The following is a 55,732-nucleotide window of genomic DNA, read 5'->3' as shown; positions in this document are numbered from 1 at the left end:
CGCCTCGAGCATCGCCTGAACAACCTGGCGACCTACCAGGAGAACCTCACCGCTTCCGAGTCGCGGATCCGCGACGTGGACATGGCGGCCGAGATGACCAAGTTCACGAAGCTCAACATCCTGCAGCAGGCCGGCACGAGCATGCTCGCGCAGGCCAACCAGGCGCCGCAGGGCGTCCTGTCGCTGCTCCGCTGAGCACCTCGACGGGGGCGGGCCGAAAGGCCCGCCCTCTCGTTCTTAATCCGACGACTCTCAAGTCTCCGCAGCGGGCAACCGATGTAGGAGACGTGGAAACCGTCCCCACCCTGATCGTGGTCCCCGTGCGCGCCGAGCGCGCGGAGGACATCGAACCGTTCCTCCAAACGGTCGCATCCCTCCGCGGCACGGCCCCCGAGGCCATGGTCCTCGTGGTCGACGACCGCTCTCCTGCGCAGCTCGCGCAGATGCTCGAGCTCGCGTCCGACGAGCTCGACTGCGCCTACGTCCTCCAGCAGGACGGCGAAGGCACGTCCGCGGCGATCAACGTCGGCCTCAACGCCGCGTTCGATCACGGCATGGACGTGTGCCTCGTGGCGCCCGGCCTCGTGTTCGACCGGACCGGGTGGCTCGACCGTCTGCGCGCCCGCACGGGCCCCGACGGCCTGCCCGCCGCGATCGCCGGCGGCGCCGTCATCAACCCGACCGGGCTGATCCGTCAGGCCGGCTACTTCTTCTCGCTCTTCAAGCGCCTGTGGGGCGCCCGCCTCGGCCGCGTGCCGGAGGTGATGCTCGACGTGCACAAGCCGCTGCTGTGCCCGGTCGGCTCCGAGCTGCAGCTCATCCGCCGCGAGTGGATCGACGTCACCGGCGGCTACGACGAGCTGATGGACGGCCCGCACGCCGCGCTGGACTTCTGCCTGCGGGTCTCCGAAGCCGGCGGCCACAGCGTGTTCGAGCCGACCGTGCGCGCCCGCGCGCTCGAGCTCAAGGACGCCGAGCCCGACGACCAGTTGCCCGACGCGAACCGCCTGCGGGTCAAGCACGCCGGCGTCTCCTTCCAGAAGTGGGCCCCGGAGGTCATCTGATGCAGCAGCAGACCCTGCCCAAGACGCTGTTCATCGGCTGGGGCGTCAGCGTCGTCTCCTACTACCGCGCGTTCCTGCCCGCGGTCGCGCTCGGCGCCGACTACGTCGCCTGGCTCGGTGACGCGACGGCCTCCAAGTTCCACCTCGTGACCGGCCTCGGCGCCCGCCCGCCCAAGCGCGAGGAGCTCTTCGACTACGACGTCATCGTGCTGCAGCAGCCGCGCGGCGTCGAGTGGCTGAAGTTCATCCGCGAGCTCCAGGACGCCGGCGTCACGGTCCTCTACGAGATCGACGACTACGTCCAGTCCGCGCGCAAGATCAAGTCGCACGAGCTCACCGACGTCTTCGACGCGGAGTTCGTCGGCCAGATGGAGCTGGCGATGGGTGCCACCGACGGCATCATCTGCTCCACCGACTATCTCGCCCGCCGCTACCGGCGCTTCAACGACCGCACCTGGGCCTGTTACAACGGCATCGACCTCAACCGCTACGACTACCCCACGCCGGAGCGCAAGGGCGTGACGATCGGGTGGGCCGGCGGCGTCGGCCACAAGGCGTCGCTCGCACGCTGGGAGCCGGGCGTGCGCGAGGTCCTGCGCAAGCGTCCCGAGTCGCGGTTCATGTCGGTCGGATACGGCGCCGCCGTCGACTTCATCCAGGAGTTCGGCACCGAGCGCGCGATCGGCCTGCCCTCGGGCCAGATCGAGGTCTACCCGGCGTCGATGAAGCTGTTCGACATCGCGATCGCCCCGTCGTCGGAGAGCAACCTCTTCAAGGGCAAGAGCGACCTGCGCTGGCTCGAGGCGAGCGCGCTCGGGATCCCGCTCGTCGCCCACCCGGAGACCTACCCGGGGATCGAGGACGGCGTCACCGGCGTGCACGCGCGCACGCCGCAGGAGGTCGAGGCGGCGCTGATCGATCTCGTCGACGACCGGGAAAAGCGCGAGCGGATCGGCCGGCAGGCGTACGAGTACGTCGCCAAGCACCGCCGCATCGAGGTCGCGGCCCAGCGCTGGCGCGACGTGCTGCTCGAATTCGCCCCCGTCAAGGCCTGAGAAAAAGTTCCTACAGGTCGTTCTGAGGCTGCCGATTACTCCGGTTAGCCAAGGACGGCGACAGCAGGAGCCATACAGGGCATCCCCGCCCCCTCCACTCTCGCAAGTCCGAGGTACATACGGGTTGCTGGAGGGCAACCCACACATACCCCACCGAGGGACGGATCGCGCGGGCGGCCTCTTAGGAGGCCGCCCGTCTGCGTTAATCGCCTCCGATGATCCCCTACGGACGGCAGACGATCGAAGACGACGACGTCGCGGCGGTGGCCGAGGCGCTGCGCGGCGACTGGTTGACGCAGGGCCCGCGGGTCGCGGCCTTCGAGGAGGCGCTCGCCCAGGCGTGCGGCGCCCCGTATGCGGTCGCGTTCTCGTCCGGCACCGCGGCGCTGCACGCGGCCGCGCACGCCGCCGGGCTCGGGCCCGGCGACGAGGTCGTCACGAGCGCGATGACGTTCGCCGCCAGCGCCAACTGCGCCGCCTACGTGGGGGCGACACCGCGGTTCGCCGACATCGACCCGGTGACCTGGAACGTCAGCGCGGACACGGTGAGCGCCGCGCTGACCGAGCGCACGCGGGCGATCATCCCCGTCAGCTTCACGGGTCTGCCGGCTCCCCTGGCCGAGATCCGCGCCGCGGTCGGGCCCGACGTGGTCCTGATCGAGGACGCGGCGCACGCGCTGGGCGGGCACGACGGCACCGGGCCCGTCGGCGCGGTCACCGAGGCCGACATGTCGGTCTTCTCCTTCCACCCCGTCAAGACGGTCGCCACGGGCGAGGGCGGGGCGATCACGGTCCGCGATCGGGGGCTGCATCAGCGGCTGCTCGACTTCCGCTCGCACGGGATGACCAAGGACCCGGCGCGGCTGCGGCGCCACGACCAGGGCGGCTGGTACATGGAGCAGCAGGACCTCGGCTTCAACTACCGGATCACCGACATCCAGTGCGCGCTCGGGATCTCGCAGATGGCCAAGCTCGAGCGCTTCGTCGCGCGCCGCAACGCGATCGCCGAGCGCTTCCGCGAGGGGCTGGCGGACGTGCCGGGCGTGCGGCTCGCCCCGGCGGCGCCGGCCGGTCAACGCCACGCCTACCACCTGTTCGTGATCCACGTTGCGGAACGCCGCCGCCTGTATGACGCGCTGCGCGAGCGCGGCGTGTTCAGCCAGGTCCACTACGTCCCGGTCTACTGGCACCCGTGGTATCAGGAGACCTATGGCTACGCGCCCGGGCTCTGCCCCGAGGCCGAGGCCTACTACGCGGGCTGCCTCTCGCTGCCGTGCTTCCCGTCGCTCACCGACGCCGAGCAGGACACGGTGATCGAAGCCGTTCGCGAGCTGGTCTAGAGCTTCTTCTGCTCGACGTGGGCGTTGATCTCGGCCAGCTCCGGGTGCGCCCGGACGTGCGCGAGGATCTCGCCCCAGGGGCGTCGCTGCTCGCCGAGGCCGAGCTCGTCGAACAGGCGCCGCACGAGCTCGAGGTCCTCGGGCGTGTCCACCGTCCAGCGCAGGTCCGGGGCTCTGACCGGGCTGAGCACCGACCGCAGCAGGAACAGGTCGGGCCGCTCCTCGCGGCAGTACCAGGTGACGTGCTCGCGGGCGGGGACCGACGTCGCGAGGCGGTCCATCCGCTCCAGCGTGTCGCGCCACAGCGCCTCGGCGTCCAGGCCGCGCGGCATGTGGCGCTCGAGCGTGTTCGAGCTGAAGTCCCACGCGGGCTCGAGCGCGTCGATCACGAGGTCGACCTCGTGCGCGTCGATCAGCGGGCAGTCGGAGGTCAGCCGCACGACGACGTCCGCGTCGGGCGCGGCGCCGACGTAGCGCGAGAGCACGTCGTGCTCGCTGCCGCGGTGGATGCGCACGCCGAGCCGGGCGGCGAGCTCGGCGATCGGGTCGTCGTCGGCATTGGTGGTCGCCGCGATGACGATCTCGTCGACGCGCCGGCAGTCCGCGAGGCGCTCGATCATCCGCTCCAGCAGCGGCTTGCCGCCGAGATCGAGCAGGACCTTGCCCGGCAGGCGCGTGGAGGTCATCCGCGCCTGGATGACGACGACGCGGCGCATGCGCGCCCCGCTACGCGTCCCAGGCCTCGGCGTCCCCGCGCCGGCGGCCCGGCGGAGCGCTCTTGATCATGGCCAGCAGCTCCTCGTCGCTCAGCCACTCGGTGTTGTTGTCCGACGCGTAGCGGAAGCCGTCCGGGAGCGTCTCGCCGCGGGCGGGAACGTCGTCGTCCCAGCTCTGACGTGAGCGGGTGATCGCGTAGCGGTCGCCGAGGTCGAACGACACGCGCGCCTCGTCCTCGGTCAGCAGCACCTCGTGCAGCTTCTCGCCGGGACGGATGCCGATCTCGCGCAGCTCGGCCTCCGGCGCGAGCGCCTTGGCCAGGTCGACGATCCGCATGCTCGGGATCTTCGGGACGAAGGTCTCGCCGCCCTGGACGAGCGCCATCGAGCTGAGCACGAACTCGACGGCCTGCTCGAGCGTGATCCAGAAGCGGGTCATGCGCGTGTCGGTGATCGTCAGCACGCCGGTCGCGGCCTGCTGGGTGAACACCGGGACGACGCTGCCGCGCGAGCCGACGACGTTGCCGTAGCGCACCGAGGCGAAACGCGAGGTCCCACCGGGCGCGTAGACGTCCGCCTGCGCGACGATCTTCTCCGCGCAGAGCTTCGTCGCGCCGTACAGGTTGACGGGGTTGACGGCCTTGTCGGTGCTGAGCGCCATCGTCAGGGCGACGCCGTTGTCGATCGCCGCGGAGATCACGTTCTCGGCGCCGATGATGTTCGTCTGCACCGCTTCGAACGGGTTGTACTCGCACGCCGGGACCTGCTTGAGCGCGGCGGCGTGGACGATCACGTCGACGCCGCGCGTGGCCACGCGCAGCCGGTCGCGGTCGCGCACGTCTCCCAACAGCAGGCGCAGCCGGGGGTCGCGGAGTCGGCGGTCGAGCTCGTACTGCTTGAGCTCGTCGCGGCTGAACACGCGGATCGAGGCCACGTCGTAGCGCGCCAGCACGGCGGAGATGAACGCGGTACCGAACGACCCGGTGCCGCCCGTGACGAGGAGGGTCTTGCCGTTGAGATCCATCGAGCGCGGCGAGTGTAGTAGTTCGGCCGCGCGCTCGGCCGGACGGGCTAAAGCTTGAGCGGCGCGACGCCGACAGATGTTGCAGATGAGCTACGACGTCGCCCTCGCCCGGATCGCTCAGCTGCAGTCGCTGTTCGCCGCCCCCGCAGCTGCCGTTCCGACCCCCTCCACCGCCCCTTCCACGCCGACCGCGACCACGTTCTCGACCGCTCTGCAGAACGCCGGCGCGGCAACGCTGACCGGCACGACGGCGACCCAGCCGGCCTCCTCCGCGGGCCAGGCGATCGTCAACCTCGTCAGCCAGGAGGTCGGCGTCGCCGAGCAGCCTCCCGGCTCCAACGACTCCCCGCGCATCGCCCAGTACCGCCAGGCGACCGCCGGCTCCGGCGTCGGCCCGTGGTGCGCGTACTTCACCTCGTGGGCCGCCCGCGAGGCCGGCGTGCCGCTGGGCGACAACGGGCAGGGCTTCGGCCGCGTCGACGACGTCTACGCCTGGGCGCAGAAGTCCGGCAAGGCGATCCCGAACACGGGCGGCAACGTGCGTCCGCAGCCGGGCGACCTGATCGTCTGGGACGAGCACATCGGCGTCGTCAAGAACGTCGACGCGGACGGCACGATCCACACGATCGAGGGCAACTCCTCCGATCGCGTCTCCGAGCGCGCGTACGCGCCCGGCGCCCGCCCCGCGATCGGCTACGTCCGTCTGGGGTAACACAGGGTCCTATGGAGGACCCTGAGACCCGCGAACTGCAGATCGACCAGGTCCAGCGCGAGTTGGCCGAGCGCGAGCAGGCCGGCGACGCCGAGTCGCCGGCGGAGCAGCGCGCGCACGAGCGCCGGGCCGACAAGCACTCCTACCTACGAGAGAAGCTGCGCGAGCGCGCCGCTTCTGAGGAGGAAACATGACCGAGCACGAGCGCGAACTGGACGACCTCGAGGAGCGCTCCGAGCAACTCGGCGAGGAGATCGCCGACGTCCGTGAGGACTGGGAGCGCAAGAAGGCCGACGACCAGGTCCCCGGCGCGCAGGGCGAGCCGCGCGACGAGGACGAGCGGAAACCATGGCCTGACGAGTAAGTTCCCGCCATGAGCGATCTGGCGGCGGCTGAGGCACTCATCGAAGCGGGCGACATCGCGGGAGCGCGGGCGATCGGCGAGCAACTCCTCGACGAGGGAGTCGCCGGCGTCCACAACCTGCTCGGCTACCTCGCCCATCACGAGGGGCGGCTGATCGAGGCGCAGCTGCAGTTCGAGCTGGCCTGCTCGCTCGCCCCGGAGGACGTGGACGCGCGGGACAACCTCGCCGCCGTCCGCGCCGAGCTGGGTGCGCTCTACGGCGCCGCTCCGGCCGCCGCGGCCGCCCCGGCGGCGCCGCAGGCCGACTTCAGCGGCAGCTTCGACGACCTGCGCCGCGGCGTCTACGGGCCGGGTCTGTCGGCCACGCTGCTCGGCCGCTACATGGCCGCTCCGCTCGGTCCGGGGCTGGAGCAGCGCCTGCTCGAGCTCCCCGGCGCGACGACCAGCGACGAGCGGCGGTTCCTCTGCCGGTTCGCCGCCTGCTTCTGGGACGGGCAGGGCGACGTGTTCGAGAACGGACCAATGTTCGGCGGGACGACACGTGCACTCGCACTTGGCATGTTGGGCAGCGCGAACCGCTCGCCGGACGCCCGGCTGCAGACCTTCGACTGGTTCTACTACGGCTCGGACACGGACGCGTCGGGCGTGTCCTTCGACGCGATGATCCGGCAGCGGCTGATCTCCAGCGGCCAGAAGCGCGAGATGGAGGAGTCGCGCTCGTTCAAGGCGGTCTTCGACACGCTGCACTCGGGCCACGACTACTCACCGCTGGTCAACTCGCACGTGGCCTACCTGCCGGGCGCGCCCGGCGACGTGGCGAAGACCGGCGAGCCGACGTTCTCGCTGCCCGAGGGCCGTCGCTACAGCCTCGTGTTCATCGACGGCTGCAAGAGCTGGTACGGCACGCGCTTCACGTTCGAGCAGCTCGCGCCGTACATCGAGCCCGGCAGCCATCTGATCTTCCAGGACTACGGCTGGTACACGTGCTTCTGGCTGCCCAGCTTCATCAACGCGCTCGGCGAGCACTTCCGGCTGGTCGCCCACGTCGACGACACGTACGCGTTCGAGCTGCTCGCCCCGCTGGACGCGGACGACGTGCGCGCCCGCTTCCCGGAGCATCCGAAGGACTTCGGGATCGATGCCTTCGACGACCTCTTCATGCGTGCGCTGATCGACGCCGGCGAGCGCAGCGACGTCCACGCGATGGTCGCGCTGACGATCCAGCACGCGGGCGCGATGGCCTATCTCGGCATGAAGGCCGAGGCCAAGCAGTACATCTCGGGCATGCTGACGCGGCCGGAGTTCTTCCCGTTCCGGCGGCGCATGATCGAGCGCGCGCTCGTCGCGCCGACCTACTCCCCGGAGGGCGCGATCACGTTGTGAGCGTCGGCAGGCCCGAGAAGCGCTCGAGCGCGCCGATCGGGCCGGTCGCGGCCGGCCAGTCGCTCAGCACGGCGTCGGCGCGCTCGGCGAGCGTCTCGGCCGTCCGCGTCCCACCGGGCAGCGGCGCGAGCAGGACGTCCGGCAGCGCGGCCTCGTCGATGCCGGCGCGTCCGATCGCGTACTGCGCGAGGTCGAGCAGGTCCGCTTCGGCGAGGCCCGGCGCCCAGAGGATCAGCGACGCGTCGTCGGACGGGCGGACCGCGTCGACATAGGTGCGCAGCAGGTGCGGGTGCTCGGCGAGCTCGTCGGCGAGCGCCAGGGTGGTGAACGCCCGGGTCTCGTCCAGCCGCGCCTCGGGCCGGCCCTGGGCGAGCTGCTCGATCGCCGCGGCGAAGCGGCCGGGGTGGAACGCATGGCCGACGAAGCGGCGACGCCAGTCGGCGATCCCTTCCGGGCTTGAGGCGGCGGCGTGGACGACCTCGTCCAGCGGCCCGTCGGCCACGTCGAACGGGAAGCGCACGTAGTCGAGGTAGCGCTCGCCGCGGCGCAGCGGGCTCGTCTCCTCGTCGGGCAGCCCGAGCACGACGCTGCCCTGGCCGTAGATGACCGTCGGGACGCCGCGGGAGACCGAGATCGTGGGGAACGAGCCGGCGCCGGCCACGACCGCGTCGGTGGCGTCGATGTTCTTGATCGGCGGGACCGTGCGGCCGTCGACGAACTCGACGCCGTCGACCGGCCAGAGCCCGTTCTCCTCGAGCGTGCCGATGTGGCGGACCGTCAGCTTCCACGGACCCTCGAGCAGCTTGGTGAAGACCTCGGCGTTCTCGTCGCGCAGGCGTCCGAGCATCGAGCCGTCGGCGTTCGGGTGGGTGGGCGCGAAGAGCACGCGGCGCACGTCGGCGCGCGGTTGGAACGGGCGCTGATCGCCGCTGGTCCAGCCGATCGTGTGGACGGGCGCCGGATACTCGATCCGGCGCAGGAATTCGGCGTGGCCGACACCTGCGACGAAGTTCGCGTCGACGCGCTCGTACGGCTCCCAGATGGCGTCGTAGCTGAGCATCGGGCCGCCCGCGGCGTGCGGGTAGAGCACGACCTTGGCCCCGGCGTCCGCGTGGCCGTCGATCAGCCGGCGATAGCCCTCCAGCGGCGGGTCGAAGTCGATCAGGAAGACGTCGGCGCCGAACGCGTCCGGGGCGACGAGCTCATGCCCGGCCAGGCTGAGCGCGTACGCGAAGGGGACCGAGCGGCGATAGTGGTCGGAGACGGCGATCTTCAGGCGGCTGGAGGGCATCGATGTCCCTATCGGCAGCCTGCGGCGGGACTTTAGGCGGCGCGCAGACCCGTCTTGTCGCCGATGATGCCCGGCGCGGTGACGCGGCCCGCCTGGTCGGTGACGCCGCCGATCCGGTGGGTGCCCGGGTGGTGCTCGTCCAGCAGCGCAGTCGCCGCGTCGGCATGGGCCTCGGGGACGACGGCGACCAGGCCGCAGCCCATGTTGAAGACCTCCCACGCCTCGGCGTCGGAGACGCCGCCGCGCTCGCGGACGAGGTCGATGACCGGCGGGACGGGCAGCGGGTCGGTGATCGCGAAGCCCACGGCCTCGTTGAGGCGCAGCAGGTTCAGCAGGCCGCCGCCGGTGATGTGGGCGAGGCCGTGGACCGGGACGTCGGAGCGGATCAGCTCGAGCGCCGCGCGGACGTAGATGACGGTCGGCTCGAGCAGGGCGTCGGCGAGCGTGCCGTCGCCGAAGGCGCCGTTGAGGTCGAGGTCCTGCGTCGCGCGGCGCGCCAGCGAGTAGGAGTTCGAGTGCAGGCCGCTGCTCGGCAGGCCGATCAGCGCGTCGCCGGGCGCGATCTCCTCGCCGGTGATCATCTGGTCCAGCGCGACCGTGCCGAAGCAGGTGGCGGTCAGGTCGAAGCCGTTCGGCGACGGGTGGCCCTGGATGAGCTCCGGCAGGATCGCGACCTCGCCGCCGGGGATCTCCACGCCGGCCAGCTCGGCGCCCTTCTTGAGGCCGATCCCGATCTGCTCCATCACCGCGGGGTTGGCCTGTTCGACGGCCAAGTAGTCCAGCAGCGCGATCGGCTCGGCGCCGACGCACACGACGTCGTTGACGTTCATCGCGACGCAGTCGATGCCGACGGTGTCGTAGCGCCCGGTCTGCTCGGCCAGGATCAGTTTGGAGCCGACCCCGTCGGTCCCGACGGCGATGCCGAGGTTCGGTGCGACCTCGAGCACCGCCGCATAGTGGCCGGAGGCGAGCACCGAACGGCTCGCCTTCCCGGTGTCGATCGTCTTCAAGACGCCGACCAGCGCCGCGACCGCGCGGTCGGCGGCGTGCTGGTCCACGCCGGACCGTGCGTACGCGTCGGTGCTCATCGCGCCCGACCGTAGCGCATGGCCCGGCTACGGACCTACGGGCCGGTGGTCCAGGTGGCCCCGTTGGTGAGTACCGCGGCGGCGGTCATCTGTCCGGCCACGGCCGCGCTCGTCCCGGTGCCCTCGTCGAAGTTCCAGAGCCCGATCGTGCTCCCGTCGACATCCGGGTGGACATCGGGGAAGAACGTCCCGGTGTAGCGGGCGCCGGTGGAGTAGCGGACACCGTCGATCGCGCCGTTGAACGGTCCCCACAGGGCGTTGTTGAAGTGCCCGATGCCGATGCGGATCGTCGTCGTGGCCGCCGCGACGTCGATCGCGGCCGGCACCGCGCCGGTGATGGTGTTGTTGGCGAGGCGGCCGTCGACGTAGAAGTCCAGGCGCGTGGACGGCACCCAGACCGCGGCGACGTGGTGCCACTGGCCGTCGTTGACCGCGGCGCTGCCCGTCCGCTGGATGGTGGTGGCCCCGTTCGCGATCGAGATGCTCGGGAAGCCGTTGTTGAGCTCGATCCACCAGGGCTGCTGTCCGGTCCCGTGGCGGTAGCGCGTCATCACGACCTCGCGGACCGTGGCGGTGGTCTTGACCCAGGCCTCCCAGGTGCGGGCCACGGTGTTGGACGCCGCGCTCGGGTCGGCGTTGGCCTCGACGTAGTCGTTGACGCCGTCCAGGTTCACGGCCGAGCCGCTGGTCTTGCAACCGAGCCCGGCCACCCAGTGCACGCCGCCGTCGAGGTCGGCGTCGGCGGCCAGGTCCCCGACGCTGGCGGCCTTGGTCCCGGCGCCTTCGTCGAAGGTCCACAGGGCGATCGTGTTCGCGTCGACGGCCCAGCACTTCAGCGCGAGGAAGTTCTGGTTGTAGCGGGCGGTCTTCGAGTAGCGGACGCTGTCGATGTCGCCGTCGAAGAAGTCGTCGACCGCGCCGTCGTCGGAGCCGGCGCCGATCCGGATCGGCGCGGTGCCGGCCTCGGCGATCGAGGCGGGTGAGCCGGTCCCGCCGCCGAGCGGGCCGTTGGACTTGGTGCCGTCGATGTAGATGTCCAGGCGCGAGCCCGGGACCCAGACGGCGGCGACGTGGTGCCACGTGCCGTCGTTGACCGTCGTGGAGGCGTAGCGGGCGCGATGGGTGGTGCCGTCCTGGATGTGGATGCGGGCGATGCCGTCCTCCATGTCGAGGACCCACGGCGCCTCGCCGCTCGTCGGGAAGCGGCCGACGATCGTCTGGCGCTCGTTGCTGGTGGTCTTGATCCACGCCTCCCAGGTCCGGGCGGTGGTCGTCTGCGCCGCGGCCGGGTCGCTGCCGGCCTCGACGCGGTCGTTGACGCCGTCGAAGTGGAGCGCGTCGCCGCCGCAGTCGAAGGCGTCAGCGAACGTCGCGCCGCCGACGAGGGTGGCGGACGTCGTGATCTGGCCGTCGGCTACCGAGGTCGTGCCGGACTTCTCGTCGAAGTGCCACAGCCCGATCGTGTTGGGGTCGGCGGTGGGGCATTGCTCGGGGGTGAAGGTGTCGTTCGTCGCCCAGCGCGCGCCGGTCGAGTAGCGCACGTTGTCGATCGTGCCGTTGAACGCGCCGAACAGCGCGCCGGCGAAGTGCCCGATGCCGATCCGGATCGTCGTGCTTGCCGAGCCGATGTCGAGGCTGGCCGGGATCGTGCCGGTCAAGGTGCCGTTGTGGTTGGCGCCGTCGACGTAGATGTCCAGGCGGGTGCTCGGGACCCAGACGGCGGCGACGTGGTGCCATTGCCCGTCGTTGACGGCGACGTTCGCGAGCTGGGAGGCGTTCGTGCTCACGTTGTTCTGGACGGCGATGCGGGGGACGCCGTTGTCGAGCTCGAACCACCACGGCTCCTCGCCGCCGGTGTTGCGGTAGCGGGTCATGACGAGCTGGCGGCCGGTGGCGGTGGTCTTGACCCAGGCCTCCCAGGTGCGGGCGGTGGTGTTCTGCGACGCCGTCGGGTCGGCCCCAGCATCCGCGTATTGGTTTGAGCCGTTGAGTTTGATACGGCCAAATACGAGTTCGTCGCGGCGCTGACGCGGCGATTAAAGGTGGCGCCGGTTCGGTCGAAGACCCGCACCCGCGAGAAGCGCGCGCTCGACCGCGTAGGGCCAGAACGGCCGACGCCGTTCGAGGCCGATCAGCCTGAGTGCGGCGGCCGTCCCCGCGAAGGCGGCGGCCGTGCCCGTCGCGACGAGCTCGAGGTCCGCGTCCTTGCGTCCGCGCCACGCCTTCAATGCGGTCGCGCCCGCGAGCACCGGCCCGGCGACGCCGAACGACAGCCGCGAGGCTTCCGCGCGGTCGTACCCGAGCGCCCGGGCGGCCGCGAGCGTCGCCCCGGTCCGCGACACCCCAGGCCAGAGCGCCGCGGCCTGCGCGAGCCCGAGCGCGACCGCGTGGCCGGCCGGCACGTGACCGCGGTCGCCGCGCTCCCCCGTGTTCTCGCCGCGCGCGTCGGCGGCGGTCAGCGCCGCAGCGCCCAAGAGCAGGCCCGCCGCCAGCCCGCGCGGGCCGCCGAGGCGTTCCTCGATCGGCCGTTCCAGCGCGTAGCCCGCGATCACCGGCGGCGCCAGCGACAACGCGAGCGTCCGCAGGTCCGGCCGCGCGCGCCACAGCGCCGGCGCCAGCGCCAGCAGCGCGCCCGCGTGCAGCGCGACCTCGAGCTCCTTGCGGCGTTCCGGCGGCCACGACGCGACCGACCAGCCGAGCAGCTGCGGGACCGCCGCGATGTGGGCGCTCGACGAGACCGGCAGCAGCTCGGTCGCGCCCTGGATCAGCCCGAGGGCGACGACCTGCGCCGTCTCAGGCGGCATCGACGGCGGCGCCCGCCGACCGCCGCCGGCGGTAGCGCACGAACAGCCACACGACGCCGATCGCGATCGCCGCGATCACCGCGTAGTCGATGTAGTGCAGGTGCTCCTTCCAGTCCTCCCAGCGGTCGCCGGCCTGCTTGCCGATGAACGCGATCAGGAAGACCCACGGGATGCAGCCGAGGGTGGTGAAGACGGTGAAGCGGACGAACGGCATCTTCGCCACGCCGGCGGGCAGCGAGATGAAGGTGCGGACGATCGGGAGCATCCGCGAGAAGAAGACGGTGGCGTCGCCGTGGCGCTGGAACCAGCGGTCGGCCGTCTCCAGGTGGTGCGGCTTGATCAGCACCTTGCGACCGTGCTTCTCGATCAGGTCGACGCGGCCGAAGTACCCGATCGCGTACGCGATCCAGGAGCCGACGACGTTCGCCGCCACGCCGACGGCGGTGACCGTCAGCAGCGAGTAGTGACCCTCGGCGACATTGAAGCCGGCGAACAGCATCGTCCCCTCGGAGGGGATCGGCAGGCAGGCGCTCTCGCCGACCATGAGCAGGAAGACGCCGACGAGGCCCATCTTGTCGATCACGTCGACGGCGAACTGGACCAGCGGGTCCGTGATGGATCCGAAAACCACGACGCTCCAAGGTAGCGATTAAGGAGACGGGGCCCGCCCTCACGGCGGAGAACGTGTCGGAGCGTCCGCCGCGAGGGCACCCCTTAGGGCTGGGGCTCGATGCGGGGAAGTGTTAGGGACGAGATCCGCTGCTTGGCCCGCTGGGGCGGGCGGCGGATGTCGGTCTTGGGCCGCAGCATCTTGAGGATCATCACGGCTTGGTCGACGGTGGCCGCGACCGCGGGACGGTGCGCCACGTCATAGGTGCTCAGCCGCTGCGCGACCGACTGCGTCGCGCCCGCGACGATCAGCTCGCCCTTGCGCGCCCGCAGCGCCGCGGCGACCTCGACCAGCGCGTCCAGCACGGGATCGGTGAGGTCGAAGGCCTCGGACAGGTCGAGGATCAGCCAGCGCACCCCGCCGTCCAGCGCGGACTCCACGCGGCGCCGCAGCTGCCCGCTCTCGTTCAACGCGCCCGAGACGTCGATCTGGTGCACCACGTCGTCAAGCCGATGCTCGCGAAAGACCAGCGAGCCCGGCTTCGCTACGGCACGCAGGGACTGGGAGGTGAACATGGCTCGGGGACAGGCGCACGCGGCGCTGGACAAGAAGATATTTCCCGCGCCGCGAGCCCGTCAAGCCTGCAACCCTCCGCTCAACCGATGATCGAGCCGGTGAACGGCTCGGTACCCGCGGCGAGCGTCACGTCAGGACCGCCGTGGGTGCGCATGTACTGGAGCATCTTGCGCAGGTCCGAGACGCCGTTTGAGCCCACCACGGGCGCGAGCTGAAGCGTCGAGAGCACGCCGAACGCGTTGCCCTGGTCGTCCATGAAGCCCGAGCCCGAGTCGCCCGGGATGCCGGGCGAGACGGTGTAGACGAGGTGCGTCCAGCCGCCGCCCTGCGCGCCGAGGCTCTTGCCGATCTTCGGCGAGAGCAGCGTGACGCCCTGGCGCAGCGAGGAGTTGCCGTACGAGTAGACGGTGTCGCCGGTCGCGGTCGTGTCGCCGAGCGCGGTCGGGCCGCCGAGCGTCGGCACCGACGGGTTGACCTTGCCGTAGTCGGCGGGATCGAGCCGGATCAGCCCGATGTCGTTGTAGGCGCAGGTGTCCGCGTCGGTCTCGCCCGCGGACTGCATCGCCGTCCAGCTGTTGTAGACGAGCGTGCCGGGCTTGGACGCGCCTGTCACCTCGACCGGCGTGCCGTTGGGCAGGCTCTGGGTCTGACAGCCGTCGGTGTCGGTCTGTCCGCCCGTGCCCGAGCAGTGGGCGGCCTGGCCGATGTAGACCGTGCCGGCGGCATCGGTGAAGATGAAGTTCGCGGTGCACTGAGCACCGTCGGTGTACGTCATGACGCCCGGATGCACCGTGGCGGAGGAGGCCGGAGCCCAGGCGGACGCGGTCGAGACCCAGGCGAGGGACGCGGCGACGGCGAGGGCGGCGAGAAGGGTGTTGCGCATATCGGCACGAACGTCGTCGCGCCGGAAAACTTGTCCTAACTAACCTCCGCGGCTTGCGCGTCTGGATCGACCTCACCAACTCGCCGCACGTCCTCGTCATGCGGCCCGTCATCGACGTCCTGCGCGCCCGCGGCGACGACGTGCTCGTCACGGCGCGCGATTTCGCGCAGACGCTCGGGCTGCTCGAGCGCTTCCGGATCGACCACACCGCGATCGGCCACCACCGCGGCGGCCGCCTGTCGGCCAAGGGCGTCGGGCTCGCGCAGCGCTCCGGCGCGCTCGTGCGCTGGGCGAGCGGGCGCAGGATCGACGTCGCGCTCGGCCACGGCTCCAACGACATCTCGGTCGCGGCCAAGCTGCTGCGGATCCCGTCCGCGACCGCGTTCGACTACGAGTTCGCGCGCGTCCAGCACACGATCAACGGCCACCTCGCCACCCGCGTCGTGCTGCCGGACGTGATCCCGGCCGAACGCGTCGCGCCGTACGGCATGACGCCGGAGAAGCTGCGGCCCTACGAGGGCCTCAAGGAGGAGTACTACCTGGCGGACTTCGAGCCCGACCAGGCGGTGCTCGCCGAGCTCGGGCTCTCCCGCGAACGCCCGCTGGCGGTCGTGCGCACCCCGCCCGCGGTCTCGCTCTATCACCGCTTCGAGGCACCGGTCTTCACCGCGGTCCTGGACAAGCTCAAGGGCGAGCAGGTCGTCGTGCTCCCGCGCACGCCCGAGCAGCGCGAAGAGCTCGCCCGCGAGGGCGGATTCATCGTCCCCGAGCGGGCGATCGACGCGCAGTCGCTGATCGCGTTCGCCGACCTCGTGATCAGCGCCGGCGGCACGATGAACCGCGAGGCGGTCGCGCTCGGCACGCCCGTCTGGACGACGTTCGAAGGCCGCCTCGGCGCGGTCGACGAGCGTCTGATCGCTGACGGTCGCATGCAGCGGCTGACGAGCGCCGACGAGATCGTGTTCGAGCGCCGCACCGCCGCTTCCGCGCCGCGCATCCGCCGCGACCCCGCCGTGTTCACCGACCTGTTCGTGCAGAGTTAGCCCATGTCGAACGAGCCCTTCCGCACGCTGGTCGCCGCGTCAGAGCAGGACGTCGACGTCCGCGGGCGCGCCCTCGAGCTCTTCAAGGCCAGCCCGATCCCCGACGCCGAGCGCCTGCAGAACCTCGGGCTGCACACGAGCCGCCAGACGCTGGCGCGGATGCTGTTCTTCCATGAGGTCTACAAGCGCATCGTGGGCGTCCACGGCGTCGTCATGGAGTTCGGCGTGCGCTGGGGGCAGGACCTCGCGCTGCTGCAGTCGCTGCGCGGGATCTACGAGCCGTACAACCACACGCGCAAGATCATCGGCTTCGACACCTTCGAGGGCTTCCCGTCCGTCCACGCGGCAGACGGGGCGCACGAGATCATCGAGACGGGCAACTACGGCGTCAGCGAGGGCTACGAGCACTACCTCCGGGAGCTCCTGGCCAACCGCGAGCGCGAGAGCCCGCTGAGCCACATGAACAAGTTCGACCTCGTCAAGGGCGACGTCTCCCAGACGCTCCCGGCCTACCTCGACGAGCACCCGGAGACCGTCGTCGCCTTCGCCTACTTCGACATGGACCTCTACGAGCCGACGCTCGCCGCCCTGGAGGCGCTGCGCGACCGCTTCGTCAAGGGCGCGGTGCTCGGGTTCGACGAGATCGGCCCGGCCCACTTCCCCGGCGAGACGGTGGCGCTGCGCGAGGCGCTCGGGCTGAGCAACGTCCGGCTGCAGCGGCTGCCGATCGACGCCGAGCCGTCGTTCCTCATCTGGGGGGAGTGAGCAGGTCCCAGCTCGCGGGGGTGCCGCGCGCCACGTCGCGCCCCACCCGCTGGCCGAGCAGCGCGTCCAGCTCCGCCGGCGGGAGGCCGTTCGCGGGGCGCACGGAGCGCAGGTTCTCGCTCGTCAGCTCGTCGCCCGCCTCGAGGTCCTGCGTGATGTACAGCGAGCGGCGGTGCGCGAGGCTCGCGGCCTCCTCCGGCAGCGGCCCGTAGCGCGCCTCGCCGAGCGATTGCCGCGCCCGCTCGGTCTCCACGACCAGCGCGCGCAGCTCGTCCGGCTCGAGCGAGAAGGCGGCGTCGACGCCGCCGTCGCTGCGCGCCAGCGTGACGTGCTTCTCGATCACGACCGCGCCCAGCGCGACCGCGGCGATCGGCACGCCGAGCCCGAGTGTGTGGTCTGAGAGGCCGACGAGGCAGCCGAACGCCTGGGCGAGGTGCGGGATCGTGCGCAGGTTCGAGTTGGCCGGGGTCGCCGGGTAGGTGCTCGTGCACTGCAGCAGGACGATCTCGCCCGTTCCCGCCTCGCGGGCGGTCCGCACGGCGGCGTCGATCTCCGCCAGCGTCGCCATCCCGGTCGAGATCACCAGCGGCTTGCCCTGGCTCGCGGCCTTGCGGATCAGCGGGAGGTCGACGATCTCGAACGACGCGATCTTGTACGCGGGCGCGCCGAGGTCGGCGAGGAAGTCGACCGCGGTCGGGTCGAACGGGCTGCTGAACCACTCGAGACCCAGCTCGGCGCAGCGCTGCGCGATCGGCGCGTGCCACTCCCACGGCGTCGAGCCCTCCTGGTAGAGCTCGTACAGCCGCCGCCCCGCCCACGGGCTCTTCGGGTTGTCGATCAGGAACTCGGGCCGGTCGGAGTCGAGCGTGATCGTGTCCGCCGTGTAGGTCTGGAGCTTGAGCACCTGCGCGCCCGCCTCGGCGACCGCGTCGACCACGGCGAGCGCGCGCTCGAGCGAGCCGTTGTGGTTGGCCGACAGCTCAGCGATGATCAAGGGCGGGTGCTCGGGCCCGACCTCGTGGCGCCCGATCCTCATGCCGGCAGCACCAGGTCGGCGGCGTAGCGGACCTGCCGGTGCTCGCCGGGGCGGCGCCGGAACGGGCGGCTCTCGAGCGACTCCCCCGCCGCCTCCAGCCACGCCCACGCGAACGGCTCGAGGCCGGCGGCGATCCCCAGCGTCGACGCCCCGCCGAAGCGCGGGTTGCACTCGATCACGTGCAGCCGCTCGCCGTCGTCGAGCACCTGCAGGACGGCGGGACCGCGGACGCCGAGGTCGGTCGCGATCCGCGCGCACAGCGCCTCGAGCTCGGGCGCCTCGACCGTCACCGTCACCTGCGACTCGCCGCCCTTGACCAGCTCGCGGCGCCGCGCGACCGCCCCCTGCACCGCGCCGGTGCGCGCGACGTAGAGGTCGACGCTGTACTCGGTGCCGGTCACGAACGGCTGGAAGACCGGCGCGTCGAGCGTCGCGGCGTGCGCCTGGGCGGCTTCACGGTCCAGGTCGAGCCCGATGTTCGCCGCTCCCGCCCCGAAGCGCTCCTTGACGACGAAGCGCTCGCCGTCGAGCGCGGCCAGGTCCAGCGAAGCGGGGATCGCCTCCGGGACCGCCTCCGCGAAGGCCAGCTTGTCGAGGCAGACGTCGATCGCCTCCGGGCTCGACACGAGCACGCTGACGCCGTCGAGCCGCTGGCGCGCCCAGAACGCCAGCTCGCCGTCGCGCGTCGGGACGATCAGGCCGATCCCGTGCGTGCGGCAATAGATCTCGATCTGGGCGGCGTCGAGGTCGGCGATCCGCGGCATCGCCCAGAAGCCGTCGGCGAACCAGCGCGTGATCGCGCGCTCGTCGAGGTCGCCGGCGTGCAGCTCGGCGCCGGGCGGCGCAACGTCCTCCAGCGCGGCGCGGACGGACTGCAGGAGCGGGACCTTCGCCGCCGAGCTCGTCACGAGCACGCCGGCGCGGATCGCCTCCTCGACCTCCGGCGCGGCGTGGCGCTCATGCTCGATCAGCAGCGGGATGCCGTCCTCGATGCGATGCGTCGGCGCCCAGCCGATCAGCTCGCGCAGACGGGTCGTGTCGGCGGCGGAGGCCTCCGCGCCCAGGCCCTCCGGCGTCTCGCCGACGGTCGCCACCAGCTCAGGGATGTTCGCCTTGAGCACCTCGACAACCTCGGCCACGCGCCGCGCCTGGCCGGTCGCGAGGTTGACCACGCCGGTCGCATCCGACGCGGCGAGCCGCATCAGGCCCTCGGCGACGTCGTCGGCCAGCACGTAGTCGAACATGCCGTCCGGGCGGTAGACCTCGATCGGCTCGCCCGCGAGCGCCGCGCGCACCCAGCGCGAGACGACGTCGCGCGAGCCGCGGCCGTAGACGCGGAAGATCCGTGCCGAGACGGCGTCGAACCCGGGCACCTCGGGCCGGAAGCCCTGGAAGAACTCGAGCTCGACCTCGTGCAGGAGCTTCGCCGCGCCGCAGACGTTGCGGGGCGCGATCGCGTCGTCCTCGCGCAGCCGCACGGGCTCCTCCGGCGACTCCGCGAAGACGTACCGGGCGCTGTCGTAGGCCAGGTAGCTCGACGCGAACACGACCTTGCGGACGTCCGGGCGGTCCTTGAGCAGGCTCACAAGGTGGTTCGAGAGCCGGACGTTGTGGCGCGAGGTCGGCTCGAAGAAGTCGTAGGTCTCGACCGTGCGCTCGAAGGTCGCCGCGAGGTGGAAGACGACCTCGGGCGCGAACGCGGCCAGCTCGGCGGCGGTCAGCGAGTTCAGGTCGCCGCGGCGGTAGCGGATCCCCGCGTCCCAGTGCCGCGGGCGCGGCTTGAGGTCGCCGACCCACAGCTCGGCTCCCTGCTCGAGCAGCTTCGCGACCAGGGCGGTGCCGATCACGCCGGCGCCGCCGGTGATCAAGACGCGCTTACCGGCCCACATACCCGTGCATGAGGCTGTCGACGTCGCGGCCGTCGATCGTGGTCCGGGCCTCGAGCCGGCCCTCGCGGGCGAAGCCGAAGCCCTCGAGGATCGCCACGTGGTGCGGGCGGATGTCGTAGGTCTCGGTGAACACGCGGCGCAGCCCGAGGTCCGTCAGGGCGACGCCGTCGACGACCAGCGCCAGGAACGCGCGGAAGTCGCGCTCGTAGGTCTCGGGGTCGCCGGCGCGCTCGGGAGCGACCAGGAACGACAGCTCGCCCTCGCCCTTGCTCCAGTCGAGGTTGGTCAACCCGCCGTAGCCGATGGGCTCGTCGTCCTCGAGCAGCGTGACCAGCACCTGGCGCGGCTCCTGCTGGGAGAACGTCGGCTCGATCGCCTGCTCGAAGTAGCGCTGCTGCTGCTCGGGCGAGATCTCCTCGGCCTGGCGCAGCACCGGCATCTGGGCGTTGCGCCAGACGCGGATCGCCTCCATGTCCTCGCGGGCGATCCTTCGCACGGCGTAGCTCATACGAAGACCTCGTCGAGCGTCGCGACGGTCACGTCGGCCTCGTAGGAAGGATCGAGCACCGTCTGGGCGTGATCGCCGGTCTCGCGCTTGACGCGCACGGTCGCGAGCCCGAGGGCGCGCGCACCGATGAAGTCCTTGTTGGGGTTGTCACCCACGTACACCGCGTCGGCGGGCGCCACCCCGAGGTGCTCGAGCGCGGCGCGGTAGGGCACCGCGCTCGGCTTCCAGGCGTCAAGGCCGTAGTCGTCGGACACGACGATGCAGCGTATGCGCTGGTCGAGCCCGAGCGCCTTCAGCTTGCGCCGCTGTACCGAGGCCATCCCGTCGGTAAGAACCCCGACCAGCCTCCCGGCGGCCTCCAGGCGGGCCAGCGCCCGCTCCGCGTCGGGGTAGAGCTCGAGCTGCGGATCGTGCTCGCGGTAGACCGCGACCAGCTCGGCGACACCGACGTCGAGGCCGTGGCGGGCGGCCACGACGTCGAAGACGTGCCCGCGTCCATGCGCCTGCCACTCGCAAACCAGCGCGTTGAAGAGGTCGTCGACCGCCGGCGCGGTGGGCTCGGCGGCGAGCCGGCGGGCGACGGCGGCGAAGCCCGAGCGCACGTAGTCGTGCTCCCGGTAGAGCGTGTCGTCGAGGTCGAAGATCACCGCGCGCCCGCCGTCGTCGGCCATCGGCGAATGAGTGTATGGCGGGTGAAGGTGGGTTAGGAGCGGGTCTTCGCGCCGCACGGCCCAATACACTGCCCCGGATGCGCCGGCGGCTCCGCAGCGCAGCCTTTCCGATCCACCGTCACGCGCTTCCGCAGCTGGCGATGGATGCCGGGCTGGTCGCACTCGCCTACTACCTCGCCTATCGGCTGAGGTTCGACGAGGGCATCCCGACCTGGTACATGGACCTGTTCTGGCGGACGCTGGCGTTCGCCATCGTCGGCTCCCTGGCCTGCTTCGTGCTCGTCGGGATGTACCGGCATTGGATGCGCTACTCGTCGCAGCGCGAGTACTTCAAGATCGCGCAGGGCGTGGTCCTCGCGGTGCTGGCGCTCATCGGCTACGTGGCGGTCGTCCAGCCGCAGCTGATCAACACGGGCTCCTACGGCTTCGTCGCCCGCTCGGTTCCGGTCGGCGTGCTCACGCTGTTCGGCCTGCTGATGGGCGCGTTCCTCACCGGCACGCGCTACCTCGTCCACTTCGCCTACGGCAAGCCGTTCAACGGCTTCCGGGCCCGGCGTGACGCCCGCTCGGTCCTGATCGTCGGCGCCGGCGACGGCGGCCACGAGCTCCTGCACGAGCTGCGCAAGAGCCCGGAGCTCGGCTACCGGCCGGTCGGCTTCATCGACGACGACCCGGCCAAGAAGGGCATCGTGCTCGGCACGACCGACGAGCTGGACGAGGTCCTCGAGGACGTCGAACCGGACGAGGTCCTGATCGCGATCCCGTCGGCGCCCGGCACGCTGCGCGCCAAGGTCGTCAGCGCCTGCCGCGCCCGCAACATCACCGTGCGCACGATGCCGACCGTCTTCGAGCTGCTGCAGAACGGCGGCACGCTCACCCGCCAGCTGCGCGACGTGCAGATCGAGGACGTGCTGGGCCGCGAGCCGGTGCGGATGGAGATCGAGCTCGTCGGCGGCTACCTGACCGGCCGGTGCGTGCTCGTGACGGGCGCGGGCGGATCGATCGGTTCCGAGCTCTGCCGCCAGATCGCCCGCGTGAACCCGAGCAAGCTCGTCCTGCTCGACAACGGCGAGGCGAACCTGTTCGAGATCGAGCGCGAGCTCGTCGGCGAGCGCCACATCGGCTTCACCGTCGCGGTCCTGGCCGACGTCAAGGACACCGAGCGGATCGGCGAGATCTTCGCCGAGCACCGCCCGGAGGTCGTCTTCCACGCCGCCGCCTACAAGCACGTGGGGCTGATGCAGGACAACCCGGTCGAGGCGGTGCGCAACAACGCGCTCGCGACCCGGGCGCTGACCGAGCTCGCGGGCGAGTACGGCGTCGCCACGTTCGTCCTCGTCTCCACCGACAAGGCGGTCGCGCCGGCGACGGTCATGGGCGCGTCCAAGGCGCTCGCGGAGTGGGCGGTCGAGGCCGCCAACGCGCGGTTCGAGCACACGGCGTTCTCCGCGGTGCGCTTCGGCAACGTCCTCGGCTCCTCGGGCTCGGTCGTGCCGATCTTCCGCCGCCAGATCCGCCAGGGCGGTCCCGTGACGGTGACCGACCCGCAGATGACGCGCTTCTTCATGACGATCCCGGAGGCGGTCCAGCTCGTGATCCGCTCGGGCCACCTCGCCAAGGGCGGCGAGGTCTACGCGCTCGAGATGGGCGACCCCGTGAGCATCTACGGGCTGGCGCAGGACATGATCCGCTTCTCCGGCCTCGAGCCCGACCGCGACATCGCGATCGAGATCATCGGCGCCCGCCCCGGCGAGAAGCTGCACGAGCAGCTGTTCAACCCGTACGAGCGGCCCGCGACGACCGAGGCGAAGAAGATCCTCAGAGCCGCCCGCCCGGCAGTCGACCCGGCGTGGGTGGAGTACGTCTTCGACAAGGTCGCGCTGCTCGTCGCCGAGGGCGACGCCGCCGGCCTGGCGGCCGCCGTGGGCGAGCTTGCAGGGGGTCGTACCGATGTTGTCGAAGCAACCGGTGAGTCGCCGGCTCATCCGGCCTCCTAGACTCTCCTGCTCGGCTCCATGGTGCTGATCGCGTTCTCGCTCCAGGACCAGGTCGAGAAGTACGGCGCGTACATAGGTATCGCCGCCTTCTTCGGTCTGGCCATTCTCTCCCTGCTGTACTTCGCCCAGGCGCGCGAAGTCAAACGCCTGCGCGAATGGGCGGGGCGTGCGCCCGAGCGCGCGGCCGAGCTGGAGCTCGCGGTGGCCGAGCACGCCCAGGAGGTGCGTCGCGCGCCGGTGACGCCCGTCCCCGCGCCGCAGCCGGTGGTCGCGCAGCCGCTCTCGCCCTCCGTCGCCGCCACCAACGGCGTGGTCAAGCTCAAGCCCGAGGAGGTCGCGGCGCTGGCGTTCGCGCGCGCCGCGGGCGTCCACGAGCCGCATGAGCCGAAGGCGCATCCTGAGCCGGTCGCCGCGGCCGTCGCCGAGCCCGAGACGCAGGTGGCGCAGCCCGCGCAGGCGCTCAACGGCGGGAACGGCCACACGCGGGCGGTTCCCGCGCCGGTGACGCCCGCCGCGCGCCGTGCCGACGTCCCGCCGCCGCCCCCGCTTCCGCCGCGCCGCGCGAGCGCCGCCCGCCGTCCGGTCGCGCCGCCGCCCGAGCGCGAAGGCTCCGGGATGCTCGCCGTGATCCTGACGGCGATCGTGGGCGTCATCGCGATCGGCGCCGTGCTCTTCTTCTTCGTCCTGCGCGGCGGCGACGAGCCGAAGACGGCCGCCAACAACACGCCCAAGGTCGAGACCACGTCCACGCCCGCGCCGGACGCGACCGAGGCGCCGGCCAAGCAGACGCCCGCCCCGACCAAGGACACCGCGTTGATCGCGGTCTACAACGGCACCGGGATCGAGGGCCTCGCGAAGCAGCAGACGGAGCTGCTGCGGCAGGAGGGCTACCCGCAGGACAACCTCGCGGCCGACAACGCCCCGCCCGACCAGCCGCGCCAGAGCTCGGTGGTCATGTACCGCCGGGGCTCCAAGACGGTCGCGGCGCAGGTCGCCGACACCCTCGGCATCTCCGCCGTCCAGCAGCTCGACGACGCCACTCAGCAGTTGATCGCCAACTCGCCGAAGAAGTGGAACGTGGTCGTCATCGTCGGCAACGACAAAACGAATTAACGGACGGGTGTCATGACCATCGTCGCCAGGGTGGCCTTCCTGGTGCTGGTGGGGGCCTCGTTCTCGGCCTTCTTCGTCGCACAGCGGCTCAAGAGCACGCCTCCGGTGATCGAGGTCCGGGCGATCACGCTGTACTTCTCGCCCAACGGCGACGGCAAGAAGGACGTCAACCGGATCTCGCTCAGGCTGCGGGTGAGCGACGACGCCACGATCGACGTCGTCAACCTCGACGGCGACCGGGTCAAGCGGCTGGCCGACAGCACGCCGATGGTCGCCCACCGCCCGCTGCGGCTGGTGTGGGACGGGACGGGCGACGACGGCCGCGTCGTCCCGGACGGCCAGTACCGGCTGCGGGTCGCGCTGCGCAAGGAGAACCGCTCCGCCACCGTGCAGAAGACGACGACGGTGGACACGCGCGCGCCGACGTCCCAGGTGTGCGTGGGCACGCCGTGCTCGGACACCAAGAACGTCGGGAACATCGTCTCCCAGGGCGATCGCGCGATCAAGATCTACATCAAGGGCGTCTCGCCGACCCTCGCCACGAGGTTCAAGCTGTTCAGGACCGACGAGGGCAAGCCGCGCCAGGTCGCGACGTTGCCGAACCTGGCGGCGGGCCTGCACCGCCTGACGTGGGAGGGCCTGGTCGAGGGCAAGCCGCTGCCGCCGGGCACGTACCTCGTCCAGTCCGAGGTCCGCGACAAGGCGGGCAACCGGGGGATCACGCCGGCCGAGTTCGAGGTCGGGGCGATTCCGGGGCGTCCGGGCCTGACGGTGCGCGGGTTGGCCGCGCAGCCGCCGCTGCGGCCGGTCACCGCGGGCCAGCGGGTCGAGTTCCACGTCGACGCGCGCGGCGCCCAGTACCGCTGGCGTGTCCGCCGCGTGGGGGACTCCGCGGTCCGTAAGCGCGGCACGGAGACCGCGGCGGTGCTCGCGTTCCGCGCGCCGCAGGGCCCGTCCGGGGTCTACCTGCTCGAGTTGCGCTCCGGACGTTGGCACACCGCCGTTCCGTTCCTCGTCCAAGCGGAGAAGCGATCGAGCATCCTGCTCGTCGTGCCCACGATCAGCTGGCTCGGGACCGACAAGGTCGACGACCGTCCGTTCGACGGCCTCCCGAACACGTTGACCGACGGCGGCACGGTGCGCTGGCCGCGCGCGTTCGCCGGGACCGACGGGCTCCCCGCCGGCTGGTCGGAGCTCGCGCCGCTGCTGGTCTGGCTCGACCGCCAGAAGATCCGCTACGACCTCACGAGCGACCTCGACCTCGACCTCACCCGCAACCCGCGTGCGTCCGACCGCACCGGCGTGCTGTTCGCCGGGTCCGAGCACTGGATCACCCGCCCGCTGGCCAAGCGGCTGCGCAGCTACGTGAACTCCGGCGGGCGGGTCGCGATGTTCGGGGCGGACTCGATGCGCCGCGGCGTGCGCCTGCGTGTCTACACCGACGGCGAGGCGGGGACGCTTTCGCGGGCGACGCAGCCGACGGCCACCGATCCCTTCGGCGCGCGCTTCGGCAAGCCGCGCACCCTCCTGGCGCCGGTGACGCTCTCGCAGTTCGAAGGCGACGAGCAGTACGGGCTGATGGAAGGCGCCACCGACCTGGCCGGCTTCAAGGAGCTCGAGGAGTCCAACCTCGTCGAGGGCAAGGCGAACCTGGCCTCGGTGGGGCAGCCCTTGACGCCTGAGGAGGAGTCCGCGGCGGTCGCGTCCGGGAAGGACCCGCGCGAGATCCGTCCTGCTTTGAGCGCGACGCAGCTCGGCAAGGGCGTCGTGATCCGCGTCGGGCTGCCGGAGTGGACCGGCAAGCTCGCAGACGGCAACGTGGCGCAGGTGACGCACAACATCATCGACATCCTGCGCAAGGTCGAGCCCACGATCCGGTCGGCGCGATGAGCGATACGTCGGCGTTCTCGGACGGGGTGTTGATCACGGGCATGGTCGTGGCCGCCGCGCTGGCGGCCGGCGCGGTGCTCGGGCGCACGGTGCGCGGGCGGGCGTGGGCGATGCTCGGCGCGCTCGTCGTCACGCCGGTCCTGCTGGTCGGGGAGATCTGGAACTCGCCGCAGCTCGAGTCCGTCCGCGATCGCGGGCCGGCGGCGCTCGTCGCGGCGGGTGTCGCGGCGGGCGTGTTCGGCGCCTTGGCGTGGCTGTTCGCGCGCAAGCCTGAGGCGATGGGCGTGGCGGCGCTGGCGACGCTGCCGTTCCGCGTGCCGGTCCAGTCGGGCGGGTCGACGTCCAACCTGCTCGTGCCGCTCTACGTGGTGATCGGGGCGGGTGCGGTGGCCTGGATCGTGCCGCGCCTGGGCGCTCGCCGGGCGGGCGAGCCGGCGGAGCGCTCGCGCGCGTTGGAGTGGGTCCTGCTCGGCGGGATCGTGCTCTACGCGGTCCAGAGCGTCTACGCCGACAACTCGGCGAAGGCGTTCGAGCAGGTCGTGTTCTTCTACGTGCCGTTCGCGCTGCTGTTCGCGCTGCTGCGCGGGCTGCCGTGGACACCGCGGGCGCTCGCCTGGGGCGGCGGGACGCTCGTCGCCTTGGCGCTGGTGTTCGCCGGGGTCGGCTTCTGGGAGTTCCAGACGCGGCATCTGCTGCTGAACCCCAAGGTGATCGCGTCCAATCAGGTCGAGGAGTACTTCCGGGTCAACTCCCTCTTCTTCGACCCGAACATCTACGGGCGCTTCCTGGCGCTGGTGATGATCGGGCTGGCGTCGGTGCTGATCTGGACGCGGCGGACGCGGTCGATCTGGTTGACGATCGCGGCGCTGGTGGTGCTGTGGGGCGGGCTGATCACGACCTTGTCGCAGTCGAGCTTCGCGGCGCTCCTGCTCGGCCTGGCGGTGCTCGCGTGGCTGCGCTGGGGCGGGAAGGTGGTCGCGCTGCCGGTCGTCGCCGCGATCGCCGCGGGCGTGGTGATCGTCGTCGCCTTCCCGGGCGCGCTGCGGCTGGACCTCGGGGACTCGGGGTCGATCGACAAGGCCACGTCGGGGCGCTTCGACCTGATGCGCGGCGGCATCGACCTCGCGCGCGAGAAGCCGCTGCTCGGCTGGGGCTCGGGCGCCTTCAACGCCGAGTACCGCGCCCACGAGAAGAGCTCCGGCCGTGAGGCCACGGCGGCCTCGCACACGATCCCGATCACGGTCGCGGCCGAGCAGGGCATCGTCGGCTTCGCGGCCTACGTCGCGCTGCTGGTCCTCGCCTTCATCCGGCTGCTGCGCGGCGCCCGCGGCTCCCCCGTGCGGGCGGCGATCGCGGCCGCCTTCGCCGCGCTCGTGCTGCACACGTGGCTCTACGCCGCCTTCCTCGAGGACCCGGTGACCTGGACGCTGCTCGCCCTCGGCACGGCGCTCGCGTTCCCGCCGGGGAAGCCCCAGCAGCAGGGCGAGGACGCGGCGGCGGCGCTCAACGGCCACCGCCGCGAGCCGGTAGTCGTGGCGCGCTCGGCACCGTCGTCGTGAGCGGCAGCCGCTTCGCGCGGCCGGTCGAGTACGCGGGGCTGGCGGTCGCCGTCGCCGTCGCCGTCCTCGTCTGGGCCGTCACCCGCACCTATCCGAACTACGACTCCTACTACCACCTCGTCTGGGGGCGGCAGCTCCTGGACGGGATGGAGCCGACGTTCACCGCGTACGCGGCTCCGACCCAGCACCCGCTGTACGTCGCTCTCGGGGCTCTGCTCGGGCTGGTGTTCGGGGAGAGCGCGGACCGCGTGCTGGTGCTCGTCTGCCTGCTGTCGCACGCGGCGCTGGTGTTCGGGACGTACCGGCTCGGCGCCGAGGTCTTCGGCCGCTGGTCGGGCCTCGTGGCGGCGCTGTTCGTCGCGGCGAGCGCGTCGTTCCTGCTCTACGCGGCCCGGGGCTACGTCGACGCGCCGTTCCTGGCGCTGGTCGTCTGGGCGGGCGTCCTGGCGGCGACCGACCGCTCCCCGTGGCCGTTGCTCGTCCTGGCGGGCCTCCTGCGCCCCGAGGCGTGGGTGCTGACGGGCCTGGCGTGGCTCGCGACGCTGTGGCCGCCCCGGCCCGCCGCGCCGCCCACCCCCGCGTCGCGGCGCCGCCGTCTCGCGCCCCGCGCGCGGCCGCCGCTCGTCGCGACGGTCGCGCTCGTCTTCGCCCCCGCCTTCTGGGCGCTCACGGACTGGATCGTGACGGGCGATCCGCTCCACTCCCTGCACGCGACGTCGGAGCTCGCCGACGACCTCGGGCGGGTGCGGGGGCTCCAGCACGTGCCGGGGTCCTTCGTCTCGTTCGTCGGCGCCACCGTCCGGCCGCCCGTCGCGGTCCTGGCCCCGATCGGGGCCGTGCTGGCCTGGCGGCTGCTCGGCTGGCGGCGGGTGCGGGTCCCGCTCGCGCTGTTCGCCGCGGGCGTGATCACGTTCGTGGGCACCGGTGCCCTCGGCCTCTCGATCCTGCCGCGCTACCTGACCGTGCCGGCCGTCGCGCTCTGCCTGTTCGCCGGGTACGCGCTCGTCGGCTTCACCTCGCTCGCGGCCGACCACCCGTGGCGCCGCCGCTGGGCTCAGGGCTCCGCCGCCGCGACCGCCGTCGGCGCGATCGGCCTGATCATCCTCGCCCCGTCGATCACCAACGTCCGCGAGGAGGTGCGCTTCATCCGCGCCACCCACGACTCGCTGATCGCGACGCTCGACGACCCCGCGGTCCGGCAGGGCCTGCGCTGCGGCACGCTCACCTTCCCGACCTACCGCCTCGTCCCCGACGCCAAGTGGCACCTCGAGGATGCCTCGATCGGCGCCCGCTCCGCGGCTCGTCGCGCGACAGGGGTGGAGGTCTTCGCGCTCGGCCAGAAGGCGCTCAAGCGCTACGGCCTCGCGGCGGGGACGTCCCCCTCGGTGAACGTGCCGTCAGAGGGGTTCGTCCCGATCGCGCGCCACGGCATCCTCGCCGCCTACGCGCGCTGCGCCCCCTAGCCGGCGACGAACTCGCATGATCCTCCTGCGGGGGCAAACACGCGGAAAACCGCGGAAACGCGCACCGGCCTGCGTGTTTGCGGACGACAGACACTCGCGCGGGTTCGTTCTCGCCTAGACGCGCTCGGACCCGAGGCGCCCGGACTCGATCCCCAAGGCCTCCATCCGCTCGAACAGCGGCTTGTTCTGCGTGTGCGCCGTCTGCGCCAACGCCCACTCGCGCAGCTCGACGTCCGGTCGCACCCGCACACCCGCCTGCGCTCGCAGCGCAGCCACCCACTCGTCCACCGACGAGGCGATCGTCACCGCCCGCGCCCAGGTGCGCACGCCCGCCAGATCCGGGGAGACCGTGCGCCGGCCGAGCCGGGCGTACTTCAGGATCCGGTACGGCAAAGCGGTGTCGTTGAACTCGGACTGCTCGAACGGGACGATCCCGACGTCGGCCAACGCGATCAGGCGCGCGGCCTCCTCGTCGGAGCGCCGTCCGAGCCAGACGGCGTTCGGCGCCCGGCGCAACGCCTGGAAGTCCCCATCGCCGCCTGACTCGTCCGCGTGCCATGCGCCGATCAGCAGCAGGACGAGCTCCGGCATCGCTTCGCAGACCGAGCGCAGCAGCTTCCAGTCGGTGCGGTGCCCCAGATGTCCGAGAGAGACGGCTACGACCGTCGAGCCCGGGTCCGGGGCGGGGAAGGAGTCGGCGGCCAACGGGACGAGCAGCGACGTACCGCCTTCCTCCCGCGCGATCTCCCCCAACGCCTCGGAGACGACGACCGTCACCGCCGCCCGCAGCGTCGCGGCCAGGTGGAGCTCCTCCAACCGCGCACGCTGGCGCGCCGAGGCGTCGTAGGCGACCTCGTAGCGGTCCCAGCGCCAGTACCAGAGCTCGGCGTCGGGATGCATCGCGATCAGCCCCCGCGCGAGCGGATATTGCAGCGGATGGAAGATCACGATCGCGCGCGGGACGCCCGGGAGCCGCAGGCGGCGGGCCTGCGTGGCGGCGAGCCCGTCGGCGACCGAGGCGGGGATCCGCAGGTAGGCGCCGTACGGCACGCGAGCGGGCTCGACGGCGACGACGCCCGGGGCGGCCAGGAGGTCCTCGGCCTGGTCGCGCAGGATGAAGGACTCGAGCTCACGCGGGAGCAGCAACACGCAGATCGGCGGCTCCTCGTCGCCGCCCGCACGCGCGGCCCGCTCGGCGAGGCCGCCGAGCGAGTAGGGCGTCTTGCCCGCACGCCATCCGAAGCCGCCGGCCGGGTCGGTCATGTCACGGGCAGACGCTAGCGTCTCCCCTCGCGATGACGAGCTATCTGCGACGGCTGCTGCGCACAGGGGCGGCCTATCAGCTCGCCGACGCGGTCTCCAAGGTGGTCGCGCTCGCGCTGCTGCCGATCTACACGAACCATCTCACGCCCGCCGACTACGGCACGGCGGAGCTGATGCTGACGACGATCATCCTCGTCTCGATCGTGCTGCGGCTGGGGCTCGGGGAAGCGCTGGTGCGCTTCCACTTCGACGACGCGGACCCCGAGCGGCGACGGCAGATCGCCCGCACCGCCACCGGCACGCTCTTCGCGGTAACGACCGTCGCGGCGATCGTCGCGGCGGCATGCGCCGGCCCGATCAGCGACGCGCTGCTCGACGCCCACGAGCCCGACGTCATCCGCGCCGCCGCGCTCGGCCTGTGGGCGTTCACGAACCTCGAGCTCGCCTACGCCCTGCTCAGAGTCGAGGAGCGGGCGAGGGCGTTCGCCACCGCGTCGCTGATCAACGTCGGCCTCACCGTCATCGGCACCGTCTACCTCGTGGTGGTCAAGGACCAGGGCGCGATCGGCCTCCTGCTCGGCAACTACATCGCGTCCGCGATCGTCCTGATCGGCCTGTGGTGGACCGAGCGCGACGCGTTCGGCTTCCGCCGCGGCGGGATCGACCGGGCCCACCTCGGCTCGATGCTCCGCTTCGGCCTCCCGACGGTCCCGGCCGAGGTCAGCGTCTTCGCCCTGTTCTTCATCGACCGCTTCTGGCTGTTCCGCTTCGAGGGCGCGGCGGAGGCCGGCCTGTACTCGCTCAGCGTCAAGCTCGCGGGCGTCGTCGTCTTCACCGTGCGCGCGTTCCAGTACGCGTGGCCGCCGCTCGCGTACAGCATCGAGTCCGACGAGGAAGCGAGCCGCGTCTACGCCCGCATCACGACGTACTACGTGCTCTTCACCGGCGTGGTCGTCGCCGGCCTGGTGCTGCTCGGCCGCTGGCTGGTGCGGATCTTCGCGGCCCCCGAGTTCTTCGGCGCCCATGAGGCCCTTCCCTGGGTGAGCCTCGGCTGGGCCCTCTACGGCCTGTTCCTGGTCCTCGTGGCGATGGCCGGGCGCGCCAAGGTGACGGTCCGCAACGCACCGGCCGCACTCGTCGGCCTGCTGATCAACGTCGCGCTGCTCGCCCTGCTCGTCCCGCCGCTCGGCATCGCGGGGGCGGGCCTCGCGCTGGCGGGCGCCTACGTCGTGATGCTCGTCGTGATGTACCTGCTGATCCGCAACCTGTTCCCGGTCGCGTTCGAGTGGTCCCGGCTGGCCAGCTTCACGCTGATCGCGGGCGGGATCGCGACCGCGGGGGAGCTGCTGCTGCCCACCGACGGCGTCACCGGCTTCGTCACCCGCGCGCTCGCGCTGGCCGCGATCGCCCCAGCGCTCTACCTCGCGCGCTTCTTCCGGCCGGGCGAGCTGCTCGCCGCCCGCGGCCTGCTCAGGCGGACGGTCCCCTCAACCGGCGGTTGAACTCGTCCGCTCCCTCGGCGAGTCCCTCGCCGCGGTTGGGCCGCAGCGTCGCCGTGACGTGCTTGAGGTACCGCTTCGGGTCGTGCCCGGGCAAGACCAGCGCCCCCGCGGCGCGCAACGCGTACGACCAGGCCGTCAGGTAGCGCACGAGCGCCGCCGAGACCGCCGAGTGGTGCTTGCGCATGTAGCGGTCGCGGTTGCGGGAGAACTCCACGATCCGCCGCGTGGGGACGTTGCCGGTGGAGAGCTGCTCGTGGTGCACGGCGCGCGCCCCCGGCACGTAGAGCGTGTGCCACCCGGCCGTCGCGAGGCGCCGGCAGAAGTCGACCTCGTCGGAGTAGACGAAGAACTGCGGGTCGAAGAAGGCGATCTCGACGGCGGCCTCGCGCCGGACGAGCATCGCCGCCGACTGCACCCAGTCCACCCGCCGCACGTCCTCCCCGCTGCTCTGCACGACGAGTGACTTGTGCAGGAACATGGCGGTCAACAGCGCCGTGCCGGGCGACGGGAAGCGCCATGCCGAGGGCTGCTGCTCGCCGTCGGGGCGGACGAGCATCGCACCCGCCGCGCCGGCGCGCTCGTCGGCGGCGAGCGCCGCATGCAGCGCGACCGTCGCCCCCGGCTCGAGCTCGGAGTCCTCGTTGAGCAACAGGCAGAAGCGGCCGCGCGCCCGCTGCAGGAGCTCGGAGTCGTTGACCCCTTTGCCGCGGCGCTCCGTCAGCGCGATCACCTCCGTGGTGACGGGATGCTGGCGCGCGACGTCGGCCGAACCGTCCTGCGACGCGTTGTCGAGCACGAGGACCTCGGTCTCGAAGTCGACCGTCGCACGCTCGCGCGCGATCGCGTCCAGGCAATAGCGCAGGAGGCCGCGCTGCTCGGTATTGACGACGCAGAAGCTGATCTCGACGGGCAAGGGTCATGCATCTTGGCGCACTGCCCGCCAGTTTTGGTGCCCGCGCGCGTTGGAGCCCGCATGAAACGGGTTAGGTGGGCGGTGCTCGGCGCCGCCGCAGTCTTGGTCGCGCCGGCATCGGCGGGCGCCGCCGACAACAGCGTGATCGTCAAGTACAAGGCCGGCTCGGCGGCGAAAGCCGCCGACGTGCTGGGGACGATCGCCGCCAACGGCGCGCAGGTTGTCCGGGTGGCGGGGGATCCGGCGGCGGCCGCGGCGAAGCTCGCTCGCTCGCCCGGGGTCGAGTACGCGGAGCCCAACCGGGAGCTGCACGCGCTCGGCACGCCCAACGACCCGCTGTTCAACCAGCTCTACGGCCTGACGAAGATGCAGGCGCCCGCCGGCTGGGACCTCGTCGGTTACCCCAACATCCCCTCCACCACCGTGGGGATCGTCGACACCGGGATCGACGCGGCACACGAAGACCTCTCCGGCAAGGTCGTGGCCTGCGCGAGCGTCGGCCTGCTGTTCAACACCGTCCGCGAGGGCTCCTGCGCCGACGACAACGACCACGGCACGCACGTCGCGGGCACGATCGCGGCCAAGGCCAACAACGGCGTCGGCGTCGCGGGCGTCTCCTACAACTCCAACCTGGCGATCTGCAAGGCGCTCAACGCGGTCGGCTCAGGCACCACAGCGGGCGTCGCGAACTGCATCACCTACCTCGCCGGCAAGGGCGTGAAGGTGATCTCGATGTCGCTCGGCGGCGGCGCGTCGACCACGCTGCAGACCGCCGTGCGCAACGCGACCAACGCCGGGTCGCTGATCGTCGCGGCCGCGGGCAACGACGGTGACGCGACGCTCAACTACCCGGCGGCCTACGCCGAGGTCGTCTCGGTGGCCGCCGTCGACTCGGGCGACGCCCGCGCCTCCTTCTCCAACGCGAACGACGACGTCGAGATCGCCGCGGCGGGCGTGGACGTGCTCTCGACCAAGCGCGGCGGCGGCTACGTCAAGTTCTCCGGCACCTCGATGGCGACCCCGCACGTCGCGGGCGTCGCGGCGCTGATCCGGGCTCAGAACCCGGGCCTCACCGTCGCCCAGGCGCGTGCGAAGCTCGATGCCGCCGTCGACGACCTCGGCCCGGCCGGCCGCGACCCGCAGTTCGGCTTCGGCCGCGTGAACCTGGTCAAGGCCTTGTCGTAGTCTGCGACGCCGTGCGCGTCCACCTGGTCGATCCGGCGGCCTTCACGCCGCCTTATGACCGGGCGCTGGCCTCGGCGCTCGCCAGAGCGGGTGCCGAGGTCGAGCTGATCACGAGCCGCTTCGACTACGGGGACGTCCCCGCGGCGGCGGGCGTGACGGTGCGCGAGCACTTCTACCGGCACGGGATCGGGCCGCGGCGCCTCTCGCGCCTCGCCCAGCACGTTCCGGACATGCTGCGCTACCGGCGGCTCGCCAACCAGGCCGACGTCGTGCACTTCCAGTGGCTCTCGGTGCAGGCGCTCGACGCCCACCTGCTGCCCGACCGCCCGAAGGTCCTCACCGCCCACGACGTCCTCCCGCGCGAGCCCAAGCCCTCGCAGCTCGCGGGTCAGCGCAGGCTCTACGAGCGGATGGACGCGATCGTCGTCCACTCCGAGCACGGCGCCGGGCGGCTCAAGGACGAGCTCGGGCTCGACCCGGCGAAGGTCCACGTGATCCCGCACGGCGTGCTCGACAACCTCGCGGACGTCGAACCGCGGCCGCTGTTCGCCAAGACCAAGCCGGTCGTGCTCTTCTTCGGCCTGATCCGGCCGTACAAGGGCCTCGACGTGCTCCTCGAGGCCTGGCGGGCCGCGCGACCGGACGCCGAGCTGTGGGTCGTGGGGATGCCGCGGATGGACGCCTCGTTCATCCACGGGCCCGGCGTGCGCACGGCGCTGCGGTTCGTCTCGGGCGCCGAGCTCGCGGGCGCGTTCGAAGCGGCCGACCTCGTCGTTCTGCCCTACCGCGAGATCGACCAGTCCGGCGTGCTCTTCACCGCGCTCGCGTTCGGCAAGCCGCTGCTGCTGAGCGCCGTCGGCGGGTTCCCCGAGATCGACGGCGCCGAGCTCGTCCCGCCCGGCGACGCACCCGCCCTCGCGGCGAAGTTGATCGAACTGCTCGACGACCCGCCGAAGCTGGCGCGCATGGCCGACGCCTCACGCGCGCTCGCGGCCGGCCCGTACAGCTGGGACGGCATCGCGCGGCGGACGCTGGAGCTCTACTCCGGCGTCCAGACGTAGACGCCGTGGGTGAGCGCTCCGGACTCCTCCTGGCGGGGAGCGGGACGCAGCTCGCCGGTCTCGAGGAACCCGGTGCTCTCGGCGACGCGCCGCGAGGCCTGGTTGTCCTCGTCGATCAGCAGCTCGATCCGCTCCAGGCCGAGCTCGCCCGCGCACCAGTCGCGCAGCAGCGTCACGGCGCGTGAGGCGACGCCCTTGCCGCGCGCGTCCTTGGCGACCCAATAGCCGATCTCGCCGTAGCGCGGCGCCTTGTCGAGCTCCATCACGCTGATCGAGGCGAGCACGCGATCCTCCGCGTCGACGGCGAGGAACGCGCGGGTCCTCCCGGCCGCCTCCTCCTGGACCATGCGGGTGAGGTACGCGTCGGCGTGGTGGCGCTCGTACGGCGAGGGAATGCCGGTCCAGCGGGCGATCTCCGGGTCCTGGCATTCCCGGTACAGCGCCTCGGCATCGTCGGCACGAGGCGGGCGCAACGTGATCACGCCATCGGTCAGCACGACGGGGATTGTCGCGCACCTGCCACCATCCTCGCCGCCTTGCGCTTCGTCTTCTGGTTCTCCGCCGTCCTGATCGTCTGGACGCAGGCCCTGTACGCGCCCGCGTTGTATGTGCTGCGCCGCCTCAAGGGCGGCCCGCCGGTCACGCCCGAGGGGGACGCCGAGCCCTCGGTGACGCTGGTGATCGCGGCATACAACGAGGCGTCGGTGATCGCGGGGAAGGTCGCGAACGCGCTCGCGCTCGAGTGGCCGCGCGACAAGCTCGAGGTGATCGTCGCCGTCGACGGCGCGTCCGACGACACCGCCGCCCGCGCTCGCGAGGCGGGCGCGGACCTCGTGCTCGAGCTGCCGCGCGGGGGGAAGATCCGCGCCCAGGACGCGGCGGTGCGCGCCGCGCGCGGCGACGTGATCGCGTTCGGCGACGCCAACGCCCTATGGGAGCCGGGCGCGCTGCGCGCGCTCGTGCGGCCCTTCGCCGACCCGCAGATCGGCTACGTGTGCGGCCAGGTCAGCTTCACCAACGAGGCCGGGACCAACCAGGAAGGCCTCTATTGGCGCTACGAGATGTTCCTGCGCGCCCAGGAGTCCGCGCTGGCGTCGGTCACGGGTGGCAACGGGGCGATCTACGCCGTGCGCCGCGAGGCCTACGTCGAGGTCGACCCGATCATGGGCCACGACCTCTCGTTCCCGTTCCGGATGGTCAAGAACGGCTGGCGGGCGGTCTATCAGCCGAGTGCGCGCGCGACGGAGAAGATGGTCCCGTCGATCGAGGGCGAGTGGGCGCGCAAGCGGCGGATGATGTCCCACGGCTGGCCGATCGTGGTCAAGGGCGGCCTCGCCGACCCGCGCGGCTACTCGCCGCTGTACGCGCTGATGATCGTCAGCCACCGGCTGCTGCGCTACGGGACGCCGTTCCTGCACGTGCTGACGGCGATCGCGACGCTCGCGCTGCTGCGTCGCGGCGGGGTGTACAAGGCCGCGGCGGCCGCGCAGGCAGCGCTCGTCGCCGCCGCGTTCGTCCCCGGCAAGGCGCGCCCGCTGCTCGTCGCCCGTTACTACGTGCTCACGACCGCCGCCCTCGCTCTCGGCCTCTATGACTGGCTGCGCCACGGCACGCCCGCCGGCTGGGACGCGCCGGAGGGAACGCGCTGATGGGCAGCGCCGACGCGCCCCACGCCGCGGAGGCAGCGCCCGCCAGGGTCGCGCCCTACCTCTACTCGCGGCGCAAGCGCGCGCTGGACGTCGCGCTGTCCGGTGGCGCGCTGCTCGTCGCCGCCCCGGTCATCGCCGCCGCGGCGCTCGCCGTCCGGCTCGAGTCCCACGGCCACCCGATCTACCGCCAGCACCGCGTCGGCAAGGACGGGCACGGCTTCGAGGTGATCAAGCTGCGCACGATGGTCACCGGCGCCGAGCACATGGGCGCCGGGATGGCGGTCGACGAGGGCGACACGCGGATCACCCGCGTCGGCGCGTTCCTGCGCCGCACCTCGATCGACGAGCTGCCGAACCTGATCAACGTGCTGCGGGGCGAGATGTCGCTGATCGGCCCGCGCCCGACGCTGCAGTCGCAGGTCGATGCCTACACCGACCGCCAGCGCCAGCGGCTGGCGGTGCGTCCCGGGCTCTCCGGCTGGGCGCAGGTCAACGGCCGCGCGTCACTGCCGTGGCCCGAGCGGATCGAGCTCGACATCCACTACTTGGAGCACGCGTCGCTGCGCCTGGACCTGCGCATCCTGTACCTCTCAGCCCGCATGGCAGTCACCGGTCACGGCCTCTACCGAGGCGAGACCGGCGGCTGGCGGCAGTGACCTACGGGACGACCTCGGGGCCCTTGTCGATGTGCGCTTCGCGGAAGGTCCGCAGCGCGTCGAAGACCTTGGGGTTCATCGTCGGGCATCCGAGCTGCTGATCCCACGCGGTGGCGGCGACGGCGAACGGCATCTTCGTGGAGTTCTCGAAGAGCAGCATGTGGTAGCCGTCCTCGTTCTCCTTCATGAACGTCTCGAGCTGCGCGATCGTCGTCGCCGGCGTCCCCGGCTTGTACTGCACGTCGATGCGGCCGTGCTCGAGCGTGTGGACGAGCTGTCCGAGGTCCGGCGTGTCGCCCGGGTTGTAGATCCCGTCCTGGGCCCACTGCGGGAAGTGGTTGCCCGAGGTCGGCGGGTTCTGCTTGTAGTCGGACGCCGTGAAGTCCTTCTCCAGGTGGCCCGCGCCCTCGTTGGGGAGATCCTCCTTGAGGGTGCAGCCGGCGGCCTTCGCCGCCTCCTTGATGTCGGAGATCTGCTGCTTGGGGATAGCGGCGGAGCCCTTGGCGACCGACGCGCTGGGATCGTCGTCGCCGCCGCTGCCGCCGACGACGAAGACCAGGACCACCACGACGGCCACGGCGGCGAGCACGGCGAGCCCGCCTCCGAATACCACCTGCATGCGCTTGCGTCGGGCGTGGGTCGCCTTCTCGGCGGCCTCGCGTTCCTCGCGCTCGCGCTTGCGGCGCTCCTTCTCCTCTTGGCGACTCGACATACGGGGCGTGAGGGTAGCGACGAATTTGTAAATTCGGACGCATGCCGGAGATTCGCCCGATGACCGAGGATGACGCTGAGGCCGCTCTGCGCCTCACGATCGAGACGTTCGACGACCTCTCGGCGCGGCGCGGCGAGCCACCCGAGCCGCCCGTCAGCATGGAGCACGCGCTCCCGCGCTACCGCAATTTCCCCCGCAACGACCCGGAAGGCTCGTGGGTGGCGGAGGACGAGCACGGACTGGCGGGGTGCGCGTTGGCGGTCAAGCGCGAGGGCGTCTGGGGCTTGTCGCTGTTGATCGTGCGACCCGGGCTGCAGTCGGCGGGCGTCGGCTCCGACCTGCTGCGTCACGCCCACGACTACGCGCACGACGCCACGGGCCGGATCATCCTCTCCTCGCCCGACGTGCGGGCGATCCGCGCGTACGCGCGCCTGGGCCTCGACCTGCACCCATGCTTCGTGGCCAAGGGCACGCCGCGCGGCGTGCAGGCGCCGGACGGCTTCCGCGAGGGGACCGCGGACGACATCGCGTTCGTCGAGGAGGTCGACCGCTTCGCGCGCGGCGGCGCACGCCGCCCGAGCATCGAGACGCTGCTCGAGATGCAGCAGACGCTGCTCATCCTCGAAGGACGCGGCTACGCGTTCTTCGGCCAGGGCACCCTGCGGACGCTCGCGGCGCTCGACGACGAGAGCGCCGCCGAGGTGCTGCGCGGGGCGCTGACACGCGCGGAGGGGGAGCTCGCGCTCGGGTACCTGACCGCGGCGCAGCAGTGGGCGCTCCCGGTGCTGCACGAGGCCGGGCTCGAGGTCAGCGGCGCCAACGGCGTCGCGTTCCTCGCCGGCGAGCTCAACGGATTCCGCCCCTACATGCCGAGCGGGGCCTTTTTGTGAGCCTGGACACAAATTCCCATGACCAAGCGTTTGGCTCACCATAATTGACGGCATGTCCAAAACTCCCCGCTCGCTGAGCGGCAAGGTGGCCGTCGTCACGGGCGGCGCCCGCGGCATCGGTCAGGCGCTCGCGCGCGCGCTCTCGCGAGAGGGGGTCGTCGTCGCGATCGGCGACCTCGACGCGGCCGCCGCCGAAGCCGCGGCCGCTGAGCTCGGCAACGGCTCCATCGGCCTTGCCCTCGACGTCACCGACCGCCCCGCGTTCACCGCGTTCCTCGACGAGGTCGAGCAGCGCCTCGGCCCGCTCGACATCATGATCAACAACGCCGGGATCATGATGGTCACGCCGCTTGACGAAGAAAGCGACGCGAGCATCACCCGCCAGCTCGAGATCAACCTGCACGCCGTCATCCACGGCACGCAGGAGGCGATGCGGCGGATGCGCCCGCGCCGCACCGGTCACATCGTCAACGTCGCCTCGCTTGCCGGCCGCGCCGCCGCCCCCGGCCTCGCGACCTACTGCGCGACCAAGCACGGCGTCATCGGCCTCTCGGAGGCCGTCCGCGGCGAGCTCCGCGGCACCGGCGTCGAGGTCACCGTCGTCATGCCGGGGTTCGCCAAGACCGAGCTCGCCTCGGGCGTCCCGGACCTGCGCACCGTCCCGCGCGTCACGCCCGAGCAGATCGCCGACTGGACGATCGACGCGCTCAAGCACCCGCGCTTCGACGTGTGGGCGCCCAAGCGCCTGGCGGCCATCATCTGGCTGGGAGCGGTCCTCCCGCGCACCTGGCGCGAGGCCGTCTCGCGGGCGATGAACTCCAACCGCGTCGTCGCCACCGACCCGCGCGCCCGCGAGGCCTACGAGTCCCGCGCGGCCGCCTCGGCCCCGGCGGCGGACGAGATCCTCGAAAAGGCCGCTTAGCCGAGCCAGTCCGCGATCAGGGCGCCGACCTCGGCGCCCTGGTCCTCCTGGAGGAAGTGCCCCGCGCCCTCGACGACGTGGTCGAGGGAGCGGCCGAGCGCGGACGCGAACGCCTCGCCCGCCGCGATCGGCAGCGGGCGGTCCTCGGCGCCCCAGAGCATCAGCGCGGGGCGGGTGTCGGCGCGCAGCGCGCGCAGGACGTCGTGGCCCGCGCTCGCGCCGTGGTCGGCGGGACTCAGCGGGACCATCGCCGGGAACGCCCGCGCGGCCGCCTTGCTCGCCTCGCTCGGGAACGGGGCGTCATAGGCGGCGGCGACCTCGTCGCCCGGGTCGACGAAGCAGCCGCGCCGCACCAGCAGCGAGACGGGGAGCTCGTCGACGCGCTCGACGAAGTCCGCGAAGCGGTGCCAGGCCTCGCTCATGTGCTGCTCGCCGGTGAACAGGCCCGTGTCCATCAGGACGAGCCGGGACACACGGTCAGGGTGCTCGACGGCGACCCGCAGGCCGATCGGGCCGCCCCAGTCGTGCAGGACGAACGTGGCGTCGCGCAGGTCCAGATCCTTGAGCAGGGAGGCGAGCGCGGCGGTGTGGCGCTCGTAGCTGTACCAGCGCTCGTCCATCGGCTTGTCCGAGCGGCCGAAGCCGGGAAGGTCCGGCAGGATCACGCGGTGGCCGGCGTCGCGCACGGGGACCGCGACCTTGCGCCACAGATACGACCAGGTCGGCTCGCCGTGGACCATCACCACCGGCGCGCCCTCCCCGATCGAGACGTGTGCGAGGCGAAGTCCGTCCCACTGCCGGAAACTCGGCGCCCAGTCGAAGCCCGGCAGGCCGTCGAGCAGGACGTCGGGGGTTCGGATCGCGTCGGTCATTTCGCGCGGTCCAGCAGGGGCTCGAGGACGTCGGCGTCGCGGGACGCGGTGACGGAGATGGAGGTCGCGGACCGCGACCAGGCGATCACGTTCAGGACTTGCAAGCGATCGAGAACGTACTGGAAAGCCTGCGCCTGGTCATCAGAGGCGTACTTGCGCGAGACCCGGAACGTCCACCCGTTGTCGTCGACGCCGGTGACGCGCAGCGCCGGCGCGTTCGAGATCGACCGCACCTCGGCCGCCATGTAGAGCGCGACGCCGAGCGCCTCAGGCCGCAGCTCAAGCGGCCGCGCGAGCGTCAGCGACGTGTCGGCGGGCGCGTTGGGCAGCGCGCGCAGGCCACCCGTGGGCGCGCCGGCGAGCAGCGCCGCGCGGGCGGAGTCGTCGGCGGTCTGCAGCGCGGCGATCCGGGCCAGCTTGTCCGGGTCGCTCCGGGCCATCCGCATGATCTCCATCGCGGCGGAGAGCTTCCAGAAGTAGTTGGACGAGTCGTCGCCGAAGCTCGCGAGCTTCGCGTAGGCCTTCGGGTGGCGCTGCGGGGTCGAGTCGAAGTACAGCTCCGCGTAGGACCGCCTTCCGCCTCCGAACGCCTTCAGGACGTTCTCGAGGTTGCCCATGCCCATGTGGTAGGAGACGAACGCGAGGTCCTCGCGCCCGAACCGCTGCCGCGCGAGCTTCAGGTAGCGCGCTGTGCCGTTGAGCGCCTTGGCGGGGTCGAAGCGGTCGTCGACGCGCCGGCGGGCCCGGTTCAGTGCGGCCGCGCGCCCCAGGTTCCCCTCGCGGAGCGCCGTGTTCAGCCGCCGCGTGTAGCTCGCGCTCTTGGCCTGGTCGACCTTCATCCCGAGCAGGCCCGTCGCGGTCTCGGCGAGGATCTGGGTCAGCCCCGCGGCGCTGGCGACGCCGCCTGGGGCCTGGGCTTCGGGCCGGCCGGCGCTCTCCAGGAACACGAGCGCCTCGAGCCGGTCGGCGTTCACGCCCGCGGCCTTCGCCGCCCGCTCGATCGGCTTGCGGTAGCGCTTGACGCGCTCCGCGGTGACCGCCGCTCCGCCCGGCGAGCGGGTGTACAGCAGGTGCGCGGTGCCCGCGGCGGCGCGGGCGCTGAGGTCCGCGGAGCGCTTCGGCGTCCACGCGAACGGGTCGGCGACGGCCGACCCGTGCTTCGCTCCTTCGGGCGTCGGGATCTTCGGAACCTGCTCGTCCTCGGACGCGGGCTTGAGCACCAGCGCGATGACCGCGCAGGCGGCGAGAACGGCAGCGACCAGCGCGACGCGGAGGCGGAGCACCTTCCCTAGGGTGGCATCCGATGCAGTGGGAATCGGGAGCGCGACGGGGACGCGGTGACGATCGAGCCCTTCGCGGACCCTGGCAGCGAGGTGCGTGCCGCCGCCGAAGATGAGGCCGCGCCTCTTCCCGGTACGCCTGTTGTCACGTGGCGGAGCTAATCTCCGCGCCACGCCGCCGCTCGTCACCATCTCTGCCGCCTACGGCGCCGGTGGAAGCCGGATCGGGCCCGCTGTCGCCCAGCTCCTCGGGGTCGAGTTCCTCGACCGCGCGATCCCGACCCGGGTCGCGGAACGGCTCAAGGTGCCGCTCGACGACGCGCTCGCCCACGACGAGTCGCTCGGCGACGCGATCGGCCGGCTCGTCTCGACGTTCGCGCTGCTGCCCGAGCTCGCGGGCGCGATGGCCCAGGCCGGCTACCTCGCGGGCGAGGACTACCGGCGCGAGACCGAGCGCCTGATCAAGGAGCACAGCCGCGACGGCGCCGTCATCCTCGGCCGCGCCGGCGCCGTGATCCTGCGCGAGGACCCGGAAGCGGTGCACGTGCGCCTCGACGGCCCGGTCGAACGCCGCGTCGCGCAGGCGATGCGTCTCGAAGGCCTCAGCCAGCCCGACGCGGAGCGGCTGCGCAAGGAGGGCGACCGCGCCCGCGAGGCCTACGTGCGCCACTTCTACAACTGCGACGCGAAGAACCCCGCGCTCTATCACCTCGTGGTCGACTCGACGAAGCTGCCGCCGGAGACCGTCGTCGAGATCATCGTGGCCGCCGCGCGTTGAAGCCGTTCGTCGGCGGCCTCGAGGGGTTGCGCGGCTACGCGGCGCTGCTGATGGTCGTCTACCACGCGTGGGTGCTGACCGGCGGGCCGCTGCTCGGCGGCGGGCGCGCGCTGCTCTCCGGGGGCTTCCTGGCGGTCGACCTGTTCTTCGTGCTGAGCGCGTTCGTGCTCACGCTGCCGGCGGCGCACAGCGGGGAGTTCGGCTCCTGGCGCGAGTACGCGCTGCGCCGCGCGGCGCGGATCGTCCCCGCGTACTACGCGGCGCTGGCGGTCGCGCTGCTCCTGTTCCACCCGCTCGCGGGCCCGGTGGCGGACCGGCGCCCGCCGACGATCGACGCGCTGCTCGCGCACCTGAGCTTCCTGCAGGTCGAGGCCCGGCTACTGCCGGGGTACGACGGCGCGCTCGGGTTCCGCGTCGACCCGCCGCTGTGGACGCTGTCGGTCGAGGTCGCGTTCTACGTCGTGCTGCCGCTGATCGTGCTGGGGTTCCTGCGCCGGCCGGTGCTGTGGCTGTGTGTGACGCTCGTCGGGATCGTGGCCCTTCGCGGGCTCGCGCTGGGCGTGTTCGACGGCGCGACCGAGGATCGCCTGCTGTCGCTCCCGCCGATGTACGCGGCGGACTTCGCCGCGGGGATGGCGGGTGCGTGGCTCTACGCGCGCGGGGTCAGGATCAAGGCGTGGCCGGCGGTCGTCGCGGTGCTCGGCGCGGTCGCGGTGCTCTACGCGTCAGGCGGGGCGACCGCCGACGCCGCCCGGCTCGGCGCGCGCCAGTCGCTCTGGCTGGCGGTCGCGACTCCGGTCGCCTTCGGTGCCCTGGTGCTGACGGCGACGAACGCTCGCTGGGCGGACAACACGCCGGCGCGCTGGCTCGGCAAGGTCTCCTACGGCGTCTTCCTCTTTCACTTCATGGTCATGCTGCTGCTCGTCAACGGCTTCGGGGTCGAGCGTGAGTTCTGGCTCGTGCTGCCGCTCGGGCTCGCGGGCTCGCTGGCGGCCGGCTACGCGTCGTGGCGGCTCATCGAGGCCCCGGCGCGCCGTCGCGTCCGTCAGGCACAGTTGACGTACGCGGCGAGGTAGGTGCCGCTCGCGGCGAGGTGGAAGTGCTCGCCCGGGACCTGGATCAGCGGCGAGTCGTTGAGCTGGTCGAACGGCCCGTAGGCGGGGTGCTCGAGCATCCGGCGGCCGACGACGAAGATCGCCACGCCGGGCGTGTCGCGCCCGAAGTCGGGCATGCGGGTCCTCGGGATCACCTCGGCCTTGGTCAGGTAGCGGAAGTCCGGCACGAGCTTGTGATTGGGCACGGTCAGCGGTCCGCAGCGGCGCGCGGCGACCACCTGCGGATCGCGCAGGAGCCGCAGCATGTCGGCGTGGATGATCTGCCGGCTGCGCAGCTCCCAGCGGATGTGCGAGGCGTTGAAGTGCGTCGCGGTCCAGATCGTCCCGAGCACGACGACCGCCGCCGAGCCGAGCGCCCAGAGCCGGCTCCCATGCACGGTGAAGCCGCCGAGCGCGAACGCGGCGAAGAGCGTCAGCGAAAGGGCCGAGATCACCAGGTAGCGGTCGATCACCGCGAAGCCGCGGATCGAGAGCGCCAGGAAGGTCGCGATGCCGAACACGAAGAGGAACGCCGGGATCGCGATCCTGGCCCGCGGACGGATCAGCGCGAAGGCGGCGACGAGGCCGGCGACGCCGGCGACCAGGACGGGCAGCTTCGTCAGCGAGCTCATGAAGTGCCACAGGCGCTCGGGGAGGTGGCTGAGGGGGACGCGCCGGCCGAGCGAGAGCGCCGAGCGGGTCGTGTAGTTGGACGAGTAGAGCGGGTCGCCGGTCACCAGCCAGTCCGAGCCGGTCCAGAGCACCGGGGCGATCAGCACCCACGCGACCTCGGAGAGCTTCGGGAGCCGCTTGTCGCTCCACATCAGGTAGAGCGCGTAGGCGCCGCTCAGCAGCCACGCCTCGGGCCGCAGCAGGCCGGCGCAGGCGAGCAGGGCGAAGACCGCGTTCCCGCGCCGCGGCCGCTCGGCCTCGAGGGCCGCGGCCCACACGACCAGCGCGAGGAACGGGACGTCGATGTACCCGCGGGCGGCGAGGAAGCCGTAATCCAGGCGCGAGAGCAGCAGCAGGGCGAAGATCCAGCCGACGACCTCGCCGAAGACCGCGGTCGCGAAGCGGAACCCGCCGATCACCAACGCGACGAAGCCCGCGACGCAGACGCCGACGACCGCGCGGCTCCCGTCCTCCCCGAGGGTCGCGAGCACGGTGGTCAGCGCGACCCAGAGCGGGTGCTGGGTGGGTGCGCGGTAGGCGTCGAAGCTCGGCAGCTCGCCGTGGAGCAGCTCCTGCCCCCAGACCAGCGAGTAGATCGAGTCGAACGCCGAGTAGGCGGGGACGCTGACGAACAGCGCCAGCGCGGCGAGCGCGAGCGCCGCCGCGCCGAGCCCGCGGCGGTGGCGCCAGACGGCGAGCGCTGCGGGCGGGCGGCGGGTTTCGATCAAGCGGCGAACAGCGGGCGGATGACGCCGCGCGCGAGCGTGTGGAAGGCCAGGTTGAAGCCGACGAACGCCGCCGAGGCGTCATCGGTCAGGTCGAGCTTGTCGACGTCGAGCGCGTGGACGGCGAACACGTAGCGGTGCGGCGGGTCGCCCTGCGGCGGCGCGGCGCCGCCCCACGCCTTCTCGCCGTAGTCGTTGCGGACGTGGAACGCGCCCTCCGGGAGCTCGCCGCCGCTGCCCGCGCCGCTCGCGAGCTCGGTGGTGCTCGCCGGGAGGTTGATCAGCACCCAGTGCCAGAAGCCGCTGTGGGTGGGCGCGTCGGGGTCGAAGCACGTGACCGCGAACCCCTCCGTCTCGGCCGGAAAGCCCGACCACCGCAGATGCGGCGAGTGGTCGGAGTCGCCGCCCGCCATCGCCGCGACGAAGCTCTTGTCCATCAGCTCGCCGTCGGTGACCTCGTCGCTCTCGAGCGCGAACGACGGCTTCGCCGGAAGCAGGTCGTAGGGGTCCGGAGCTTGGGGACGTTCCAGTGACATGCATCGGCACGTTACCCGGCGTGAAGCACTGGCGTTCGGGGTATCACGTCGCGCGGTGAAACTCGCTTCAGTGGTCGCGCTTGTCGGTCTGCTGGTCTTCGCGGGGTCCGCGCGCGCACAGCTGTCGCCCACCGTGCAGCTGAGCGCCGACATCGTCGACGAGCCGGTCACCTCAATGGCGACGAATGGGGCGCGGACGCTCGTGGCGGGTGAGGATCTCTCGCAGGTCCGGCGCGACGCCCGCGGGGGCGCGATCGTGTCCGCCGTGAGCGGGCAGGTCGTCGGGTTCATCAAGGGCGTGACGGATGTGCACGCGGTGATCCCGGCGCCGGACGGCGGCTGGTATCTCGCGGCCCAGGACTCGGTGCGGCGTCTGCACGCGGACGGCTCGCTGGACACGACGTTCAAGGTCGTGCTCGGCGACGGCGAGTCCGGAGGCGATGCGCGCTCGTTGGCACTGTCGCCGGACGGCACGACGCTGTGGGTGGGCGGGTTCTTCGACACGGTCAACGGTTCTGCGCAGCGGGTGCTCGCCGCGGTGGATTCGACGACGGGCGCGCTGCGGTCCTGGAAGGCGACGGCGTCGTTCGAGCCGTTCTTCCTCGTCGCGTCCGGGAACGTGCTCTATGCGGGCGGCGAGGCGTGGGACGGGAGCCGCCAGCGGGCGTTCGTCGCCTTGGACGCCGCGACCGGTGCGCTGCTCGGCTACGGGCCTGAGCGCTACCTGAGCTCGCTCGCGATCGCGCCCGACGGGCGCACCCTGTACGCGGGCATCGAGGGCGACGGGTTGCCGAACGCGCTCGTGGCGGTGGACACCGCGACGCTCACCGAGCGCTGGCGGGTGGGGACAGGCGGCGAGCCGATCGGGCTCGCGCTGCACGACGGGCGGCTCTACTTCAACAACGCCGGTCAGGTCGGCGGCGTCGACCGGGCGGGGCTCGCCTCCGTGGACGCGGCGACGGGCGCACTGCTGCCGCTGAGCGTGCCGCAGGCCGCGTCGCAGGTGCTCGTGTCGCCGGATGGCTCGACCCTCTACACGGGCACGTACACGCCTGTCCCGTGGTCGCTGACGGGGGCCGCGATCGCGGCGTCGACGAGCGACGGCGCGCTCCTGGGCTGGGCGCCGCGCAGCACGTACAACCCGGTCGCGATGTCGCTGGACGGGCACTGGCTCTTCATGAAGAACACCGGCGATCGCGAGCGCGACGGCGTCGCGATGCTCGACGAGACCGGCAGCGCCGTGCCGTGGAGCGATCCCTACGCGGTGCCCTCGTTCACGGCGGTGACCGACACCGCCCTCGACGCCGCGGGCCGGGCATTCGTGGTGCGCGAGAACCGGACGCTGTACGCGGTGGCGCCGGACGGGTCGCCGGCGTGGACGCACACGGCCGACGGATCGTTCGGGGTGACGCTCTCGCCCGACGCGTCGACGCTCTACCTGCACGGTGCGTTCGCGAAGGTCGACGGCGTGGCGCGCTCGGGGTTGGCGGCGGTGCGGGTCTCCGATGGCGCGCTGCTGCCGTGGGCGCCCGCGGTGTCGACCACCGGCGTCGCCGGCGTCGCGGTGCACGGCTCGACGGTCTACGTCGGCTGGGGGTCGCACCTCGCGGCCGTGGACGCCGGGACGGGCGCGCCGCTCCCGTTCAGCGCGACCGTCGACGGCTCGGTGTACCGCGTCGCGGTGTCGCCGGACGGCGCGACCCTGTACTTCAGCGGCTCCTTCGAGCACGTCGGCGGCGCGAGCGCCGAGAACCTCGCGGGCGTGTCGACGGCGGGCGGCCACGTCGTCTTCAGGCCCGCGCTGCGCACGAACGTCCAGGACTTCGCTCTGGTGCAGGGCGGCCGGACCCTCGTCGTCGGCTCGACCTTCTACTACGAGGACCGCCACCTGTCGGCGTGGGACACGAGCACCAGCCTCGAAGTGCCGTGGGCGCTCGGCACCTGCTCACGCTGCACGATCTCGGCGCTGGCGGTCGACCCCGACGGCTCGACGCTTCACGTGGGCGGCCAGTTCGCCTACGGCGGCGTCAACGCGTACTACGGAACCGTGGCGATCGACCGGCCGGCGACGGGGTCGCCGGCGAACGTGTCCCCGCCCACGATCTGGGCCTTCGCGGTCCAGGCAGGGCAGTGGGTCGAGTGCGACCCGGGCGCCTGGTCCGGCCACCCCACCGAGTACCGCTTCGCCTGGCGCATCGGCGGCGCCGCCGTCGGCGGCTACGACACCCGCGACTTCCTGTTGGACGCGACCGACGTCGGCAAGACCGTGAGCTGCGAGGTCCGCGCCGTCGGCACGACCACCTCCGCCCCGGCGACGAGCGCGCCGCTCCCGGTCGCCGCCGGCACGTCCCCGCTCGTCCCGGCCCCGCGCCGCGACCCGGCCCCACCGCCAGGCCCGACCCCGACGCCCACCGCGACGCCGACCGTCACCGCGACGGCGACGCCGACCGTCTCCGCGACGCAAACGGCGACGCCGACCGCCACCGCGACGCCGACCGCGACGCCGGTCGCGACCGCCGGTCCGCCCGCGCCGACGGTCGTGCCGTCGGCGGCGGCGCCCTCGCTCGCTGTCCCCGCGGCTCGCGCCGACCGTCCGACCTCCGCGGCGCCGAGGCTCGCCGTCCGGCACAGCGCGGCGACGCCCGCGCGGCTCACGCTCTCGCGCCGGGCCAAGGTCACCACGACGCTGCGCTCGTCGCGCGCCACCGCCACGCGCACGTTCACGCTCGCCGCCGGCGCGCACGACCTCTCCGCGCGGCGCCTGTCCGGCCGCGCGCGGCTCGCGGACGACCGCTACACGCTCACGGTCAGGGTCGGCGCGACGACGCGCAGCGTGCGTTTCCGGGTGGCGACGCGGTGAGGACGACGCTCGCGGTCGCCGCCGTGCTCGCGCTGCTGCCGGCGCCGGCGCTCGCGCGCGATCTGCCCTCGACGACGCCGGACCCGGGCGTCGCCGCGTTCGACCGCGACGTCGAGCTGATCGCGACGAACGGGTCGCGGACGTTCGTCTCCGGGCTCTTCCGCTATCTGGGGACGCGCGGGGGAGACGGCGCGGTGGTGTCGGCGCGCTCTGGCTCGGTGCGAACGGTCGTGCCCGGTCTCGGGTGGCTGAGCGCGGTGATCCCCGACCGGGCGGGTGGCTGGTACGCCGGCAACGACGCGGGCGCGGTCCGCCATGTCCTCGCGGACGGGACGGCCGAGCTCGTGGCCGCTCCGTCGAGCCGACCGGTCGAGGCGCTCGCGCTCTCGGGCGGCACGCTCTGGGTCGGCGGGTCGGGTCTGTGGAAGGTCGATCTGGCCTCCGGCGCGACCGCGTCGTGGGGTACGTCGCGCACCGTCGATCTCGCGCTCTCGCCCGACGGCTCAACGCTGTACGCGTCGAGCTGGAGCCCGTCGGTGATCGCGTACGACGCGGCGACCGGCGCGGTCAAGGCCGGCGGGCCTGCCGGGCAAGGCGTCGCGGTCGCGGTCACCGACGGCGGCGTCTACAGCGTCCAGTACAACGGCGCGCTCTCCTCGCTGGATCCCGCGACGCTGTCTGAACGCTGGCGCGCGTCCGGCTCGACCGAGACGCGGGACCTGGCCGTCGGCGGGCAAACCCTGTTCGTCACCCGCTCCGGGACCGGCGAGGGCGTCGTCGCCTACGACGCGGCGACGGGCGCCCGGAGCGCTTGGCACAGCGCAGTGACGACCGCGGGGGCGATCGCGGTGTCGGGCGATGTCGCCTACCTCGGGCGCGCCTCTGCGCCAGGCTGGCCGCAGGCGGGCGCGCTCGCCGTGTCGACCCGCGACGGCGCCCTGTTGGGCTGGGCACCGGGCGCGGCGGGGGACACTTACGTGGACGAGCTCGCGGTGGCGGGCGACAGCGTGTTCCTGCAGACGGGCTCGGTGATCGCCAAGCGCGGCCGCCGCGCGGCGGTGCTCGACGAGACCGGGAACGTGACGCCGTGGACGGATCCGACCGGGCTGGCGGGCGACGCGACCTCCGCGGCGGTGGGCGCCGACGGGACGGTCTTCGTCACCGGTCCGGGCGGCGTCGCGGCGGTCGCCTTCGACGGGAGCGTGGTCTGGCGGCGCGACCTCGCCGGCGACGCGACGCTCACGCTGTCCCCGGAGGGCGGCACCGTGTACGTGGTCGGCACGGCGGGCCTGTTCGCGATCCGGGCGTCCGATGGCGCGCCGCTGCCATGGAGCCTGAGTGTCGCCGGCGGTGTCGTGGAGGAGACGGCGTTCGCGGACGGCGTCCAGTATCTGCGCGGAACGTTCACGTCGGTGAACGGCGTGCCCAGGGATGGGCTGGCCGCAGTCGACGCCGCCGGAAGCGTGCTCGCGTTCAACCCCGCGCTCGGCGGCCACGTGGACGTGATGCGACCATCGCACGGCGTTCTGTACGTGAGCGGATCGTTCGCCGGGCACTTCGCCGGCCTGCGAGTGAGCGATGGGGGCCGCGTGTTCGCCCCCGCCGCGAGCAGCGGGCCCGACGCCATCCTCCCACTGCCGGACGGTGAGACCGTCCTCGCGACCTACGGTGAGTCGCTGCTGTCCTACGACGCCGCGACGGGCACTCGGCTCGCCTGGACCCTCGGCGGCTGCGGCGACTGCTCGGTCGGCGCGCTCGCCCTCTCGCCCGACGGTCACACGGTCCACGTCGGCGGCTACCAGAGCCTCGCGGGCCAGTACCACCGCTACTTCCGCCTCGCGCTGAACCGTCCGCCGTCCGCCCCCGCGAACTCGACCGTTCCACGCGTCGTCGAGACGGGCGCGGGCTTTGCCGAGTGCGACCCCGGCACATGGTCCGGCCAACCGACGGCGTTCCACTATGCCTGGACCCTCGACGGCAGCACGGTCGACGATCACACGGGCCGCGAGTTCCTTCGCACCCCGTCGGACACGGGCCATGCGCTTCGCTGCGTGGTGACCTCCGGTGCCGCGACGGCGACGAGCGCACCGCTGACGACCGCCGTGACCCCGACCTTCACGCCGGCCCCGCGCCGCGTCGGCCAGGCGCCCGGCGAAGAGCCGTCGCCGACGCCCACGGCGACGCCGACCGCGACGCCCACGCCGACCGCGACGCCGACGCCGACCCCGACGCCGACCACGACGCCGACGCCGACGCCGACCGCGACGGCCACGCCCACCGCTTCGCCGTCCGCCACCGCCTCGCCCGCGCCGCTCGTCGCCCCCTCGCCCCGCCCGCACACGGACCCACCCGCCGTTCCGCCTCGGCGCAAGCCCACCCTCTCGGTCCTGCGCAGCGCGACGACCCCCGCTCGCCTCACGCTGTCGGCCAGGGCGACCGTCGAGACGACGCTCAAGACCGGCACGCGCACGACACGGCGCACGTTCACGCTCGCCGAGGGCGCGCACGCGCTCACCGCAAAGCGCCTGTCCGGCCGCGCGCGCCTGGCGCACGGTCGCTACACGCTGACCGTCCGCGCCGACGGGACGACCCGCGTCGTCCGGTTCCGCCTGTAAGTCTCCGACGGGTGCGGACCCTCACCCAGCGGGAGCTCAATCGCGCGCTGCTCGCCCGCCAGGGCCTGCTGGAGCGCAAGGAGGCGACGATTCCCGAGATGCTCGACGCGATGGGCGCGCTGCAGGCCCAGTACGCGCCGTCGATGTACATCGGGTTGTGGTCGCGGCTCGCGCGCTTCGAGCGGGAGGCGCTCACGGAGGCGCTCAACGACCGCAGCGTCATCCAGGCGACGATGATGCGGGTCACGATCCACCTCTGCTCGCGGGCGGACTACTGGCCGCTGCTCGAGCCGATCCGCGGCGCCCGCCGCGCATTGTGGCTGCGCACGCGCAAAGACCTCACCGAGGGCGAGATGGTGGCCGCCGCCGAGACGCTGCGCCCGCGGCTGCCGCTCAAGCGCAAGGAGATCGACGAGCTGGTGGGCAAGGACATCGGGCAGGGCGTCGGTCTCTGGCTCGACATGGTCCGCCTGCCGCCCTCGGGCACGTGGGAGCGCCGTCGCGCGGACCTCTACGGCCTCGCCGAGGACTGGCTCCCCAAGCCCGAGCTGACCGACCCGCTCAAGCACCTCGTCACCCGCTACCTGACGGGGTTCGGGCCCGCGGCCAAGGCCGACATCGCCAACTGGGCGGGTCTGAAGCCCGCTGAGATCGGAGTCGACGACCTGGTGACCTACCAGGCCGAGGACGGCACGACCCTGTACGACCTCCCGGATCAGCCGCTCCCACCGGACGACACGCCCGCCCCGGTGCGCTTCCTGCCCACCTGGGACGCGATCCTGCTCGTCCACGCCCGGCGCGCGCTGATCCTCCCTGAGGAGCACCGCCCGAAGATCTTCAACACGAAGATGCCGCAGTCCGTCGGCACGTTCCTCGTCGACGGCCAGGTCAAGGGCGCGTGGCGGCCGGACGGCACGATCGAGCCCTTCGAACCGCTCACCGCAAAGCAGCGCAAAGCCGTCGAGCAAGAGGCGCGTCGGTTGGTCGCCTTCTGCGCCTAATCTTGGGCGCGTGCACGCCGGCCCATTCATCGTGTTCGCCGAGGAAGCCCACGAGAACTCGGCCGACCTGCTGTTCATGCCAGAGGCGACCGCGGCCGATTGGGCCGCGATCTTCTCCCACGCCGAGGTCCGCACCATCGGCGAAGGCCTCGCGCTCGTGCAGGCGGGTGAGAACGACCGCGCGCTCTACCTCCTGACGGAGGGAACCGTCGGCGTGCGGCTGCCGCGCGACGAGGGCGCGTTCAAGACGATCGACGCGCCCTCCGTGCTCGGCGAGCTCGCGTTCTTCGACGCGCAGCCCCGCTCGGCCACGCTGGACGCGATCACCGACGTCGAGGTCGTCCGGCTCGACACTGCCGCGTTCGACCGGCTGCTCGAGCACGAGCCGGCGCTCGCTCACGCAATGCTCAGAGATCTGGCGCGAATCCTCGCGCTGCGGCTGCGGATGGCGTCGGATGTGATCGCCGAGCTCCGCGGCGGTTGACGCGCGTGGTGTGATTCCTCCGTCAAGGAGGAGGAGAGTGCAATGCGCAGGATGCTTGTCCTCGCGGCGGCCGCCGCGAGCCTGATCGCGACGTCCTCGGCGGACGCCGCGATCCCGCAGGTCTTCACGGGGACCGCGACCCCGCTCACGTGCACCCCACAGGCGAGCGGCCAACGCTTCTGCAGCGGCCAGATCACGTCCTGGGACGGGATCCCGCTCGACGTCAACGTCGGCTTCCCGCCTGAGGCCGGCGCCGACGCGAACTGGCCCGTGATCGGCATCTACCACGGCTGGGGCGGTTCCAAGCTCGCGCTGACGGGCACCGATGCCCAGCGCGCGCTGACCCGCGGCTACGCGGTGTTCACGATGACCGACCGCGGCTGGGGGAACTCCTGCGGCGCTGCGATGCGCGCCAACCCGCTGTGCGTCGGCAAGGGCTACATCCACCTGATGCACAACGCGTTCGAGGTGCGCGACGCGCAGTACGCGCTCGGGCAACTCGCCGACGACGGCGTGATCGACCCGCAGCGGATCGGCGCCACGGGCGGCTCCTATGGCGGCGGCATGTCGATCGCCCTCGGCGCCCTCAAGACCCGCGTCCAGCAGCCCGACGGCAGCCTGATCCCGTGGACGAGCCCGCTCGGCAAGCCGATGCGGATCGCCGCGACCGTGCCGGAGTTCACGTGGAGCGACATCGCCTACTCGCTCACGCCGAACGGCTCCAACCTCGACTACCTCGCGAACTCGGCCTACCTCAACGGCGGCCATCGGGTCGGCGTCCAGAAGCAGAGCTGGAACAACTCGCTCTACGTCGCCGGCCAGGTGCTCGGCTACTACGCGCCGCTGAGCCCTCCCGACCCGTCCGCCGACATCATGGGCTGGAAGGCGCTGACCGACTCCGGCGGGCCGTTCGACACCAACCCCGCGGCCGCCGCGATGGTCACCGAGCTCACCACCAACCACTCGGCCGACTACATCGACGACAGCATCCCGCCCGCCCCCGCCCTCCTGGCGAACGGCTGGAACGACGACCTCTTCCCGGTCGACGAGTCGCTGCGCTACTACAACAAGGTCCGCGCGAAGTACCCGGATGCGCCGATCTCGATGTTCCACCTCGACTTCGGCCACAACCCGCGCGCGGGCACGATCTCCACCACAGACCGCGCCGCGCTGACCGCCGCCGAGAACGCCTGGCTGGACTACTACGTCAAGGGCGTGGGGACGGAGCCGGCGGACGCCCGCGGCGGCGTCGACATCCTCACCTCCAAGTGCCCGGTCAGCGGCGCCGGGACGCGCTACCACGCGGCCTCGTGGGCGCTGCTCGCGCCGGGCGAGATCCGGATCGACGGCGCCGCGGCCCAAACCGTCACCGCGCCCGGGACCGCGCCGAGCAACGCGTTCACGAGCGGCGACGTGTGCACGACGACGGCCAGCACCGACAACGCGAGCGCCGCGACCTACAAGGTCCCGGCCGCGACCAGCGCGTACACGCTCGCGGGCTCGCCGACGATCGTCGCCACGCTCGACACCAAGGGCGCGAACGACATGGTCGCCGCGAGGCTGTACGACGTCGACGGCGCGACCCAGCGGCTGATCGCCCGCGGCGTCCAGCGCCCGCTCAACCCGGGCGGCGGCCCGACCCGGCAGGTCTTCCAGCTGCACCCGCAGGCCTGGACGGTCCAGCCCGGCCACGTCCTCAAGCTCGAGCTCCTCGCGCAGGACGCGCAGTACCTGCGCACGCCCACCGGCCAGCAGTCGGTGGGCGTGTCCGACCTGCAGCTGCGGCTGCCTGTCGTGGACGCCCCCGGGCGCGACCTCGGCGGGCTGACGGTGAGCGCGCCGGCGGCGAAGATCGTCCCGGCCGGTGGCAAGCTCGCCCGCGACTATGCGATCGACGCGGGCGGGAACGTCGGCGGCAGCGTCCCCGCGACGCTCTCGCTCACGCTCGGCGCACCGGCGAGCTTCGGCGCCTTCGCGCCCGGCGTCGACCGCGAGTACACGGCGAGCACGACCGCGACCGTGACCTCCACCGCCGCCGACGCGGCGCTGACGGTCTCCGATCCCGGACACCTCATGAACGGAGCCTTCTCACTGCCGGAGGCTCTGCGCGTCGAGATCGCGCCCGCGACCTGGACCGGACCGGTGTCCAACGGCGCGGCGACGATCACGTTCCGCCAGCACATCGGCGCGCAGGACGCGCTGCGCACCGGCGCCTACTCCAGGACGCTGACCTTCACGTTGTCGACGACGAATCCCTAGTAGCTGAGGGCCGCCGTGCTGCTGCGGCGGTCCTTGTCGCACAGGCCGTGGTGACCCTGCTTGCTGATGTGCGTGGTCTTCTGGACCACGCGCGTCGGCGCCTGCGCCGTGCTGGTGAGTGCCGATGCGCCCGCCGCGAGGGAACCCGTGAGCGCGAACGCCGCCGTCAGCGCCAGCACGGCGGGACCCACCCGCTTCGGCTTACGCGGCTCGCTCGGTTCCTCCACGATCCGGATGTCGACGTCGTCGAACCGGTTCGGTTCCATGTGCGGCATCGTACCGCGGTTCGTGCGAATCCGCACGTTCGCGTGAGAACACGATCAATCGTCGATGAGGACGACCCGCGCCCACCCGGGCGGGTCCCAGCCCTGCTGGAGCAGGCCCACCACCACGCGCATGCCGGGCGGCGGACGGTCCGGCCACGGCGTGTATCCGTCCGTGAGCACGATCGTCACGGTCGGGCGCGGGCGCAGCGCGGCGGCCGCCTCGATGCCGGCGCCCATGTCGGTCCCGCCGCCGCCCGCGAGCGCGATCTGCGTGGCACGGCTGACCCGCTGGACGGCATGGACCGCCGCGTCGACCGACAGGACGCGGACCTGACGCTGCCGCAGGCCGGCGCGCGAGAGCACGTTCTCGACCTCCGCCAGCGCGCGGGCGAGCAGCTCGTCGTGCATCGAACCTGAGGTGTCGCACACGATCGCGACGTCGGGAACGGGTCGGTGCAGCGTCGGCAGGACGACGTCGGGGAGCGCTCGGCGCGAGGGGCGCCGGTAGCTGTAGTCGACCATGCCCGAGACCGCCGCGACCGCCCCGCGGACCTCGGCTGCGAGCACGCGGCGCCAGTCGATCTTCGAGGGGAGCACGGTCTCCGCCCAGCGTCGCCAGCCCGCCGGGGCGTCGCCCCGCTGGATCTCCGCGGCGGTGGACAGCCGGATCAGCTCGCACTGACGCCCTGACAG

At 72.2% G+C, this 55,732-nt stretch carries 52 protein-coding genes (1 of these 52 running past the window's edge); 29 read left to right on the top strand and 23 right to left on the bottom strand.

The genetic code is table 11. The features are described 5' to 3' along the window. From G569_RS64000 to pseC, 4 genes are all read left to right on the top strand, one after another. A partial coding sequence (locus G569_RS64000) for a flagellin (RefSeq protein ID WP_028065386.1) occupies positions 1–195 on the top strand: 195 nt, incomplete at its 5' end. Between the two features lie 92 nt (positions 196–287). Continuing rightward, the gene (locus tag G569_RS0124565; protein WP_028065385.1) at positions 288–1,064 is read left to right on the top strand and encodes a glycosyltransferase family 2 protein; all 777 of its coding nucleotides are present in this window, start codon (positions 288–290) and stop codon (positions 1,062–1,064) included. Then, positions 1,064–2,119: a glycosyltransferase family protein gene (locus G569_RS0124560; RefSeq protein ID WP_028065384.1), complete on the top strand. Its 1,056-nt coding sequence runs from the start codon at positions 1,064–1,066 to the stop codon at positions 2,117–2,119. The genes G569_RS0124565 and G569_RS0124560 overlap by 1 nt, the downstream gene beginning before the upstream one ends. Positions 2,120–2,334: 215 nt before the next feature. Then, complete coding sequence (gene pseC, locus G569_RS0124555; RefSeq protein WP_028065383.1) at positions 2,335–3,459, top strand: UDP-4-amino-4,6-dideoxy-N-acetyl-beta-L-altrosamine transaminase; 1,125 nt, start codon at positions 2,335–2,337, stop codon at positions 3,457–3,459. On the opposite strand, the gene G569_RS0124550 is transcribed toward pseC, so the two are convergent. Beyond that, positions 3,456–4,175: a cytidylyltransferase domain-containing protein gene (locus tag G569_RS0124550; RefSeq protein ID WP_028065382.1), complete on the bottom strand. Its 720-nt coding sequence runs from the start codon at positions 4,173–4,175 to the stop codon at positions 3,456–3,458. The two genes, pseC and G569_RS0124550, sit on opposite strands and share 4 nt — an antisense overlap. A gap of 10 nt (positions 4,176–4,185) precedes the next feature. Then, positions 4,186–5,199, bottom strand: a complete 1,014-nt coding sequence (gene pseB / locus G569_RS51260) for a UDP-N-acetylglucosamine 4,6-dehydratase (inverting) (protein WP_053226927.1) — start codon at positions 5,197–5,199, stop codon at positions 4,186–4,188. 85 nt (positions 5,200–5,284) lie between these two features. On the opposite strand from pseB, the gene G569_RS0124540 reads away from it, so the two are divergent. The 4 genes from G569_RS0124540 to G569_RS0124525 are packed head-to-tail and all read left to right on the top strand — an operon-like array spanning position 5,285 to position 7,658. Further along, positions 5,285–5,911, top strand: a complete 627-nt coding sequence (locus G569_RS0124540) for a CHAP domain-containing protein (RefSeq protein WP_157592277.1) — start codon at positions 5,285–5,287, stop codon at positions 5,909–5,911. 11 nt (positions 5,912–5,922) lie between these two features. Then, positions 5,923–6,105: a hypothetical protein gene (locus tag G569_RS0124535; protein ID WP_028065380.1), complete on the top strand. Its 183-nt coding sequence runs from the start codon at positions 5,923–5,925 to the stop codon at positions 6,103–6,105. Beyond that, complete coding sequence (locus G569_RS62940) at positions 6,102–6,275, top strand: hypothetical protein (RefSeq protein ID WP_157592276.1); 174 nt, start codon at positions 6,102–6,104, stop codon at positions 6,273–6,275. Before G569_RS0124535 ends, G569_RS62940 begins: the two co-directional genes overlap by 4 nt. A 9-nt stretch (positions 6,276–6,284) precedes the next feature. Further along, entirely contained in the window at positions 6,285–7,658 is a 1,374-nt protein-coding gene (locus G569_RS0124525; RefSeq protein ID WP_028065379.1) for a tetratricopeptide repeat protein, read from the top strand. Here G569_RS0124525 and G569_RS0124520 read toward each other — a convergent pair. The 7 genes from G569_RS0124520 to G569_RS51245 all read right to left on the bottom strand — a co-directional run bounded on the left by G569_RS0124520 (position 7,648) and on the right by G569_RS51245 (position 14,910). Next, entirely contained in the window at positions 7,648–8,949 is a 1,302-nt protein-coding gene (locus G569_RS0124520) for a hypothetical protein (RefSeq protein WP_028065378.1), read from the bottom strand. The two genes, G569_RS0124525 and G569_RS0124520, sit on opposite strands and share 11 nt — an antisense overlap. A gap of 32 nt (positions 8,950–8,981) precedes the next feature. Further along, positions 8,982–10,037: a phosphoribosylformylglycinamidine cyclo-ligase gene (gene purM / locus G569_RS0124515; protein WP_028065377.1), complete on the bottom strand. Its 1,056-nt coding sequence runs from the start codon at positions 10,035–10,037 to the stop codon at positions 8,982–8,984. 35 nt (positions 10,038–10,072) lie between these two features. Further along, positions 10,073–12,034: a LamG-like jellyroll fold domain-containing protein gene (locus G569_RS0124510; RefSeq protein ID WP_245602551.1), complete on the bottom strand. Its 1,962-nt coding sequence runs from the start codon at positions 12,032–12,034 to the stop codon at positions 10,073–10,075. A gap of 39 nt (positions 12,035–12,073) precedes the next feature. After that, entirely contained in the window at positions 12,074–12,841 is a 768-nt protein-coding gene (locus tag G569_RS51255) for an undecaprenyl-diphosphate phosphatase (protein WP_053226926.1), read from the bottom strand. Further along, complete coding sequence (locus tag G569_RS51250; protein WP_037498786.1) at positions 12,831–13,472, bottom strand: DedA family protein; 642 nt, start codon at positions 13,470–13,472, stop codon at positions 12,831–12,833. Before G569_RS51250 ends, G569_RS51255 begins: the two co-directional genes overlap by 11 nt. Before the next feature lie 83 nt (positions 13,473–13,555). Next, on the bottom strand, positions 13,556–13,951 hold the full coding sequence (locus G569_RS0124495; protein ID WP_169542231.1) for an STAS domain-containing protein: 396 nt from the start codon (positions 13,949–13,951) through the stop codon (positions 13,556–13,558). A 155-nt stretch (positions 13,952–14,106) separates the two neighbouring features. Next, positions 14,107–14,910: a hypothetical protein gene (locus tag G569_RS51245; protein ID WP_037498784.1), complete on the bottom strand. Its 804-nt coding sequence runs from the start codon at positions 14,908–14,910 to the stop codon at positions 14,107–14,109. A 53-nt stretch (positions 14,911–14,963) separates the two neighbouring features. Between G569_RS51245 and G569_RS0124485 the strand changes: the two genes are divergently transcribed. After that, positions 14,964–15,953 carry a DUF354 domain-containing protein gene (locus tag G569_RS0124485; RefSeq protein ID WP_028065374.1) on the top strand — a complete coding sequence of 330 codons (990 nt, stop codon included), beginning with the start codon at positions 14,964–14,966 and terminating at the stop codon, positions 15,951–15,953. Between the two features lie 3 nt (positions 15,954–15,956). Further along, entirely contained in the window at positions 15,957–16,718 is a 762-nt protein-coding gene (locus G569_RS0124480; protein WP_028065373.1) for a crotonobetainyl-CoA--carnitine CoA-transferase, read from the top strand. Here the strand turns inward: G569_RS0124480 and pseI are convergent. Genes pseI through G569_RS0124460 form a run of 4 tightly spaced genes read right to left on the bottom strand, consistent with a single transcriptional unit; the run spans position 16,702 to position 20,822 of the window. Further along, positions 16,702–17,754 (bottom strand): pseudaminic acid synthase, encoded by a 1,053-nt coding sequence (gene pseI, locus G569_RS0124475; RefSeq protein WP_028065372.1) that lies wholly within the window; start codon positions 17,752–17,754, stop codon positions 16,702–16,704. The genes G569_RS0124480 and pseI overlap by 17 nt on opposite strands. After that, positions 17,751–19,643: an NAD-dependent epimerase/dehydratase family protein gene (locus G569_RS61445; RefSeq protein WP_053226925.1), complete on the bottom strand. Its 1,893-nt coding sequence runs from the start codon at positions 19,641–19,643 to the stop codon at positions 17,751–17,753. The genes pseI and G569_RS61445 overlap by 4 nt, the downstream gene beginning before the upstream one ends. Continuing rightward, positions 19,630–20,151 (bottom strand): GNAT family N-acetyltransferase, encoded by a 522-nt coding sequence (locus G569_RS51240; protein WP_053226924.1) that lies wholly within the window; start codon positions 20,149–20,151, stop codon positions 19,630–19,632. Before G569_RS51240 ends, G569_RS61445 begins: the two co-directional genes overlap by 14 nt. Next, the gene (locus G569_RS0124460; RefSeq protein WP_028065370.1) at positions 20,148–20,822 is read right to left on the bottom strand and encodes an HAD family hydrolase; all 675 of its coding nucleotides are present in this window, start codon (positions 20,820–20,822) and stop codon (positions 20,148–20,150) included. Before G569_RS0124460 ends, G569_RS51240 begins: the two co-directional genes overlap by 4 nt. Before the next feature lie 77 nt (positions 20,823–20,899). Here G569_RS0124460 and G569_RS51235 point away from each other — a divergent pair, with 77 nt between their 5' ends. Genes G569_RS51235 through G569_RS0124435 form a run of 5 tightly spaced genes read left to right on the top strand, consistent with a single transcriptional unit; the run spans position 20,900 to position 28,844 of the window. Beyond that, positions 20,900–22,819, top strand: coding sequence for a polysaccharide biosynthesis protein (locus G569_RS51235; protein ID WP_053226923.1), 1,920 nt, complete (start codon positions 20,900–20,902; stop codon positions 22,817–22,819). A gap of 18 nt (positions 22,820–22,837) precedes the next feature. Beyond that, positions 22,838–23,932 (top strand): LytR C-terminal domain-containing protein, encoded by a 1,095-nt coding sequence (locus G569_RS0124450; RefSeq protein ID WP_028065369.1) that lies wholly within the window; start codon positions 22,838–22,840, stop codon positions 23,930–23,932. 12 nt (positions 23,933–23,944) lie between these two features. Further along, positions 23,945–25,822: a N,N-dimethylformamidase beta subunit family domain-containing protein gene (locus tag G569_RS0124445; protein ID WP_028065368.1), complete on the top strand. Its 1,878-nt coding sequence runs from the start codon at positions 23,945–23,947 to the stop codon at positions 25,820–25,822. Then, complete coding sequence (locus tag G569_RS0124440; RefSeq protein WP_028065367.1) at positions 25,819–27,381, top strand: O-antigen ligase family protein; 1,563 nt, start codon at positions 25,819–25,821, stop codon at positions 27,379–27,381. Before G569_RS0124445 ends, G569_RS0124440 begins: the two co-directional genes overlap by 4 nt. Continuing rightward, positions 27,378–28,844: an ArnT family glycosyltransferase gene (locus G569_RS0124435; protein WP_028065366.1), complete on the top strand. Its 1,467-nt coding sequence runs from the start codon at positions 27,378–27,380 to the stop codon at positions 28,842–28,844. Before G569_RS0124440 ends, G569_RS0124435 begins: the two co-directional genes overlap by 4 nt. A gap of 114 nt (positions 28,845–28,958) precedes the next feature. On the opposite strand, the gene G569_RS0124430 is transcribed toward G569_RS0124435, so the two are convergent. Beyond that, positions 28,959–30,107, bottom strand: coding sequence for a glycosyltransferase family protein (locus tag G569_RS0124430; RefSeq protein ID WP_028065365.1), 1,149 nt, complete (start codon positions 30,105–30,107; stop codon positions 28,959–28,961). Between the two features lie 32 nt (positions 30,108–30,139). Between G569_RS0124430 and G569_RS0124425 the strand changes: the two genes are divergently transcribed. Then, positions 30,140–31,609 carry a lipopolysaccharide biosynthesis protein gene (locus tag G569_RS0124425; RefSeq protein WP_028065364.1) on the top strand — a complete coding sequence of 490 codons (1,470 nt, stop codon included), beginning with the start codon at positions 30,140–30,142 and terminating at the stop codon, positions 31,607–31,609. On the opposite strand, the gene G569_RS0124420 is transcribed toward G569_RS0124425, so the two are convergent. Next, on the bottom strand, positions 31,578–32,522 hold the full coding sequence (locus tag G569_RS0124420; protein WP_028065363.1) for a glycosyltransferase: 945 nt from the start codon (positions 32,520–32,522) through the stop codon (positions 31,578–31,580). The two genes, G569_RS0124425 and G569_RS0124420, sit on opposite strands and share 32 nt — an antisense overlap. A 60-nt stretch (positions 32,523–32,582) precedes the next feature. Here G569_RS0124420 and G569_RS51230 point away from each other — a divergent pair, with 60 nt between their 5' ends. Both G569_RS51230 and G569_RS0124410 read left to right on the top strand, forming a co-directional pair. After that, positions 32,583–33,707 (top strand): S8 family serine peptidase, encoded by a 1,125-nt coding sequence (locus tag G569_RS51230; RefSeq protein ID WP_084285500.1) that lies wholly within the window; start codon positions 32,583–32,585, stop codon positions 33,705–33,707. Between the two features lie 11 nt (positions 33,708–33,718). Further along, positions 33,719–34,768 carry a glycosyltransferase family 4 protein gene (locus G569_RS0124410; RefSeq protein ID WP_028065362.1) on the top strand — a complete coding sequence of 350 codons (1,050 nt, stop codon included), beginning with the start codon at positions 33,719–33,721 and terminating at the stop codon, positions 34,766–34,768. On the opposite strand, the gene G569_RS51225 is transcribed toward G569_RS0124410, so the two are convergent. Continuing rightward, complete coding sequence (locus tag G569_RS51225; protein ID WP_053226921.1) at positions 34,747–35,265, bottom strand: GNAT family N-acetyltransferase; 519 nt, start codon at positions 35,263–35,265, stop codon at positions 34,747–34,749. The genes G569_RS0124410 and G569_RS51225 overlap by 22 nt on opposite strands. Before the next feature lie 39 nt (positions 35,266–35,304). On the opposite strand from G569_RS51225, the gene G569_RS0124400 reads away from it, so the two are divergent. Continuing rightward, entirely contained in the window at positions 35,305–36,417 is a 1,113-nt protein-coding gene (locus G569_RS0124400; RefSeq protein ID WP_028065361.1) for a glycosyltransferase family 2 protein, read from the top strand. Next, positions 36,417–37,073: a sugar transferase gene (locus G569_RS51220; protein WP_157592275.1), complete on the top strand. Its 657-nt coding sequence runs from the start codon at positions 36,417–36,419 to the stop codon at positions 37,071–37,073. Before G569_RS0124400 ends, G569_RS51220 begins: the two co-directional genes overlap by 1 nt. A 1-nt stretch (position 37,074) precedes the next feature. On the opposite strand, the gene G569_RS58835 is transcribed toward G569_RS51220, so the two are convergent. Next, entirely contained in the window at positions 37,075–37,785 is a 711-nt protein-coding gene (locus G569_RS58835; protein ID WP_028065360.1) for a DUF3105 domain-containing protein, read from the bottom strand. Positions 37,786–37,826: 41 nt separating this feature from the next. Here G569_RS58835 and G569_RS51210 point away from each other — a divergent pair, with 41 nt between their 5' ends. Next, on the top strand, positions 37,827–38,675 hold the full coding sequence (locus G569_RS51210; protein WP_084285496.1) for a GNAT family N-acetyltransferase: 849 nt from the start codon (positions 37,827–37,829) through the stop codon (positions 38,673–38,675). Between the two features lie 52 nt (positions 38,676–38,727). After that, positions 38,728–39,597, top strand: a complete 870-nt coding sequence (locus G569_RS0124380) for an SDR family oxidoreductase (protein WP_028065359.1) — start codon at positions 38,728–38,730, stop codon at positions 39,595–39,597. On the opposite strand, the gene G569_RS0124375 is transcribed toward G569_RS0124380, so the two are convergent. Next, positions 39,594–40,469: a haloalkane dehalogenase gene (locus G569_RS0124375; RefSeq protein WP_028065358.1), complete on the bottom strand. Its 876-nt coding sequence runs from the start codon at positions 40,467–40,469 to the stop codon at positions 39,594–39,596. The two genes, G569_RS0124380 and G569_RS0124375, sit on opposite strands and share 4 nt — an antisense overlap. Then, on the bottom strand, positions 40,466–41,752 hold the full coding sequence (locus G569_RS0124370; protein ID WP_028065357.1) for a transglycosylase SLT domain-containing protein: 1,287 nt from the start codon (positions 41,750–41,752) through the stop codon (positions 40,466–40,468). The genes G569_RS0124375 and G569_RS0124370 overlap by 4 nt, the downstream gene beginning before the upstream one ends. A gap of 109 nt (positions 41,753–41,861) precedes the next feature. On the opposite strand from G569_RS0124370, the gene G569_RS0124365 reads away from it, so the two are divergent. Both G569_RS0124365 and G569_RS0124360 read left to right on the top strand, forming a co-directional pair. Further along, positions 41,862–42,527: a cytidylate kinase-like family protein gene (locus G569_RS0124365; RefSeq protein ID WP_084285505.1), complete on the top strand. Its 666-nt coding sequence runs from the start codon at positions 41,862–41,864 to the stop codon at positions 42,525–42,527. Next, complete coding sequence (locus tag G569_RS0124360; RefSeq protein WP_028065355.1) at positions 42,524–43,603, top strand: acyltransferase family protein; 1,080 nt, start codon at positions 42,524–42,526, stop codon at positions 43,601–43,603. The genes G569_RS0124365 and G569_RS0124360 overlap by 4 nt, the downstream gene beginning before the upstream one ends. On the opposite strand, the gene G569_RS0124355 is transcribed toward G569_RS0124360, so the two are convergent. Together G569_RS0124355 and G569_RS0124350 are read right to left on the bottom strand one after the other, a co-directional pair. Continuing rightward, on the bottom strand, positions 43,573–45,021 hold the full coding sequence (locus G569_RS0124355) for a glycosyltransferase family protein (protein ID WP_028065354.1): 1,449 nt from the start codon (positions 45,019–45,021) through the stop codon (positions 43,573–43,575). The two genes, G569_RS0124360 and G569_RS0124355, sit on opposite strands and share 31 nt — an antisense overlap. Then, positions 45,018–45,554: a YbhB/YbcL family Raf kinase inhibitor-like protein gene (locus G569_RS0124350; RefSeq protein ID WP_028065353.1), complete on the bottom strand. Its 537-nt coding sequence runs from the start codon at positions 45,552–45,554 to the stop codon at positions 45,018–45,020. Before G569_RS0124350 ends, G569_RS0124355 begins: the two co-directional genes overlap by 4 nt. 70 nt (positions 45,555–45,624) lie before the next feature. Between G569_RS0124350 and G569_RS64695 the strand changes: the two genes are divergently transcribed. Genes G569_RS64695 through G569_RS0124325 form a run of 5 tightly spaced genes read left to right on the top strand, consistent with a single transcriptional unit; the run spans position 45,625 to position 54,773 of the window. Then, positions 45,625–48,414, top strand: coding sequence for a hypothetical protein (locus G569_RS64695; protein ID WP_028065352.1), 2,790 nt, complete (start codon positions 45,625–45,627; stop codon positions 48,412–48,414). Then, positions 48,411–51,029 (top strand): outer membrane protein assembly factor BamB family protein, encoded by a 2,619-nt coding sequence (locus tag G569_RS0124340; protein ID WP_028065351.1) that lies wholly within the window; start codon positions 48,411–48,413, stop codon positions 51,027–51,029. Before G569_RS64695 ends, G569_RS0124340 begins: the two co-directional genes overlap by 4 nt. 11 nt (positions 51,030–51,040) lie before the next feature. Next, positions 51,041–52,030 carry a winged helix DNA-binding domain-containing protein gene (locus G569_RS0124335; RefSeq protein ID WP_028065350.1) on the top strand — a complete coding sequence of 330 codons (990 nt, stop codon included), beginning with the start codon at positions 51,041–51,043 and terminating at the stop codon, positions 52,028–52,030. A 10-nt stretch (positions 52,031–52,040) separates the two neighbouring features. Continuing rightward, positions 52,041–52,514, top strand: a complete 474-nt coding sequence (locus tag G569_RS58830) for a Crp/Fnr family transcriptional regulator (RefSeq protein WP_053226919.1) — start codon at positions 52,041–52,043, stop codon at positions 52,512–52,514. A 42-nt stretch (positions 52,515–52,556) separates the two neighbouring features. Beyond that, the gene (locus tag G569_RS0124325) at positions 52,557–54,773 is read left to right on the top strand and encodes a CocE/NonD family hydrolase C-terminal non-catalytic domain-containing protein (RefSeq protein WP_028065349.1); all 2,217 of its coding nucleotides are present in this window, start codon (positions 52,557–52,559) and stop codon (positions 54,771–54,773) included. Here the strand turns inward: G569_RS0124325 and G569_RS0124320 are convergent. Together G569_RS0124320 and G569_RS0124315 are read right to left on the bottom strand one after the other, a co-directional pair. Continuing rightward, complete coding sequence (locus G569_RS0124320) at positions 54,770–55,039, bottom strand: hypothetical protein (protein WP_028065348.1); 270 nt, start codon at positions 55,037–55,039, stop codon at positions 54,770–54,772. The genes G569_RS0124325 and G569_RS0124320 overlap by 4 nt on opposite strands. A gap of 54 nt (positions 55,040–55,093) precedes the next feature. Then, on the bottom strand, positions 55,094–55,732 hold the 3' portion of the coding sequence (locus tag G569_RS0124315; RefSeq protein ID WP_028065347.1) for a vWA domain-containing protein. 459 nt of this gene lie beyond the right edge of the window; only the last 639 of its 1,098 coding nucleotides appear in the window; its start codon lies beyond the right edge, outside the window; the stop codon is at positions 55,094–55,096.

The organism is Solirubrobacter soli DSM 22325 (genome assembly GCF_000423665.1).
GTDB lineage: Bacteria > Actinomycetota > Thermoleophilia > Solirubrobacterales > Solirubrobacteraceae > Solirubrobacter > Solirubrobacter soli.
The sequence above is the reverse complement of the archived record's forward strand: the minus strand, read 5'-3'. Positions and strand labels throughout refer to the sequence as shown.

Bases quoted from the DNA above. Each gene is read 5' to 3' on its own strand.
- G569_RS0124350 (WP_028065353.1), bottom strand. From the start codon at position 45,554: ATGTCACTGGAACGTCCCCAAGCTCCGGACCCCTACGACCTGCTTCCG.
- G569_RS58835 (WP_028065360.1), bottom strand. From the start codon at position 37,785: ATGTCGAGTCGCCAAGAGGAGAAGGAGCGCCGCAAGCGCGAGCGCGAG.
- pseC (WP_028065383.1), top strand. From the start codon at position 2,335: ATGATCCCCTACGGACGGCAGACGATCGAAGACGACGACGTCGCGGCG.
- G569_RS0124560 (WP_028065384.1), top strand. From the start codon at position 1,064: ATGCAGCAGCAGACCCTGCCCAAGACGCTGTTCATCGGCTGGGGCGTC.
- G569_RS0124480 (WP_028065373.1), top strand. From the start codon at position 15,957: ATGTCGAACGAGCCCTTCCGCACGCTGGTCGCCGCGTCAGAGCAGGAC.
- G569_RS0124380 (WP_028065359.1), top strand. From the start codon at position 38,728: ATGTCCAAAACTCCCCGCTCGCTGAGCGGCAAGGTGGCCGTCGTCACG.
- purM (WP_028065377.1), bottom strand. From the start codon at position 10,037: ATGAGCACCGACGCGTACGCACGGTCCGGCGTGGACCAGCACGCCGCC.
- G569_RS0124550 (WP_028065382.1), bottom strand. From the start codon at position 4,175: ATGCGCCGCGTCGTCGTCATCCAGGCGCGGATGACCTCCACGCGCCTG.
- G569_RS0124325 (WP_028065349.1), top strand. From the start codon at position 52,557: ATGCGCAGGATGCTTGTCCTCGCGGCGGCCGCCGCGAGCCTGATCGCG.
- G569_RS0124445 (WP_028065368.1), top strand. From the start codon at position 23,945: ATGACCATCGTCGCCAGGGTGGCCTTCCTGGTGCTGGTGGGGGCCTCG.
- G569_RS0124535 (WP_028065380.1), top strand. From the start codon at position 5,923: ATGGAGGACCCTGAGACCCGCGAACTGCAGATCGACCAGGTCCAGCGC.
- G569_RS0124425 (WP_028065364.1), top strand. From the start codon at position 30,140: ATGACGAGCTATCTGCGACGGCTGCTGCGCACAGGGGCGGCCTATCAG.
- G569_RS0124450 (WP_028065369.1), top strand. From the start codon at position 22,838: ATGGTGCTGATCGCGTTCTCGCTCCAGGACCAGGTCGAGAAGTACGGC.
- G569_RS51255 (WP_053226926.1), bottom strand. From the start codon at position 12,841: ATGCCGCCTGAGACGGCGCAGGTCGTCGCCCTCGGGCTGATCCAGGGC.
- G569_RS0124540 (WP_157592277.1), top strand. From the start codon at position 5,285: ATGAGCTACGACGTCGCCCTCGCCCGGATCGCTCAGCTGCAGTCGCTG.
- pseB (WP_053226927.1), bottom strand. From the start codon at position 5,199: ATGGATCTCAACGGCAAGACCCTCCTCGTCACGGGCGGCACCGGGTCG.
- G569_RS0124320 (WP_028065348.1), bottom strand. From the start codon at position 55,039: ATGGAACCGAACCGGTTCGACGACGTCGACATCCGGATCGTGGAGGAA.
- G569_RS51210 (WP_084285496.1), top strand. From the start codon at position 37,827: ATGCCGGAGATTCGCCCGATGACCGAGGATGACGCTGAGGCCGCTCTG.
- G569_RS0124365 (WP_084285505.1), top strand. From the start codon at position 41,862: ATGAGGCCGCGCCTCTTCCCGGTACGCCTGTTGTCACGTGGCGGAGCT.
- G569_RS51235 (WP_053226923.1), top strand. From the start codon at position 20,900: ATGCGCCGGCGGCTCCGCAGCGCAGCCTTTCCGATCCACCGTCACGCG.
- G569_RS51230 (WP_084285500.1), top strand. From the start codon at position 32,583: ATGAAACGGGTTAGGTGGGCGGTGCTCGGCGCCGCCGCAGTCTTGGTC.
- G569_RS0124520 (WP_028065378.1), bottom strand. From the start codon at position 8,949: ATGCCCTCCAGCCGCCTGAAGATCGCCGTCTCCGACCACTATCGCCGC.
- G569_RS0124460 (WP_028065370.1), bottom strand. From the start codon at position 20,822: ATGGCCGACGACGGCGGGCGCGCGGTGATCTTCGACCTCGACGACACG.
- G569_RS0124440 (WP_028065367.1), top strand. From the start codon at position 25,819: ATGAGCGATACGTCGGCGTTCTCGGACGGGGTGTTGATCACGGGCATG.
- G569_RS51220 (WP_157592275.1), top strand. From the start codon at position 36,417: ATGGGCAGCGCCGACGCGCCCCACGCCGCGGAGGCAGCGCCCGCCAGG.
- G569_RS51240 (WP_053226924.1), bottom strand. From the start codon at position 20,151: ATGAGCTACGCCGTGCGAAGGATCGCCCGCGAGGACATGGAGGCGATC.
- G569_RS51245 (WP_037498784.1), bottom strand. From the start codon at position 14,910: ATGCGCAACACCCTTCTCGCCGCCCTCGCCGTCGCCGCGTCCCTCGCC.
- pseI (WP_028065372.1), bottom strand. From the start codon at position 17,754: ATGAGGATCGGGCGCCACGAGGTCGGGCCCGAGCACCCGCCCTTGATC.
- G569_RS0124430 (WP_028065365.1), bottom strand. From the start codon at position 30,107: ATGACCGACCCGGCCGGCGGCTTCGGATGGCGTGCGGGCAAGACGCCC.
- G569_RS61445 (WP_053226925.1), bottom strand. From the start codon at position 19,643: ATGTGGGCCGGTAAGCGCGTCTTGATCACCGGCGGCGCCGGCGTGATC.
- G569_RS0124375 (WP_028065358.1), bottom strand. From the start codon at position 40,469: ATGACCGACGCGATCCGAACCCCCGACGTCCTGCTCGACGGCCTGCCG.
- G569_RS62940 (WP_157592276.1), top strand. From the start codon at position 6,102: ATGACCGAGCACGAGCGCGAACTGGACGACCTCGAGGAGCGCTCCGAG.
- G569_RS0124525 (WP_028065379.1), top strand. From the start codon at position 6,285: ATGAGCGATCTGGCGGCGGCTGAGGCACTCATCGAAGCGGGCGACATC.